This window comes from Bacteroides xylanisolvens XB1A, from assembly GCF_000210075.1.
Taxonomy (GTDB): Bacteria; Bacteroidota; Bacteroidia; order Bacteroidales; family Bacteroidaceae; genus Bacteroides; species Bacteroides xylanisolvens.
The window spans coordinates 2,630,519-2,688,189 of record NC_021017.1 but is presented as its reverse complement, the minus strand read 5'-3'; the positions used below and the strand labels follow the sequence as shown (position 1 = coordinate 2,688,189).

The 57,671-nt window shown below is 43.3% G+C and carries 33 protein-coding genes (1 of these 33 cut by a window edge); 25 read left to right on the top strand and 8 right to left on the bottom strand.

From position 1 onward, the window contains the following. Positions 1-14, top strand: partial view of a formylglycine-generating enzyme family protein gene (locus BXY_RS10690; RefSeq protein WP_015531881.1) — the 3' end only. Its footprint begins 1,339 nt before the window's first position; the window shows 14 of its 1,353 coding nt (coding positions 1,340-1,353); its start codon lies off the left edge, out of view; it ends in the stop codon at positions 12-14. Positions 15-360: 346 nt separating this feature from the next. Here BXY_RS10690 and BXY_RS10685 read toward each other — a convergent pair whose 3' ends face one another. Next, positions 361-4,371 carry a hybrid sensor histidine kinase/response regulator transcription factor gene (locus BXY_RS10685; RefSeq protein ID WP_118299421.1) on the bottom strand — a complete coding sequence of 1,337 codons (4,011 nt, stop codon included), beginning with the start codon at positions 4,369-4,371 and terminating at the stop codon, positions 361-363. Between the two features lie 208 nt (positions 4,372-4,579). Here BXY_RS10685 and BXY_RS10680 point away from each other — a divergent pair, with 208 nt between their 5' ends. The 5 genes from BXY_RS10680 to BXY_RS10660 all read left to right on the top strand — a co-directional run bounded on the left by BXY_RS10680 (position 4,580) and on the right by BXY_RS10660 (position 13,498). Further along, positions 4,580-6,634, top strand: coding sequence for an alpha-L-arabinofuranosidase C-terminal domain-containing protein (locus tag BXY_RS10680; protein ID WP_015531880.1), 2,055 nt, complete (start codon positions 4,580-4,582; stop codon positions 6,632-6,634). A gap of 201 nt (positions 6,635-6,835) precedes the next feature. Then, positions 6,836-8,389, top strand: a complete 1,554-nt coding sequence (locus BXY_RS10675; RefSeq protein WP_004298626.1) for a sulfatase family protein — start codon at positions 6,836-6,838, stop codon at positions 8,387-8,389. A gap of 47 nt (positions 8,390-8,436) precedes the next feature. After that, positions 8,437-9,624 carry a family 43 glycosylhydrolase gene (locus BXY_RS10670; RefSeq protein WP_004307753.1) on the top strand — a complete coding sequence of 396 codons (1,188 nt, stop codon included), beginning with the start codon at positions 8,437-8,439 and terminating at the stop codon, positions 9,622-9,624. Next, complete coding sequence (locus BXY_RS10665) at positions 9,621-11,288, top strand: arylsulfatase (RefSeq protein ID WP_015531879.1); 1,668 nt, start codon at positions 9,621-9,623, stop codon at positions 11,286-11,288. The genes BXY_RS10670 and BXY_RS10665 overlap by 4 nt, the downstream gene beginning before the upstream one ends. 5 nt (positions 11,289-11,293) lie before the next feature. Beyond that, a complete protein-coding gene (locus BXY_RS10660; protein WP_008775311.1) occupies positions 11,294-13,498 on the top strand; it encodes a glycoside hydrolase family 2 protein in 2,205 nt (734 codons plus the stop codon). A 169-nt stretch (positions 13,499-13,667) separates the two neighbouring features. Here BXY_RS10660 and BXY_RS10655 read toward each other — a convergent pair whose 3' ends face one another. Further along, on the bottom strand, positions 13,668-14,111 hold the full coding sequence (locus tag BXY_RS10655) for a VOC family protein (protein WP_008775310.1): 444 nt from the start codon (positions 14,109-14,111) through the stop codon (positions 13,668-13,670). 391 nt (positions 14,112-14,502) lie between these two features. Here BXY_RS10655 and BXY_RS10650 point away from each other — a divergent pair, with 391 nt between their 5' ends. The 8 genes from BXY_RS10650 (at position 14,503) to BXY_RS10615 (ending at position 31,564) form a co-directional block, all read left to right on the top strand. Continuing rightward, positions 14,503-15,531 carry a Fic family protein gene (locus tag BXY_RS10650; RefSeq protein ID WP_004302765.1) on the top strand — a complete coding sequence of 343 codons (1,029 nt, stop codon included), beginning with the start codon at positions 14,503-14,505 and terminating at the stop codon, positions 15,529-15,531. 188 nt (positions 15,532-15,719) lie between these two features. Beyond that, a complete protein-coding gene (locus tag BXY_RS10645) occupies positions 15,720-17,369 on the top strand; it encodes a DUF6377 domain-containing protein (protein WP_004298604.1) in 1,650 nt (549 codons plus the stop codon). A gap of 212 nt (positions 17,370-17,581) precedes the next feature. Beyond that, positions 17,582-20,581 (top strand): SusC/RagA family TonB-linked outer membrane protein, encoded by a 3,000-nt coding sequence (locus BXY_RS10640; RefSeq protein ID WP_049702226.1) that lies wholly within the window; start codon positions 17,582-17,584, stop codon positions 20,579-20,581. A 42-nt stretch (positions 20,582-20,623) separates the two neighbouring features. After that, a complete protein-coding gene (locus BXY_RS10635; protein WP_373259574.1) occupies positions 20,624-22,087 on the top strand; it encodes a RagB/SusD family nutrient uptake outer membrane protein in 1,464 nt (487 codons plus the stop codon). A 36-nt stretch (positions 22,088-22,123) separates the two neighbouring features. Then, entirely contained in the window at positions 22,124-23,638 is a 1,515-nt protein-coding gene (locus tag BXY_RS10630; protein ID WP_117610512.1) for a SusF/SusE family outer membrane protein, read from the top strand. Between the two features lie 14 nt (positions 23,639-23,652). Then, positions 23,653-25,431: an endo-dextranase gene (locus tag BXY_RS10625; RefSeq protein ID WP_015531873.1), complete on the top strand. Its 1,779-nt coding sequence runs from the start codon at positions 23,653-23,655 to the stop codon at positions 25,429-25,431. A 36-nt stretch (positions 25,432-25,467) separates the two neighbouring features. Further along, positions 25,468-27,972 (top strand): glycoside hydrolase family 31 protein, encoded by a 2,505-nt coding sequence (locus BXY_RS10620; RefSeq protein WP_074908735.1) that lies wholly within the window; start codon positions 25,468-25,470, stop codon positions 27,970-27,972. A gap of 1,021 nt (positions 27,973-28,993) precedes the next feature. Continuing rightward, the gene (locus BXY_RS10615; RefSeq protein ID WP_015531871.1) at positions 28,994-31,564 is read left to right on the top strand and encodes a beta-mannosidase; all 2,571 of its coding nucleotides are present in this window, start codon (positions 28,994-28,996) and stop codon (positions 31,562-31,564) included. A gap of 10 nt (positions 31,565-31,574) precedes the next feature. Here BXY_RS10615 and BXY_RS10610 read toward each other — a convergent pair whose 3' ends face one another. Next, complete coding sequence (locus tag BXY_RS10610) at positions 31,575-32,441, bottom strand: AraC family transcriptional regulator (RefSeq protein ID WP_004317421.1); 867 nt, start codon at positions 32,439-32,441, stop codon at positions 31,575-31,577. Positions 32,442-32,599: 158 nt separating this feature from the next. On the opposite strand from BXY_RS10610, the gene BXY_RS10605 reads away from it, so the two are divergent. The 11 genes from BXY_RS10605 to cysK all read left to right on the top strand — a co-directional run bounded on the left by BXY_RS10605 (position 32,600) and on the right by cysK (position 47,828). Further along, a complete protein-coding gene (locus BXY_RS10605) occupies positions 32,600-34,177 on the top strand; it encodes a sodium:solute symporter (protein WP_009040319.1) in 1,578 nt (525 codons plus the stop codon). A gap of 14 nt (positions 34,178-34,191) precedes the next feature. Continuing rightward, entirely contained in the window at positions 34,192-35,217 is a 1,026-nt protein-coding gene (locus tag BXY_RS10600; RefSeq protein ID WP_008018960.1) for a glycoside hydrolase family 130 protein, read from the top strand. Between the two features lie 224 nt (positions 35,218-35,441). Beyond that, positions 35,442-38,570, top strand: a complete 3,129-nt coding sequence (locus BXY_RS10595; protein WP_009040320.1) for a SusC/RagA family TonB-linked outer membrane protein — start codon at positions 35,442-35,444, stop codon at positions 38,568-38,570. A 10-nt stretch (positions 38,571-38,580) separates the two neighbouring features. After that, positions 38,581-40,119: a RagB/SusD family nutrient uptake outer membrane protein gene (locus BXY_RS10590; protein WP_004317432.1), complete on the top strand. Its 1,539-nt coding sequence runs from the start codon at positions 38,581-38,583 to the stop codon at positions 40,117-40,119. 16 nt (positions 40,120-40,135) lie between these two features. Next, positions 40,136-41,113, top strand: a complete 978-nt coding sequence (locus BXY_RS10585) for a hypothetical protein (protein WP_195436315.1) — start codon at positions 40,136-40,138, stop codon at positions 41,111-41,113. A gap of 17 nt (positions 41,114-41,130) precedes the next feature. Continuing rightward, positions 41,131-42,594: a hypothetical protein gene (locus tag BXY_RS10580; protein WP_015531868.1), complete on the top strand. Its 1,464-nt coding sequence runs from the start codon at positions 41,131-41,133 to the stop codon at positions 42,592-42,594. 10 nt (positions 42,595-42,604) lie between these two features. Continuing rightward, a complete protein-coding gene (locus BXY_RS10575; protein WP_032851455.1) occupies positions 42,605-44,089 on the top strand; it encodes a hypothetical protein in 1,485 nt (494 codons plus the stop codon). A 13-nt stretch (positions 44,090-44,102) separates the two neighbouring features. Beyond that, a complete protein-coding gene (locus BXY_RS10570; protein ID WP_015531867.1) occupies positions 44,103-45,287 on the top strand; it encodes a glycoside hydrolase family 26 protein in 1,185 nt (394 codons plus the stop codon). 301 nt (positions 45,288-45,588) lie between these two features. Beyond that, positions 45,589-46,389 (top strand): alpha/beta hydrolase, encoded by an 801-nt coding sequence (locus BXY_RS10565; protein WP_134993142.1) that lies wholly within the window; start codon positions 45,589-45,591, stop codon positions 46,387-46,389. Between the two features lie 28 nt (positions 46,390-46,417). Then, positions 46,418-46,759 (top strand): cupin domain-containing protein, encoded by a 342-nt coding sequence (locus tag BXY_RS10560; protein ID WP_015531865.1) that lies wholly within the window; start codon positions 46,418-46,420, stop codon positions 46,757-46,759. A gap of 121 nt (positions 46,760-46,880) precedes the next feature. Beyond that, positions 46,881-47,828: a cysteine synthase A gene (cysK, locus tag BXY_RS10555; protein ID WP_009040328.1), complete on the top strand. Its 948-nt coding sequence runs from the start codon at positions 46,881-46,883 to the stop codon at positions 47,826-47,828. A gap of 240 nt (positions 47,829-48,068) precedes the next feature. Here cysK and BXY_RS10550 read toward each other — a convergent pair whose 3' ends face one another. The 5 genes from BXY_RS10550 to BXY_RS10530 form a co-directional block, all read right to left on the bottom strand. After that, a complete protein-coding gene (locus tag BXY_RS10550; protein WP_134993141.1) occupies positions 48,069-50,363 on the bottom strand; it encodes a glycoside hydrolase family 3 N-terminal domain-containing protein in 2,295 nt (764 codons plus the stop codon). A gap of 112 nt (positions 50,364-50,475) precedes the next feature. Further along, complete coding sequence (locus tag BXY_RS10545; protein WP_015531863.1) at positions 50,476-51,738, bottom strand: hypothetical protein; 1,263 nt, start codon at positions 51,736-51,738, stop codon at positions 50,476-50,478. A 20-nt stretch (positions 51,739-51,758) separates the two neighbouring features. Then, the gene (locus BXY_RS10540) at positions 51,759-53,435 is read right to left on the bottom strand and encodes a SusD/RagB family nutrient-binding outer membrane lipoprotein (protein ID WP_087323543.1); all 1,677 of its coding nucleotides are present in this window, start codon (positions 53,433-53,435) and stop codon (positions 51,759-51,761) included. An 11-nt stretch (positions 53,436-53,446) separates the two neighbouring features. Next, positions 53,447-56,635, bottom strand: a complete 3,189-nt coding sequence (locus tag BXY_RS10535) for a SusC/RagA family TonB-linked outer membrane protein (protein ID WP_015531861.1) — start codon at positions 56,633-56,635, stop codon at positions 53,447-53,449. Positions 56,636-56,655: 20 nt separating this feature from the next. Further along, positions 56,656-57,471, bottom strand: coding sequence for a glycoside hydrolase family 16 protein (locus BXY_RS10530; protein ID WP_004307778.1), 816 nt, complete (start codon positions 57,469-57,471; stop codon positions 56,656-56,658). Positions 57,472-57,671 lie beyond the last annotated feature (200 nt).

Sequence of the window (57,671 nt, the reverse complement as noted above, 5' to 3'; positions counted from 1 at the left end):
CTGAATCTATGTAATTTTTAACAAGCAAATGACGGATGTACAGGATATACCTATTTGGCCTGTTGGTTATTAATAGATAACTTCTCTTTGATATAGACCAAACTTCCTTTTTCCGGTTAGATAACTTCGTCTTCCTTCGTTTCAAACTATAAATGCAAGCTTTGTTTTTATAAATGCAAGTTCCGTTTATAAAAACAAAGCTTGCAATTTTATAAACGGAACTTGCATTTATAGTTTGGAATAGGGCAAAGACAACTTTACTATTAAGGGAAGAGATCTTTGCAAAGGGAGCAAAAGGACTTTTCTACTAATAGCTGATACGCTGTCTAAGGATAGATCGAATTTCTATCATGGTAACTTCTACTTCAACTGCTTGAGAAACTCTGTCGGAGTGATATTAAATTCTTTCTTGAAACACTTTGTAAAGTAGTTCGGATCTGATATACCGACGGCAAATGATGCTTCGGAGACATTCATACCATTCAGTAAATGAGTTTTAGCCTCTTTCATTTTGATGGTCCGTATGAATTGGGTGATGGAGCATCCGGTGAGTGATTTCAGCTTCATGTGCAACAGGCTGCGACTGATGCGGAGATGGGCTGTGATTTCCGTTACTCCGAAGTCTTCCTTGGTGAGGTTCGCCATAATCAGTTCCATCAGTTCTTTCATGAATATTTCATCCCGCGGGTTGTTGGTGATTTGCTTGATGTTCAGTTCCTCTGCCTGTTTGAAGTGCTCGATACTCTGTTTCCGGCTCTTTTGGATATTCTGTACCAGCAGTTCCAGATTCTTGGCGTTGAAAGGTTTGGTGATATATGCATCGGCTCCACGCAGATAACCTTCCGTATGGTCGTTCTCATCAGTCTTTGCAGTCAGGAGGATAACGGGGATATGGCTGGTCGTTACGTCCTGTTTGACACGTTCCGTGAATTCCAGGCCGTCCATCACCGGCATCATTAAATCCGATATAATGAGGTTGGGCAGCTGTTTGGCTATCTTCTTGCAGGCTTCTGCACCATTATACGCTCGTATAATATCATATTTCTCGCTGAATATACTGGCGAGGTAATCATTCATTTCTTTGTTGTCCTCCACAATCATAATAGATTCCCGGGCAGGATCTTTTTCTTTGTTGGTCAGCTTTTCGGGAATGAGTTCGATGGTTTCCTTGATTCGCTGGTTATATTTCTGTATTTCTTCGGTCGTGATGTTCTCGGACGAGCGTTCATCGGGGTTGTAAGCATCCTCGGATACATTCAGGGTAACGATAAAATCCGAACCTTTGTTGATTTCGCTTTCTACCCGGATTTCCCCTTTGTGCATGTGTATGAGCGAACGCGTAAGCGATAATCCCAGTCCGAATCCCTCGCGATGGTCGCGCTTCTCAACTTGGTAGTAACTTTCAAATATTTGTTCTTGAGCTTCTTTAGGAATCCCCCTGCCATTGTCTTTGACGGAGATTTGCACAAATGTTCCTTTCTCTTCTTTTATTAGTTTGGCACTCAACTTGACGTATCCGCCGGGTTGGGTATATTTAAATGCGTTTGAGAGCAAGTTATAAAGAATCCGTTCCAGCTTGGAAGGCGAGAACCAGACTTCCTCTTCGGTGTCTTCCAGATTGACGATGAAGTCAATCTCCCGTTCTCCGGCTACGATGTCGAAGATGTGCGACAGTTCTTCCAGAAAGTGCATGATGTCTCCCTTCCGGACGCTGATACGCATCTGTTTCATCTCGATTTTACTGAACGTCAATAGTTCATTAATCAGATAATTCATCCGGTTGGCGTTTCGGTAGATGACTTCCAGTTTCTCTTTATCGTTGTTGCTGATTTGTGGCTGCTGGATCAATCGTTGCAGAGGCGATAGAATCAGGGTCAGCGGTGTTTTCAGGTCATGGGAGATGTAAGTGAAGAAATTGATCTTCTGTTGATTCATATTCTCTATGTTGACGCGTTGTTCATGCTCCGTTTTCAGTCGCATGAGCAGGATGATACGCGTTTTGGTATATCTGTATGCGGCGTAAATGATTAATAGGAAGAGTAGTGCATAAACTAAATATGCTCCCGGTGAGAGCCACCAAGGAGGAAGGACTCTGATGGCAAGGTCCTTTTGGCCCGTTTCGTCCCAGTGGATACCATCTTTGCTGGCTTTGATCTTTAAGATATATCTTCCTGAAGGCAGATTGGAGAAGCGTACCTGATGCTGGTTGCCTACAAACTGCCAGTCCTTGTCGATACCTTCCATTTTCATCGCATATTGAGTGTTGTCGGTATATTGATAATTCAGTCCGGAGTATTCGAGACGCAGGGATTGGGCTTGTTCGTGCGTCAGGGTGATCTCTGTCAGTTCGGAGATAGAGGAAGGGATGAATGCTTTCTCATTGTTGGGCGACATATATTCGCTGTTGCTCCAAATGGCAGTCAGTGCAATGTTGAAACGGGGATTGACGGAGCGTACCTGTTCCGGGTAGAAAGAAATCATACCGTTGATAGTTCCGAAATACAATTCTCCGTCAGGCTTCTTGCAGGCGGAGGAGTAGTTGAACTGGTTGATGGGCAATCCGTCGGCCGTGGTATATCGGTCAATGCTTCCTGTTTGGGAATTGATACAACAAAGTCCGTTTCCGGTACCTACCCAAACATTGCTCATCTCATCTTCAATGATACCTTTGATGGCGTTGGATCCCAACTGTTCTTTACTGTAAAAGGCGATAATGCTACCGTTGCGGTCCGATACATAAAGCCCGTTGTTGTCTGTACCTATCCATATCCGTTGATGTGAATCGGGGTAGATATAGGTGATGTAGAGATCGGTATGCGGCAGGATGGGGAGCGAGGTTACTTTCAGTGTATGGGTATTGATCTGAAATATACTGCCTTTTCGGGTTCCTGCCCAAAGTATACTGTCATTAAACTGTACCAGGTTAAAGACACGGAGAGATGAAATTTTTTCCGGGCGGGAGTTTGCTTTCTTCTTGTCGATCAGGAATAAGCCGGAAGGGCCTCCGTACCAGATATGATCGTTCTTGTCTTCGATGATGCAGAAGCCGGAAGAAACCTCATCCGACAGTAGATTATAGTCCACCGTGCGGTTTAGATGCGGTATATAGTGAAGAGCTCCTTTCAGGAACAGTCCGAGCCACAGGCTGTTATCTTTGTCGAGCCATAAAGAATGTATGTTCTTGGCGTAGATTTGCATTTGCTTGTGCAGCCGTTCGGCACGGGTGATTTCTTTCTTATTGTTCAGGTAGTTCAATCCGCCATCTTCGGTGGCGATGTACAGACCGTTGTCCGGAGCATTGATAATCTGGCGGACAGCCTTTCCGCTCAAATGATTGAAACTGGCTCCGTATGGATATATCTGGAACTGGTCGGAACCGAATATATAATAGTTGACTCCTCCGAAATAGGTTCCCACCCACATATTATGAGCCTTGTCCTGATAAAGGCTGTAAATGGGAGAATCGTTCAGCGCACTTAAATCCCGTTCCGATTGTTCGTAATGTGCAATCAGTTGATAGAGTTTGTTGAAGACAAAGATGCCATACTCCGTGCCTACCCATATATTCCCCGTATGGTCGGTTGCCGCACAGCGGAAGTGTTTTACTTCCAGGTCTTTCGAGAGATTACACAGGGTATTGCTTTGTATATGATAGACGAAAAAATCGTTGTTAGTATTAAATAAAAGCTGGTTGGACGAGATCAGGACGGCATTGTTGCATTGCTGTGTAAAAGGCTGGATGAGAGTCGGGAGGGAAACGAACTGTTTCTTCTCCAGACTGTATCGCATCAGTCCTTTGTTGGTGTCTATCCATAAGGTTTTGTCTCCGTCCTCCGCAAGGTATCTCACATGAGGTTTTTCTTCATCGAGAAGAAAAGGAACGAACAGACTGTCTTGTTCATTGTAGCGATAGAGTCCGTTGCTACAAGCGGCCAGAAGCACACCATCGCTGGTATTCAGGAAACAAACATCATCCTTAGTGTTCCCTTTAATCTGGTAACGACTGAAATCTTCTGTCTCGTAGTTATAGCTGCAGATGCCCTGATCGGTAGAGATCCATAGAATGTTACGGAGCGAATCGTTATATAAGCGCGTGATGAAATTGTGGCGGAGTGAGGTGCTGTCGGCTTCATTATGTGCGAACAGGTTGATATTATAACCGTCATATCGGCACAATCCGTTGCGTGTACCAAACCAGATGAACCCGTGGTTGTCCTGGGTGATTGCATTGATCGTATTATGCGGGAGTCCTTCAGCTATACTTAGCTGTTTGAAGCGTATATTATTATATTGAATCTGTCCCGTCGACAAGCTTGTATTTAAGAGCACGAGACTAAATAAGAGTACGAATTTAAGTAAGGTGGTTCTCATGGCTTTTCTGATTGATTTTCACGACCTAAAGATACGTCTTTTTTTGTTTTGAACAGTCGTAGAATTGTTCAAACGGGCAGCACTCATGTTCAGTTTGCCGCTTCGCTACAGATTTTTATACATGATTGCAGGTATTAAGCATTATTTTTCTGTTTTTCTTGGATAGAAAAGACCACATTTGCAATGTGAAACTCTAAAAACAAATGCTATGAATCATTCGACAGTCAAATCCTTTACGTTTGGTATCGGTCTGTTTTTCACATTACCTCTGGTATATGGGAATAGTTCCTCTCCGTCTTCCTCCGATGGAACGTTGTATATCAATAAATCGAAAACCCACAAAGTGGCTCCCGTAAAGTACGGTTTCCATTATGAAGAAATAGGAATGATGGGCGAGGGTGCCCTGCACGCCGAACTGATACGTAACCGTTCGTTTGAAGAAGCTACACCGCCTGCCGGATTATCTGTGAAGAACGGTCTTTATGAAAATGTTCCGGCTCCCCGCGTTAAAGAGAAAAAAGTGTTTCAGGCCGATCCGCTGATTGGATGGACGACTTATCCGTTATCATATACTCCTGTATTTATCAGTCGCACGGATGAAAATCCGATGAGCGGGGAAAATAAGTATTCGATGCTGGTTAATGTCACGGAAGATATTGCGAACCATCCGGATGCCCTGATTCTCAACCGTGGATATTATGGAATGAACCTGAAGACAGATACGTCTTACCGTCTTTCCTTGTTTCTGAAGAACAGGAATTATTCCGCTCCGTTACGTGTATTTCTAGTTGACGAATGGGGACAACGGGTGAGCAATGTGATCGAAGTGAATGTAGGGAATCGGGACTGGACAAAATATACCGGTGAACTGAAACCGGAAAAGAACGTCCGGCGTGGAATGTTTGCCATACAACCGATGTCGAAAGGGCAATTTCAGATAGATGTCGTTTCCCTGTTCCCGTCCGATACCTGGAACGATGGAAAATCCGTATTCCGTAAAGACATTGTTCAGAACCTGAAAGAGTTTTCTCCCAGCTTTATCCGTTTCCCGGGCGGATGCATCGTGCACGGAGTCAATGAAGAAACGATGTATCACTGGAAAAAGACGCTCGGACCGATTGAAAATCGTCCGGGACAGTGGAGCAAATGGGCGCCTTATTACCGTACCGACGGAATCGGCTATCATGAGTTTTATGAATTGTGCGAATATGTGGGAGCTGATGCGATGTATGTGATGCCTACGGGTATGATTTGCAGTGGTTGGGTGAAGCAAAGTCCACAGTGGAATTTCAGACACATTGATGTCGATCTGGACGCTTATATCCAGGATGCGTTGGATGCCATCGAGTATGCCATTGGTGATACAACTACGAAATGGGGAGCTGAACGGGCAAAGAACGGTCATCCCGCTCCTTTCCCGCTAAAATATATCGAGATTGGAAATGAAGATTTCGGACCTGTGTATTGGGAGCGTTATGAGAAAATCTATCAGGCGTTGTCCGCCAAATATCCTGACTTGATTTATATAGCCAATAGTGTCATCCGTGTAGTCGGAAGAGAGAATGATGACAAACGGAAGGATATTCCCAATTTTGTCAACCCGAAGAATGTGAAAGTGTTCGACGAACATTATTATAACTCAATCGAATGGGCTTGCGAACAGCATTATCGTTTTGATAACTACAAACGGGGTGTTGCCGATCTATTTATCGGCGAATTGGGAATCAACGGAAAATATCCTTATAACCTGCTGGCTACCGGAGCCATCCGTATGTCAATAGAACGCAACGGCGATTTGAATCCCTTGTTTGCTGAACGTCCGGTGATGAGGCATTGGGACTTTCTGGAACACCGTATCTTCCTGCCGATGTTGATTAATGGAGTAGACAGTAGCGTAAAGACTTCCTTCTTCTACCTGGCAAAGATGTTCAGGGATAACACGTTTGACGTGTGTCTGGATGCAGCGATCAAGGATATAGAAGGTTTGCAGAACATCTTTGTTACGATGGGATATGATACGGCCAGCAAACAATATATCCTGAAACTGATAAACCTGCAGGATAAAAAAGTCACTCTACAACCGGAAGTTTCCGGCTTCAAACGTCCCGTCAAGGCACATAAAACAAGTCTGGTACTGGTTCCGGGAAAAGAAAACACACCGTTTGCTCCGAATGAAGTCCAACCGGTAGAGACGGAAGTCGGGCTGGACCTGAATCAACCGTTCGAACTGGAGGCAGCTTCCATGGTTGTATATCGTTTTTAGTTCACCACAGAGGACACAGAGAGCACAGAGGACACAGCATTTTTTCTCTCTTTCTGCAAGGAACAGAGTGATAGATGCAGTTAGCTGTAAAAAAAGCGTGAGACTCTGTGTTACTCTGTAATGAATAAAATGATTAAGCCTCCGTGTCCTCTGTGTCCTCCGTGGTGAACTCTAAATTGTCAAATAGCAAATAAAAATAAAATGAAAACAATCTTTTGTATCACAGGACTTGCCATACAAGGTTTGGCTATGTCAGTTCAGGCGCAAACCGGCAAACCGAATATTGTGGTTATTATGACCGATCAGCAGCGTGCCGATTTGTGCGGCAGGGAAGGTTTTCCGCTGGAAGTGACTCCCTTTGTCGACCGTTTGGCGCAGGAGAATGTATGGTTCAATAAGGCATACACTGTGATGCCGGCCAGCTCTCCGGCACGTTGTTCCATGTTCACCGGGCGTTTTCCTTCCGCCACTCACGTACGCACGAATCACAATATCCCCGACATCTCCTATCAACAGGACTTAGTGGGCGTATTGAAAGAAAACGGATATAAAACAGCATTGGTTGGCAAGAATCACGCTTACCTGAAACCTGCCGACTTGGATTTCTGGTCTGAATACGGACACTGGGGAAAGCACAAAAAGACGACTCCCGCAGAGAAAGAGACTGCCCGTTTCCTGAATCAGCAAGCCAGGGGGCAATGGCTGGAGCCATCTCCCATCTCGCTGGAAGAACAGCATCCCACCAAAATCGTGAACGAAGCGCTGGCATGGATTAAACAGCAGAAAGAAAATCCTTTCTTCGTATGGGTCTCTTTTCCGGAACCTCACAACCCTTATCAGGTATGTGAACCCTATTACTCCATGTTCTCCCCCGATAAGCTCCCTGTCTTAAAGACCTCCCGCAAAGATTTGGCAAAGAAAGGAGAGAAATACCGTATTTTGGCGCAACTGGAAGACGCGTCCTGCCCGAACCTGGAACAAGACTTGCCTCGAATCCGTGCCAACTATATCGGAATGATCCGGTTGATAGACGATCAGATCAAGAGACTGATCGAATCATTGAAAGCCAGCGGACAATATGAAAACACCCTCTTTGTCGTACTTTCCGACCACGGTGACTACTGGGGGGAATACGGATTGATCCGTAAAGGAGCCGGACTTTCCGAAAGCCTCGCACGTATCCCGATGGTATGGGCAGGATATCACATTAAAAACCAGCCTGCCCCTATGGATAGCCACGTATCGATAGCCGACCTTTTCCCCACCTTCTGCTCTGCCATCGGTGCCGAAATACCGGCAGGAGTTCAGGGTCGTAGCTTGTGGCCGATGCTGACCGGAAAAGCTTACCCTAAAGAAGAATTCTCCAGCATGGTCGTACAACAAGGCTTCGGAGGAGCCGATGTCGGACTGGATGCCTCCCTGACTTTTGAACAGGAAGGAGCATTGACTCCCGGCAAAATAGCCCACTTCGACGAACTGAACACCTGGACGCAAAGCGGTACCTCACGCATGATAAGAAAGGATGACTGGAAACTGGTCATGAATCATTATGGCAACGGAGAACTCTATAATTTAAAGAAAGATCCTTCGGAAGTTCATAATCTGTTTGGCGAGAAGAAATACAGCGAAATTCAAACAGAACTTCTGACCCGTTTACTGGCATGGGAGTTGCGTTTGCAGGACCCGCTGCCTCTCCCGCAAAGACGTTACCATTTTAAACAGAATCCATTTAATTATCTCCATCCGGAATACTAAAAAATAAGAAGATTGTACATACCTACGGATATTAAAAACATGATTCCATGAAGTCTGCCCCGCAACGGCCTATTTTTGTATCCGTAAACATAAAACAGAAATATATGAAATTGATTTTGCGATTAGGATTGATCTTGTTTACAGGATTTATTTCCATCTCTACAGCATCAGCACAGTTATATGGAACGGCAGATACAAACGCTCCGGAACTACGTGTTCCGACATCTGTAAAGCCGGCGTTTGATTATTGGATGAGGGACACTTGGGCTACGCTGGGTCCCGACGGTTATTATTATATCACAGGAACGACCTCTACCCCCGACCGTTACTTTCCGGGACAGAGACATTGCTGGGACTGGAACGACGGTTTGTACCTGTGGCGTTCCAAAGATATGAAGTCCTGGGAAGCCAGAGGACAAATATGGTCGATGGAAAAAGACGGAACCTGGCAAAAGAAGCCGAAAGTATATAAAGCAGGAGAGAAATATCAGAAGAAATCTATCAACGGTGATCCGATGGACAACCGCTTTCATGCAGTGTGGGCTCCGGAAATGCATTATATCAAAAGCGCGAAGAACTGGTTTATCGTTGCCTGCATGAATGAGTCGGCAGGCGGGAGAGGTTCTTTTATTTTGCGGAGCAAGACCGGAAAACCGGAAGGTCCGTACGAGAATATCGAAGGTAATAAAGACAAAGCTATCTTCCCGAACATCGACGGAAGTTTGTTCGAAGATACGGACGGCACTGTCTACTTTGTCGGGCACAACCATTATATCGCCCGTATGAAACCGGATATGAGCGGATTTGCCGAGGAACTGAAAACATTGAAAGAGAAAAAATATAATCCGGAACCGTATATTGAAGGAGCGTTTATCTTCAAATATGATAACAAATATCACCTCGTACAGGCTATATGGTCGCACCGTACGTCGGAGGGAGATACCTATATCGAGAAAAAGGGAGTAACCTCACCGAAGACACGTTATAGTTACGACTGCATCATCTCGACAGCCGATAATGTGTATGGTCCCTATAGCGAACGCTACAATGCCATCACGGGAGGAGGACACAACAACCTTTTCCAGGATAAGGATGGAAACTGGTGGGCTACCATGTTCTTCAATCCGCGTGGGGCACAGGCGGCGGAATATAAAGTGACGTGCCGTCCCGGATTAATTCCGATGATCTATGAGAATGGTAAATTCAAACCCAACTTTAATTATAATACTAAATGAAAACTTCTTTATTGATAGCAGGCAGCCTGGCTCTGGTCCCGATGACGTATGCGCAGGACAAACCGAATATTATTATCATACTGGCTGACGATTTGGGCTTCTCCGATCTCGGCTGTTTCGGTGGTGAGATTCATACACCGGTGTTGGATAAACTGGCAAAGAATGGCGTCCGTATGACGCAGATGTATAACAGTGCACGCAGTTGCCCGTCCCGTGCCAACCTGTTGACGGGACTTTATCCGCATCAGACGGGATTGGGACACATGGACGGCAGTCATCCTGCTTGGCCGAAAGGATATTCCGGTTTCCGTTCCAATTCGGATAACGTCACGATTGCGGAAGTCCTGAAAGATGCCGGATACTTTACGGCGATGTCGGGAAAGTGGCATCTGGGGAATAAATCAAATCCCATTCTTCGTGGGTTTCAGGAATATTACGGACTGTTGGGCGGATTCAACTCTTTCTGGAATCCGGCGGTATATACCCGTTTGCCTAAAGACCGTACGCCCAGACACTATGAGGAAGGAACTTTCTACGCTACCAATGTGATAACGGATTATGCGATTGACTTTATCGACCAGGCACATCAGGAGAAGAAACCGTTGTTCCTGTATCTGGCCTATAACGCTCCCCATTTCCCTTTGCATGCGCCGAAAGAAGTGACCGATAAATATATGTCTCTCTATATGCAAGGATGGGATAAGATTCGTGACGCCCGCTGGAAACGGATTGTTGACCTGAAACTCATGCAAGGCAAACCGGCACTTAGTCCACGTGGTGTAGTTCCCGAAAGTCTGTTTGAAGATGAAACGCATCCGCTACCGGCATGGGACTCATTGACGAAAGATCAGCAGACCGACCTCGCACGCCGTATGTCCATTTTTGCCGCTATGGTAGATGTGATGGACGCGAACATCGGCCGGGTAGTAGATGAATTGAAGAAGAACGGTGAGTTAGACAATACATTTATCATGTTTATGTCCGATAACGGAGCTTGTGCCGAATGGCACGAATTCGGTTTCGACAAACAGACCGGAGTCGAATACCATACCCATACCGGAGAAGAACTCGACCAAATGGGTTTGCCCGGAACCTATCATCATTACGGTACAGGCTGGGCAAATGTCTGCTGCACGCCGTTCACGCTGTATAAACATTATGCACACGAAGGAGGTATTTCTACTCCGTGTATCATTTTCTGGGGTAATCATGTGAAGAACAAAGGCGGACTGAATCATCAGCCTGCACAATTCTCCGATATCATGTCTACCTGTGTGGAACTGGCAGGAGCCACTTATCCGAAAGAATATCAGGGAAGAGCGATTCTGCCTATGGCAGGTCAGTCTATCCTTCCGATTGTGAAAGGAAAGAAGATGCCCGAAAGATACATCTATGCGGAACATGAAGGCAACCGCATGGTGCGTAAAGGTGACTGGAAGCTGGTTTCCGCCAACTTCAAGGGAGATGAATGGGAATTGTACAACATCAAGGAAGACCGTACCGAACAGCACAACCTGATCGGTAAATATCCTGAAATGGCAAAAGAATTGGAAACAGCCTATTTCGAATGGGCGGACAAGAGTGATGTACTGTATTTCCAGAAAATGTGGAATACCTACAATAAGAATCGACGGAAAGATTTTAAAGAATATAAAACCCGCTAATGCTTATGGATAAGAGAATCTTACTAACTCTGGCTTTAGGAGCCATGTCGCAGGTGTTTACCCATGCATGGGAGCCTAAAGGAGATAAAATTAAAACAGTATGGGCTGAACAGGTGACGCCGGAAAATGTGTGGCAAAGTTATCCCAGACCACAGTTGCAACGGGCAGAATGGATCAATCTGAACGGATTGTGGAAGTATGCCGTAACGGATCAGAACACGCCTCGGAAGAATGTTTCCTTTGAAGGGGAAATCCTGGTTCCGTTTGCGATTGAATCATCTCTGTCCGGAGTGCAGAAAACATTTCTTCCTACGGATAAACTATGGTATCAACGTGAGTTCACCTTAGATCCTTCCTGGAAGAACAAATCTACTATCCTGCATTTCGGAGCAGTGGATTATGAATGTCAAGTATGGGTGAATAACCGGTTGGTCGGTACGCATAAAGGAGGAAACAACCCGTTCTCGTTCGATATTACTAAATACCTGAAGAAGAGTGGCCCTCAAAGCATTGAAGTAGCCGTCACCGACCCGACGGACACGGAATCTATTTCCCGAGGGAAACAACAACTTAATCAGGAAGGTATTTGGTACACGCCTGTATCGGGCATTTGGCAAACTGTGTGGCTGGAAGCGGTGAATAAAACCTATATCCGTCAGGTACTTCCTTCCACTGATATTGAAAGAAAATCCGTGAAGCTGGCTTTCGATATAATCGGAGCCAAAGGCAATGAAGAAGTGAAAATAGAAGTGTTGGATGATGGCAAAGTAATCAAGACGGTGGAACAGAAGTTGCGTGATGTGATGGAGATAGACGTTCCAAACGCTGTCTTATGGTCTCCCGAATCTCCGAAACTGTATCATTTGAATATTGTCTTATCCAATGGAGGACGTGTTTTAGACCGAGTAAAGAGTTACTTTGCCTTGAGAAAAGTAGATGTCTGTAAAGATGAGTGCGGATATAACCGTATTTGCCTGAATAACCAACCCATCTTCCAATACGGTCCGCTCGATCAAGGCTGGTGGCCCGATGGATTGTTGACTCCTCCTTCCGAGGAAGCGATGTTGTGGGACATGGTGCAGTTGAAGAAGATGGGATTCAATATGATCCGTAAACATATCAAAGTAGAACCGGAGCAATATTATTATTACGCTGATTCTCTGGGATTGATGATGTGGCAAGACATGGTTTCCGGTTTTGCTACGTCAAGGAAGAAGGAGGAACACGTCAATCCGTTGGCTACTACTGATTGGAACGCTCCCGAAGAACACACCCGGCAATGGCAAAAAGAAATGTTCGAAATGATCGACCGTCTCCGTTTCTATCCCTGTATCACTACCTGGGTGGTTTTCAATGAAGGATGGGGACAGCATAACACGGTGGAAATCGTAAATAAAGTGATAAAATACGACGATACACGCCTGATAAACGGAGTGACCGGCTGGACGGACAGAGGCGTAGGCGATATGTACGACGTACATAATTATCCTGTCACTTCCATGATTCTGCCGGAGAACAACGGTAACCGCATTTCCGTACTGGGAGAATTCGGCGGCTATGGCTGGGCGATCAAGGAACATATCTGGAATCCGAATATGAGGAACTGGGGGTATAAGAATATAGACGGAGCAATGGCTCTGATTGATAGTTACGGCCGTCTGGTATATGATTTGGAAACGCTGATTGCCCAAGGGTTGAGTGCGGCTGTTTATACACAAACCACTGATGTGGAAGGAGAAGTGAACGGCCTGATTACTTACGACCGGAAAGTAACTAAAATACCGGAAGGCTTGTTACACCTGATGCACAACCGTTTGTATGAAATCACTCCCGTGAAAGCGGTTACTTTGATTGCAGACAGTCAGAACGGAAGCAAGAATACCCGCCTTGTCGGTATGAACGGTCAGGAGCTGAAAATGACTTCTTTGCCTTTCGACTGTCCCCCTCGTTCTACGGTAGTATCAGAAGCTACTTTTAAGGTGGATAAGGATTTCAATCATCTGTCTTTATGGCTGAATGTTGCCGGAGAAGCCAAAGTTTGGCTGAATGGTGTAGAAGTCTTTGCGCAGGAGGCAAAGCAGACCAGGCAATATAATCAATATAATATCAGCGATTACAGCCGTTACTTGCGGAAAGGAAGTAATCTGTTGAAAATCGAAGTGAAAGATAGCAAGAAGATGAGATTCGATTATGGGTTGAGGGCTTATTAATCAGATTCATATTCTACTTTGTGAGTTTCTTGCTATAAAGTTGAAAGGCAAGTGAATATCTGCAATATCAAGTTAATGTATGAGCCCCATAGCGATGTCACTATAGGGCTCATTAACTATCATTTTTCCGGCTCACTCGTATGGGCACATTTCTTTATAACAAACTTTCTTATTGAAATTTCTTATCTTCTTCGAGGAGCTCCTGGCTACATTGCTCCGGTGCTAGAGGGGTAAAGAGTTCTATCAAGTTTTCTTCGGGATCGCGCAGGTATAGGGTACGCATCCCCCAATCGGGCATATCCGTAGGTTCGGTGATAAACGTCACGCCTTTTGCTTTTAGATCGGCAAAAGTTTCGTCGAGGTTATCTACACTGAATGAAACCATTAATTTCTCACGCATCGCAACGGGCTGTTGCTTATCTGCATTGCCTACCGCAGGTGCCATCCAGTCGGATACAAAAAGGGTGAAGCCTTTTATCCCGTCAGCTACTTTAAAATTGGCATATCCGCTATTTTCATCTCCCCAGGATGGCTCTAATCCGAGTTGTTCGGTGTAGAACTTGAAGCATTTGGCGAAGTCTTTCACTAATAATCTTACGTTGCTGAATCTCATGGTTTACTGATTAATAGTTTGTAATTTGTTTCTTATATCAAAATGCAAATATAATCATTCTATTGGATAGTGTTTCAAAAAACTGTATTTACCTCATTAGAGTGCAGAAATGAACTATTTCACCACAGAGGACAGTCAGAAGATCCATACTGAACAGATGAGATTATCTGAAATCCAGAATAAAGAATTACAGGATAAAATTGCTGTGATAAATAAGAATTCTGAAGAATAGATCAAAGCAATGCAGAAACAATATGAGACTACTAACAGGTAGCTGAAGATTTTCATATCGGCTCAAAAGAGTCCTATACACTGTAATTATTGGCTCATTTTGAGCCGATATATTAATAATATTATGTATTTTTGAGCCGATATAATCAACTAAATAGCAATGGAAGAAGAAATTCAACAATATCTTCGTTTTCATCCTCTATCTTCTAGGTCAGAATTAATGGAGGGAGTGAATACTAAAGTAAGTGTCGCCACATTCAAGCGTTTATTAGCTGCCATGATTTCCGCTGGAAGTATTGAAGTCATAGGGCAAGGACCTGCCACATGTTATAAACTAACACCACAAACGTTTGTTACAAGTTATTTCGACTTAGAATCATACTTTCGGAAAGAAGTTGATGAGCGTGAAATTCAACAAGCTTTCAATTTCAGCCTTATTCCTGATATATTGCCTAATGTTGACCCTTTCACGATGGACGAACGGAAACATTTAACGGCTCTTCAAGAAACGTTTAGAAGAAATGTATTAGAAATGACAGACGGAGAGTACCGGAAAGAAATGGAAAGGTTAGGTGTGGATCTTAGTTGGAAGTCTTCTCAAATTGAAGGGAACACATATAATCTTCTTGAAACGGAAAGACTTTTGCTGGAAAAAGAAGAAGCAAAAGGTAAAACTAAAGAAGAAGCCATTATGCTACTAAATCACAAGGAAGCTCTTGATTTTATTTTAGATAATCCTGATTATCTTCAGTATTTATCAATAAGAAAGATTGAAGACATTCATAGTATCCTTATTAAAGAACTGGGAGTTGAGCGTCATATTCGTTCTCGGCGTGTTGGTATTACGGGTACGAATTATCGTCCACTTGATAATGAATATCAAATAAGAGAAGCTATGGAAGACACTTGTCAATTAATTAATAATAAGCAGAGTATCTTTGATAAAGCTTTCCTAGCTTTAGTTCTGTTATCTTACATTCAGCCATTTGCTGATGGTAATAAACGTACTGCCCGTATAACAAGTAATGCAATACTTATAGCCAACGGTTATTGTCCTTTATCATTTCGTTCAGTTGATTCTATCGACTATAAGAAAGCTATGTTAGTTTTCTATGAACAAAATAATATATATCCATTTAAGAAAATATTTATAGAACAGTTTGAATTTGCTGTGAATACATACTTTTGAATTTATCTGTATATTGATGGTTGTTCCAACGATAACATTATTATAAATATAATAATTATGTTCATAATAAATTTGTAATGCTTCCTGTTTTAATACAAGATTGTTCATTCTGCCTGCAATAATTTTCTCCTGAAAGCCGGAAGTTTCTGAAAGACTTTTATCTTTGCAACTATAATACATACGGCACTATGAAAAAAGTGATTCTGATTTTTGTGACAATCGTCCTTTCCGGTCTGCTTTATGCAAAAGATAATAAGAGTACCGATGCGTTACTTCGTGAGATTGATGGTATCATTAAAAACCGTCAGACCTATGGAGCGGAAAAGGAGGCGCGTATCGCTGACCTGAAGAAATTGTTGGCGGAGGCTACTTCCGATGAACAACGATATGGTTTTTGCGGACGTCTTTTCGATGAATACCGGGCTTATAATCTGGATTCGTCTTTTGTCTATGCTCAACGGAAAGAGGAACTGGCGCATCGCATGGATAAACTGGATTATCTGGATGATGCTGCCATGAATATGGCGGAAGTGATGGGAACTACCGGAATGTATAAAGAAGCGTTGGAACTATTGGGGCAGATTGATAAGAAAACGTTGCCCGATTATCTCTATGGTTACTATTATCATCTGTATCGCACTATTTACGGATTGATGGGAGATTATGCCGTTACGGAGAAAGTCAAGAAAGAGTATTATCGAATGACGGATCTGTATCGTGACTCTCTGCTGCAGGTCAACGCTTCCGACTCTTTGGGGCACGTATTGGTGATGGCGGATAAGTGTATCGTACATGCTCAATACGATGAAGCCATCCGTATGCTGATGGAATATTACAACAAACCTTCTTTGGATGACCATTCAAAAGCAATGCTTACTTATACTCTCTCCGAAGGTTACCGGTTGAAAGGCGACAAACAAGGGCAAAAACATTACCTGGCCCTTTCGGCTATTGCCGACCTGAAATCGGCAGTAAAGGAATATGTATCTTTGCGCAAACTCGCTTCCCTTGTCTACGATGAAGGGGATATTGACCGTGCCTACAATTACCTGAAATGCTCCTTAGAGGATGCCACTCTTTGTAATGCCCGCCTTCGTACGTTAGAAATCTCGCAAGTCTTTCCTATCATTGACCAGGCTTACCAATTGAAAACCAAACGGCAGCAGCAGGAGATGAAAGTATCATTGATTTGTATCAGTTTGCTTTCCGTATTTTTGTTGGTTGCCATTTTCTTCGTTTACAAGCAGATGAAAAAGGTTGCTGCCGCACGTCGCGAAGTGGTCGATACCAATACGTTGTTGCAAGAACTGAACGAAGAACTTCACGACTCTAATTCGCAACTGAAAGAGATGAACCATACGCTTTCGGAAGCCAACTATATCAAGGAGGAATATATCGGCCGATATATGGACCAATGCTCCACTTATCTCGACAAGATGGATTTATACCGTCGTTCTCTAAATAAAATTGCCGCTGCCGGAAGAGTGGAAGAACTATATAAAGCCATTAAATCTTCTCAATTCCTTGACGAAGAACTGAAAGAGTTTTATGCGAACTTCGACATGACTTTCCTGCAACTCTTCCCCAATTTTGTGGAGGAATTTAATGCGCTGCTCACAGAACCCATGCAACCCAAACCGGGAGAACTGTTGAACACCGAACTCCGTATCTTTGCCCTTATCCGGCTGGGGATTACGGACAGTACCAAGATAGCGCAGTTCCTCCGTTATTCCGTGACTACCATTTATAATTACCGGACCCGTGTCCGTAACAAAGCTTTGGGAGAAAGAGATGAATTTGAGACTAAAGTAATGCAAATAGGGAAGGTGGAAGAATAAGAAAATCACTACTTTTTTAGTCTGACTTCTATTTTATAACGTTCTTATATTTAGTGGTTTATGCTGTGAGACACTGTATAAATCACTATATTTTTGCTATCTGCTTTAAGAAGCAGTATGAAATGTGGATACTTTTGTTTCACGGTCATTTCAGCAATGACACAGAGAACGAAAACAAAAGTAACCCTAATATTAACTTTAAATTAATGTACATGAAACAGAGTATGAAGTCGAAAGGCTTTGAACGCCGCCTCTTATTAATAATGTGGGGCTTGTTCCTATCTCTTAGTGCATTCGCACAACAGATTTCAATAAAAGGACATGTAGTAGATGCCACGGGTGAACCGGTGATCGGTGCCAGTGTGGTGGAAGGACGTACAACGAATGGTACGATAACCGATGTAGACGGTAATTTCTCATTAAGCGTTCCGGCTAACAGCACGCTGACTATCTCTTTTGTCGGCTATAAAACGCAGACTGTTCCGGTGAACGGGAAAAACTCGTTGAAAGTAACCTTGCAGGAAGATACGGAAGTATTGGACGAAGTTGTTGTAGTAGGTTACGGAACGATGAAAAAGAGCGATTTGACTGGTGCCGTATCTTCTGTCGGAGTGAAGGACATCAAAGACTCTCCGGTAGCTAATATCGGTCAGGCAATGCAGGGAAAAGTATCCGGCGTGCAGATAATCGATGCCGGTAAGCCGGGTGATAATGTCACCATTAAAATCCGTGGTTTGGGTACGATCAATAACAGTAACCCGCTGATTGTCATTGACGGAATTCCTACCGACTTGGGATTGTCTTCCTTGAATATGGCTGATGTGGAACGGGTAGACGTATTGAAAGATGCTTCGGCAACAGCTATCTATGGTTCGCGTGGTGCCAACGGTGTGGTGATGATTACCAGCAAACGTGGTGCCGAAGGTGCCGGAAAAGTAACGGTAAACGCAAACTGGGCTATTCAGAACGCTACTAAAGTGCCCGATATGCTGAATGCTGCGCAATATGCCGCTTTGAGCAATGATATGCTGTCTAATAATGATGATAATACAAACCCTTATTGGGCAGACCCTTCTTTATTGGGAACAGGAACGAACTGGCTGGATGAGATGCTACGTACGGGAGTGAAACAAAGCTATTCGGTTAGCTATTCCGGTGGTACGGAAAAGGCACATTACTATGTATCCGGCGGTTTCCTCGACCAGTCCGGTATCGTGGAAAGCGTTAATTACCGTCGTTTCAATTTCCAGGCAAATAGTGATGCCCAGGTCAATAAATGGTTGAAGTTCACTACTAATCTGACATTCAGTACGGACGTGAAAGAAGGAGGAAGTTATAGCATCGGAGATGCGATGAAAGCACTCCCCACCCAGCCGGTGAAGAATGAAGACGGTAGCTGGAGCGGTCCCGGACAGGAAGCGCAATGGTATGGAAGTGTCCGCAATCCGATCGGTACGTTGTATATGATGACGAACGAGACAAAAGGATATAACTTTCTGGCAAACATCACCGGAGAGATTGCCTTTACCAAATGGCTGAAGTTGAAAAGCACCTTCGGTTATGACGCCAAATTTTGGTTTGTCGACAACTTTACTCCGGCTTACGACTGGAAACCGAATCCGGTAGAAGAATCTTCCCGCTATAAGAGTGACAACAAATCATTTACCTACCTGTGGGATAATTATTTTGTATTCGACCATACTTTCGCCCAAAAACATCGTGTAGGTGTGATGGCAGGTTCTTCCGCCCAGTGGAACAACTATGATTACTTGAATGCTCAAAAGAATATCTTCATGTTTGATAATATCCATGAAATGGACAACGGCGAGAAGATGTACAGTATCGGTGGCAGCCAGAGCGACTGGGCACTGCTTTCTCTGATGGCACGTCTCAACTATTCTTACGAAGATAAATACCTGCTTACAGCCACTGTGCGCCGTGACGGTTCCTCCCGCTTCGGTAAGAACAACCGTTGGGGAACATTCCCTTCCGTTTCTCTGGCATGGCGTATTTCGCAGGAAGAATGGTTTCCGAAAGACAATTCTCCGGTGAATGACCTCAAACTGCGTATCGGATACGGTGTGACCGGTAATCAGGAAATCGGTAACTACGGCTTTGTGGCTTCCTATAATACAGGAGTCTATCCTTTCGGCAACAACAACTCCACCGCTTTGGTATCTACCACCCTTTCCAATCCGAATATTCATTGGGAAGAGGTACGCCAGACCAACTTCGGTGTGGATATGAGCCTGTTCAATTCACGTGTCAACCTTTCGCTGGATGCCTACATCAAGAAGACGGCAGACATGTTGGTGAAAGCTTCCATCCCTATCACCTCCGGTTTTGAAGATACTACTGAAACCTTTACCAATGCCGGCAAAATGCGCAACAAAGGAGTGGAAATGACCCTGCGCACCATCAACCTGAAAGGTCTTTTCTCTTGGGAATCTGCTTTAACGGCTACCTATAACAAGAATGAAATTCTGGACCTGAACAGCGAAACTCCGATGTTTATCAATCAGATGGGTAACTCATACGTGACTATGCTTAGAGCCGGTTATCCGATCAATGTATTCTACGGATACGTGACCGACGGACTTTTCCAAAACTGGGAGGAAGTAAACCGCCACGCCACCCAACCGGGAGCAGCTCCGGGGGATATCCGTTTCAGGGATTTGAATAACGATGGAGTCATCAACGATGAAGACCGTACCGTTATCGGTAACCCGAATCCGAACTGGTTCTTCTCTTTAAGCAATAATTTCTCTTATAAGGGATGGGAACTCTCCGTTTTCCTGCAAGGTGTATCGGGAAACAAGATTTATAACGCCAACAATGTTGACAACGAAGGAATGGCAGCCGCTTACAACCAAACCACAGCGGTATTGAACCGCTGGACGGGTGAAGGAACCAGCAACTCTATGCCCCGCGCCATTTGGGGAGACCCGAACCAGAACTGCCGTGTATCCGACAGATTTGTGGAAAACGGTTCCTATCTCCGTCTGAAGAATATCACGCTTTCGTATACACTGCCCAAAAAGTGGATGCAAAAGATTCAACTGGAAAATGCCCGCATCTCTTTCTCTTGCGAGAATGTGGCAACTATCACCGGATATTCCGGCTTCGACCCGGAAGTGGATATTAATGGCATCGACAGCAGCCGTTACCCGATTTCACGTACTTTCAGTATGGGCTTGAACTTTAACTTTTAAATCAGGAGAAAGAATATGAAAAAGATAATAACTTTGGTATTTATGTCTGCCATGCTGGCATTGACATCGTGCAACGATTTCTTGGATAAATATCCTAAATATGGCGTCGATCCCGAATCGGAAGTGACGAATGAGATTGCTGTGGCACTGACTACTGCCTGCTACAAGACTCTTCAGTCATCTAATATGTATAACCAGCGTATTTGGAGCCTCGACATCATTGCAGGCAACAGTGAAGTAGGAGCCGGAGGAGGTACTGACGGTTTGGAGACTGTTCAGGCTTCCAATTTCATTGCCCAGAGCGATAACGGCTTTGCCTTGTATGTATGGCGTTCTCCGTGGGTTGGGATCGGACGTTGCAACATCGTGCTTTCCAATTTGCCTTCAGCATCTGTCTCCAATGAGATAAAGACCCGTTGCATGGGTGAGGCTTATTTCCTGCGTGCACATTATTATTATATTCTGGTTCGTTTGTACGGAGGGGTGCCTTTACGCTTGGAGCCGTTTGAACCGGGAGAATCTGCGGATATTGCCCGTAATACGGTAGATGAGGTATATGCTCAAATTCTTTCCGACTGCAAAAATGCAGTGAATATGCTTCCTCCGAAAAGCAGTTATGGAGATGCTGACAGGGGACGTGCCTGCAAAGAGGCTGCAATGGCGATGCTGGCGGATATTTACCTGACACTGGCTCCCAATCATCGTGACTATTATAATGAAGTAGTGACCTTGTGCAATAACATTGCTGCAATGGGATATGATCTGACTCAATGCAATTATGCCGATAACTTTAATGCGACGATCAATAATGGTGCGGAATCTCTCTTCGAAGTGCAATACTCCGGTAGTACGGAATATGACTTTTGGGGCGGCGATAATCAAGCGTCCTGGTTGTCTACTTTCATGGGACCACGTAATTCGGGTATGGTAGCCGGTGCTTATGGATGGAACCTGCCTACGGAAGAGTTTGTCAAGCAATACGAAGACGGTGATTTGCGGAAAGACATCACTGTGTTGTATCAGGGTTGTCCTGCTTTTGACGGTATGGAATACAGACGTTCCTGGTCGAATACGGGTTATAACGTACGTAAGTTCCTTGTATCGAAAACCGTCTCTCCGGAGTATAATACCAACCCCAACAACTTTGTAGTATACCGTTATGCGGATGTCTTACTGAAGAAAGCGGAAGCCTTGAATGAGCAGGGACATCCGGATCAGGCTGCCGAACCGATGAATATCGTTCGTAAGCGTGCCGGGCTGACAGAGCTGCCGACCACTCTGACGCAGACCGAAATGAGAGAAAAGATTATTCATGAACGTCGGATGGAACTTGCTTTTGAGGGACATCGCTGGTTCGATATGATCCGGGTTGATAATGGAAATTATGCATTGACATTCCTGAAATCTATCGGTAAGAATAATGTGACCAAAGAACGTCTCCTGTTGCCTATTCCGCAGACGGAGATGGACTCCAATCACCTGATGACTCAAAATCCCGGTTATTAATCCGTTTTATAATCATTCATTTAGACAAATAATATGATGAAGAAATATATATATCAGTTGTTATGCTCTCTTTTCATCGGTGCAACGATGGTTGCCTGTGCCGAGGATTATATGGAGACAGATAAAGGACATGATACCCTCACCCTTTCGGTGAATCAGCAGGAGTTGGTGTTGAACGAAAAGAACCATAGCCAGGAAGCATTGGCGCTTTCATGGACTACCGGTACGAATTATGGAAGCGGTAACCGTATCTCTTATACGCTGGAACTGGCGAAAGCTGGAACGGACTTTGCGAATCCTTATTCGGTGGATTTGGGTACGGGAACGTATCAATGGACTAAGAAAGTGGAAGAACTCAACCAATTCTTGAATACGCAGTTCGGTATCGGCTATGCCGTGAAAGCGGAGTTGGAAGCACGTATCACAGCGGTTGTTGCCGGAATGGAAGATCAGAAACAGATTGCGACGACTGCCTTTACAGTGACTACCTACCAGCCGGTTACTACCACGCTTTACCTGATTGGTGATGCTGCTCCGAGCGAATGGAGCGCCGATAACGCAACGGCAATGGAACGTACGGATAACGGACAATTTACATGGACAGGAAAGCTGAATACCGGATCGTTTAAGTTTATAACGACCTTAGGAGAATTCCTGCCGTCGTACAACCGCGATGCTACTGCCGAAGAAGGATTCAAACTGACCTACCGTACATCGGGTGACCAACCGGACGAACAGTTCACAATCAGTAAAGAAGCAACTTATATCGTAAAAGCAAACCTGCTCGACTTGACGTTGACACTTACCGAAACAGAAGATATTGGCTGGAGATATGAAGAATTTTTCATTGTCGGTTCGTTTACGGGTAACAATGGTTGGGGATTTGAAGCACTGTCTAAAGATGCTGTCCAAATGGATCTGTTCCATTATGGAGCCGTGATTCCCTGGAAGGCAGACGGAGAATTTAAATTCGCTTCTGTGACAGATTTCGGTCAGGCGGATGCTTTCTTCCATCCTACCATGGCTAATGCTCCGTACACTTCGACATCCGTAGTGCTTGGAGGTGACGATAATAAATGGCAGATGAAGGAAGCCGAATGTGGCAAGCCTTATAAAGTATGGTTCTACACAGGAAAAGGAAAAGAAAAGATGCTGATGCGTCCGTTCACTCCTTACGAAGGACTGTATCTGGTGGGTGAGGCAACTCCGAACGGATGGGATTTAGGCAATGCTACTCCGATGACTAAGAGTGCCGACAGTCCTTATATCTTTACCTGGAGCGGCACGCTGAAGGCAGGTGAGATGAAGATATCCTGCGATAAGCAGTCAGACTGGAACGGGGATTGGTTTATGGCGGATAAGAGCAACAAGGCTCCGACGGGGGAAGTAGAGACGGCATTGTTCGTTGCTAAGTCGGATGCGGAGTTGAACAGTATGTATCCGGATACAGATTTGGGTAGTTTGGATTATAAATGGAATATTCAGGAAGCCGGTTCTTATCGGATTACGATTGACCAGTTGAAAGAGACGATTTCGATTGTGAAACAATAAAACAAGAATTCAAGATGAAGAAAATAATATATTGGGTGGCTGCTTTTCTGTGTATGGCTTGCAGTGACGATCATGGGTCGAACCAAGAGAATGGAGGAGCTTCGGGCAGTGTCACCGAAGTGACTCCGGTAACATCGGATTTAAGTGTGGACCTGTCTACGGATAAGGCTTTCTATAAACCGGGGGAGAAAGTGGTATTTACAGCAGAAGATGCGTTGCCTGCCGGAACTAAAGTTCGCTATCGTCTTTTAGGGGAGGTTGTCGGAGAAGAGTCGGTAAATGGTACGAGCTGGATATGGCAACCGCCTACTACTGATTTCAAAGGATATATGGCGGAACTGTATCGTCAGGAGAATGGTACGGATGTAATTGTCGGTACGATTGCGGTAGATGTATCCAGTGATCCGGCACGTTTTCCGCGTTATGGTTTTGTCGCTGATTTCAGTCGGGAGAAGACAGCCGAAAAGACACAGGAAGAGATGGCGTATCTGAATCGTCATCACATCAATTGGGTACAGTTTCAGGACTGGCATAATAAACATCACTGGCCGTTGGGCGGTACACGTACGCAGTTGGACGAAGTATATATGGACATCGCTAACCGGGAGGTTTATACAAGTTCTGTGAAGAATTACATTGAAGCGCAGCATCGTTTCGGTATGAAGTCTATGTTTTACAATCTTTGTTTTGGGGCGTTGAAGGATGCCGCTGCGGACGGGGTGAAGGAGGAATGGTATTTGTTTAAGGATGCTTCTCACACTACTAAAGACAGTCATGATCTGCCGGGCGGATGGAAAAGTAATATTTATCTGGTAGATCCTTCTAATAAGGAATGGCAGAAATATTTGAACGAAAGGAATGATGATGTATATGCGAACTTTGCCTTCGACGGCTATCAGATAGACCAGTTGGGACGACGCAGCACGCTTTACAATTACAACGGTATTCCGGTCAATCTGCGTGAGGGATATGCTTCTTTTATTGAAGCGACGAAGCAGGCTCATCCGGACAAGAGTTTGGTGATGAATGCGGTCAGCCGTTACGGTGCCCGTCAGATAGGGGAGACAGGTAAAGTTGATTTCTTCTATAATGAGGTGTGGGCGGATGAGGCTGATTTTACCAATCTGAAAGCCATTCTTTATGAAAATGGAGTCTATGGCAATTATCAGTTGAATACGGTTTTTGCAGCTTATATGAATTATAATAAAGCGGATAACCGGGGAGAATTTAATACGCCGGGTATTCTGCTGACGGATGCTGTCATGTTTGCTTTGGGTGGTTCGCACCTTGAGTTGGGAGGCGATCACATGTTGTGCAAAGAGTACTTTCCGAATGAGAACCTGACAATGAGCGAAGAATTGAAAACAGCGATGGTTCGTTATTATGATTTCCTGACTTCTTATCAAAACCTGCTTCGTGACGGTGGTACAGAGAATAGTGTTTCCATGAATTGTACCAATGGCGAAATGAGATTGAATAGTTGGCCTCCTCAACAGGGATCGGTTACTACTTATGCCAAGCAGGTAGGTGGCAAGCAAGTGATACATCTTCTTAATTTCTCGCAAGCGAACAGCCTTAGCTGGAGAGATGTGGACGGTACGATGCCGGAACCGGCTTTGATTACAAAAGCGGCTTTGCAAATGAATCTGTCGGCAAAGGTGAATAAGCTGTGGGTAGCGTCGCCGGATGTACACGGAGGGGCTTTGCAGGAATTGGCCTTTACACAGGAGAATGGAGTTGTCTCTTTCACATTGCCTTCCCTGAAATATTGGACGATGATTGTGGCTGAATAAAGTGGCTGCTACAGAATAACTAAAATGATAGGTATGATGATTAGATATAGATTATGGGTGTGGGTGTTGTGTCTGATGTTTCCAACATGGGTTTGGGCGGAAAATGAGATACGTACGTGCACTTCTTTTACACAACAAGGACGTCAGGTGACTTTTCACCTGACGGACAGTGCCGCCTTGCAATTGCAACTTTGCAGCTCTTCCGTCGTGAAAATCTGGTTCTCACCCGACGGGCAATTGCAACGAAGAAATGCTTCGTTTGCAGTGATTAATGAAGAACTGGAAGAGGTAGGAACTATTCATGTGGATGAACAGGCGGCCTGTTACGAGATATTTACTCCGAAGTTGCGTATCCGGGTGAATAAATCTCCGATGAGTCTTCAGATATTCGATAAATATCAGAAACTTCTGTTTAGTGATTATGCCGATAAAGGCCATGTCAGTGAAGGAACGAAGAAAGTGGAATATAAAGTGCTTCGTCGTGACGAGCACTTCTTCGGACTTGGTGAGAAAGCGGGAAAGATGGATCGTCGTGGCGAGTCTTATAAGATGTGGAATAGTGACAAACCTTGTTATAGTGTGGTAGAAGATCCTCTTTACAAGAGTATTCCTTTCTTTATGAGCAATTACCGGTATGGTATTTTCCTTGATAACACCTATAAGACGGAATTCAAATTCGGAACAGAGAGCCGTGATTATTACAGCTTTGAAGCTCCGAACGGGGAAATGGTATATTACTTTATCTTCGGTAAAGACTATAAAGAAATCATCAGCCAATACGTCGGACTGACTGGAAAACCTATCATGCCGCCGAAATGGGCGTTGGGTTTTGCTCAATGCCGCGGTCTGTTGACAAGTGAAAAGCTAAGTCGTGAGATAGCCGAAGGCTACCGGAAACGGGGAATACCTTGTGATATTATCTATCAGGATATCGGCTGGACAGAATATTTGCAGGATTTCGAATGGCGCAAAGGAAACTATGAAAACCCCAAAAAGATGCTTTCGGATTTGAAAGAGATGGGTTTTAAGGTAGTCGTATCTCAAGACCCGGTAATTGCACAAGCCAACAAAAAACAATGGGAAGAAGCAGACCGTCTGGGCTATTTTGTAAAGGACAATACGAACGGTAAAAGCTACGATATGCCCTGGCCGTGGGGTGGGAACTGCGGAGTGGTGGACTTTACCTTGCCTACCGTAGCCGACTGGTGGGGAACTTATCAGCAGAAACCTATTGACGATGGTGTCTCCGGCTTCTGGACAGACATGGGCGAACCTGCTTGGAGTAACGAGGAGCAGACGGAACGCCTGGTGATGAAGCACCATCTCGGTATGCACGATGAAATCCATAACGTCTATGGTCTGACCTGGGACAAAGTGGTAAAGGAGCAATTTGAAAAGAGGAATCCGGACCGTCGTGTTTTCCAGATGACTCGTGCTGCTTATGCCGGCTTGCAACGTTATACGTTTGGCTGGACGGGTGATAGCGGAAACGGAGACGACGTACTGCAAGGTTGGGGACAATTAGCCAATCAGATTCCTGTAATGCTTTCCGCCGGATTGGGATTAATCCCATTTTCTTCCTGTGATATCACCGGTTACTGTGGGGATATTGAGGATTATCCGGCTATGGCGGAACTCTATACCCGTTGGATTCAATTCGGAGCATTTAATCCTTTGAGTCGTATCCACCATGAGGGAGATAACCCGGTGGAACCGTGGCTTTTCGGGCCGGAAGCGGAAAAGAACGCGAAAGCGGCTATCGAGCTGAAATATCGTTTGTTGCCGTATATCTACACTTACGCCCGAGAAGCGTATGATACAGGATTGCCTATCATGCGGCCTCTGTTTCTGGAATATCCAATGGATATGGAAACTTTCTCCACGGATGCCCAATTCCTGTTCGGTCGTGAATTGTTGGTAGCTCCTGTGGTGAAGAAAGGTGCTCGCACAAAGAACGTGTATCTTCCCGAAGGCACATGGATAGACTACAACAACAAGCAGACGGTCTACACCGGAGAGCAATGGACTACCGTTGACGCTCCCTTGTCTTCTATTCCCATGTTTGTGAAGCAAGGTTCCATCATCCCCACCATGCCGGTGATGAACTACACCCATGAGAAACCGGTATATCCACTTACTTTTGAAATCTTTCCCGCCCAGGAAGGTGCACAAGCAGCCTTTACTCTTTACGAAGATGAAGGAGAAGACTTAGGATATCAGCGTGATGAATTTGTCAAAACACCGATTATTTGCAGCACTCTGGCAAATGGATATGAACTGACCGTCTCTGCCCGTGAAGGAAAAGGATACACTGTTCCCGGTCCGAGAAATCTGTTGTTCCGTATTTATTCTGCGAAAGCTCCGAAAGAGATAACTGTCAAAGGAAAGAAGATAAAGCAAACTAAACCGGAACGTTTGGAAGAAAATCTGGAGAATAACACTGAAACTGTAGCGTGGAGTTGGGATAAGGAAACAGGTGTCTGTAGTGTGAGAATACCTGATAAAGGTGTTGATGAACAGTTGATGATTACTTTTAAATAAACAGGGAGCTGTTGGCAAGCTAATATTCAGAGTTTTTCTTTCGTTTTATATGGATAATGTGTAGATTCGCACGAAACTCATATCAGAAATGTGTAAGTTATCACATTTCTGATATCAAAAGTGTGATTCATTATGAGAAGCTTTTCCAACCCGCTTACCTGATTCGCTATTCAATGCTGAATTTGAAACAAGATGGTAATTTGATTAATATCCCCCTGTTTTTGGCGGATAAGACAAAAGAGCTATTGAAGGATAAAAGTTGAAAGAGCCTTCTGAAGGAATCAGTAGCCTCTTAAAAAACGATGATTCTTAAAAAAGGAATATTTAATCATTGGAAGAAGGACGTGAATTGCAGTTTGGTAAAGAAAAGCAGGAAAATGTCCTGCATTTGTAATTACGCGATTCTCTATTTCGGCTGTTTCGAAAATATGCCAATCAAGCTGCGATAGATTTTTGATTATTTTTGTTATTTGGAGAGCAGATGCCCGAATAACTAATCATTTTATTATTTTTTCCTTTCCGATATATTATGGTAAACTAGAGATAAAAATGTTTCTTAATAGTCCATTTTTATCTTCTTCACCGGGGAACGATAGCTTCCTCGGTGAGGAACAAGTCGATGCACACCGAGGAACACTTCGTTGGTTTTAAAGCAATGAGCGGTTTCTGAATAGAGAAAGATGCATATCCTGTTTGCTTTTATGCAATATTAGGCATCCTTTTGTATGCTCATGCGTTTATTTATGCAGTTTATTTTCCGGTTCGTTATTTTCTAATTGGCCATTTCCTTGTATAATATTAAAAATAGAACATTGAAAGTATATATTATCAAGTCGATAAGCAGTTGTCTATTTAAATAAAATAAATTCCTATTACCCTTTTCAAGAAAGTATAATGATTAAGTAATATAGTATTAAAATATTGATTGACAATTGCCTATGTTTGCAACGTTATTTTAAATGGAAATCTAATACACAATAAAGTTGTTATGAGAAAATCAACAAGGATAATTTATTTAAAGATGGTTGCACTAGCTATGGTCACTACATTTTCCACTCTGAATGGTAACATATCTGCCAATACACTTCAGAAAGAACTCCATTCGGGATGGAGGTTTAAACAAGCTCGTCTTTCTAACTGGTATCCTGCTACAGTTCCGGGAGTAGTACACACTGACTTGATTGATAATAAAATCATTGAAGATCCTTTTTATCGCTTAAATGAAAGAGGTGTACAGTGGGTTGATAAGGAAGACTGGATTTATGAAACAACCTTCGATGTAGCACACGAATTGATGGATAAAAACAATATACGGCTTTATTTTAAAGGGCTTGATACTTATGCAGATGTCTATTTGAATGGAGAAAAGATATTGGAGGCAGACAATATGTTTCGTGAATGGAAACTTCCCGTAAAAGATAAACTGAAAGCAAAGGATAATAAATTAAGGATATATTTCCATTCTCCTATTAAACGGGATATGCCTAAATGGGATGCGCTGCCTTTTCACTATGAGGCAATCAACGACCAGTCGGAGAATGGAGGAGTATTCAATAGAAAGGTTAGTGTTTTTGCCCGTAAGGCAGGCTATCATTATGGTTGGGACTGGGGACCTCGCCTGGTAACTTCTGGTATCTGGAGACCTGTTTTATTAGAAGCATGGGATGATTTGCGGATAGAAAATGTGTTTATCCGGCAAAAAGAGGTTTCTTATAAACAAGCCGACATTAGTAATATTGTAGAAATACTAGCCGATAAAGATATTGAGAAGGCTGAAGTTACGGTCAGAGACAATAAGACTGGAAAGATTTATGGTGCTACTACTACCTGCCTGACAAAAGGATTGAATAAGATTGCTGTAAACTTCTTTATAAAGAATCCAAATTTGTGGTGGAGCAATGGACTCGGAAAAGCCAATCTATATGAATTCCGGACCGAAGTAAAAACAAACGAGCAAAATAAGGATTGTCTTATAACTTCTACAGGAATACGTTCATTAAAAGTTATACGTAAGGAGGATAAAGAGGGAAGATCATTCTATTTTCAACTTAATGGAATACCTGTATTTTCCAAAGGGGCTAATTATATCCCTTGTGATAATTTTCTGCCTCGTGTGACGAAGGAACTGTATGAGAAAACGATCCTGGATGCTGTCAATGCTAATATGAATACTTTGCGTGTGTGGGGTGGAGGGACTTATGAAGATGATTATTTCTACGAATTATGCGATAAATATGGTATTCTTGTGTGGCAGGATTTTATGTTTGCCTGCAGCGTATATCCCTCCGAAGGTGAATTGCTGGGAAATATTCGTCAGGAAGCGATTGATAATGTTCGCCGTTTGCGCAATCACCCTTCTCTTGCTTTATGGTGTGGTAATAATGAATGTCTGGAAGCTTGGTTTGGTTGGAATTGGAAAGAAAACTATGTGAAGCAGAATCCGGAGTATGCCCGGATTATCTGGCAGCAGTATGAAGATCTGTTTCATAAAATGCTACCGGAAGTGGTGACAGAAAATAGCCCTGAAACATTTTATTGGCCTTCGTCGCCCTTCAGTCGTTATGACGGAGTTTCCGAGAATAATAAAGGAGATACGCATTATTGGGCTGTATGGCATGCAAAAAAGCCGATCTCCGAATATAATAAGGTGCGTAGTCGTTTCTTTAGTGAATATGGTTTTCAATCTTTTCCCGAATTTGAGTCGGTCAAAATGTATGCTCCGCACCCTGAAGACTGGGAAATAACTTCCGAGGTAATGATGTCTCATCAACGGGGAGGTGAGTTCGCGAACAAACTGATTGAAGACTATTTGCTGAACGAATATCGCAAACCTAAAGATTTCGAATCATTTCTGTATATGAACCTTGTACTGCAAGGGGATGCTATTAAAACGGCTATTGAAGCACATCGCAGGGATATGCCTTACTGTATGGGGACATTATTTTGGCAACATAATGATTGCTGGCCGGTTGCTTCGTGGTCGAGCCGTGATTACTACGGACGTTGGAAAGCGCAACATTATTTTGCCAAGGCAGCTTTTCGGGATGTGCTTGTATCTCCCATAGTTAATAATGACAAGCTTGATGTATATATTGTATCTGATAGATTAAGGAAAACGAGCGCTATACTGGAACTGGAAGTCTGTGACATGGAAGGAAAGCTTGTTAATTCAATCAGAAGATCGGTAACTATTCCTGCTAATGAAAGTAAAGTCGTTATGTCCCACAAATTGAATTCATTTATAAAATCACAACCGGAAAATCAGCTTGTTATCTCCGCAACCCTTACCGATCAACAAGGAACGATTTACATAAATAATTATTTCTTGACGAAGCAAAAGGAGATGTTATATCCGCAAGTGAATATATCATATCAATTAAAGTCACTGCCTGACGGATATGAATTGACTTTAAAAGCAGACCGTTTTGCAAGAGCTGTATACTTGTCTCTTGATGGAATTGATAATTTCTTTGAAGATAATTATTTCGATTTGATGCCGGGAAAAGATAAGATAGTGAAAGTTCGTACCGATATTTCATATACGGACTTTTCCCGACAGCTAAAAATCAAATCGTTGGTCGATGGATATTAAATAAATGCACTTAATATTTAATCAACATCTGTTGCAGGATTGTACGGTATTCGCTAGGTGTGTTTCCTTTCTTCTTTTTGAATATCCGAATAAAGTTCGATAGATTATTAAATCCGCACGAGTAGCAGATTTCTGCTACCGTGTGTGATGTTTCAGTCAGCATCTGGCAAGCACGGGCCACACGGAGGTTGTTGATATAGTCAATAAAGGTGCAATTTGTTTTCTTTCTGAAGAAATGGCTGAAAGCGGATTCCGACATATTTACCAGAGCTGCTACATCTCCCAGTTTGATAGGTTCTTCAAAATTCTTCTCTATATAGTCGCAGACTTTTGCAATGCGTCTACTTTTTGAGGTACGTATCGTGTCTTTGGTGTCATAGAGATTACTGACTAAAATATGTCTGTCGGCAGTGGAGAGATCATACAAGATAGAGAGAAACTCTAAAACGGTGTGGAAGCCTTGCATCCGGGTAAGCTGGAGAATTTTCTCTTTCATTGCCAGCATGGTGTTTTCAGAAAAGCTAATTCCTTTCTGTGAGTCGAGTAACAGTTGTTTAATCGGGCTGAATAGTCGTTTCTCCAATATTGGAAAATTGAGCAATTTGTCCGAGAACTGAATTGTCACCACATGATTGCCTTCTACAATCTCCCCTTTCCAGGCATGTGGAAGATTGGGGCCAGTCATTACCAAATCCAGATTGTCAAACTTTTCGACTGAATCGCCTACAATTCTTTCTCCATACGTATTCATCACAAGATTAATTTCATAGTCGGAGTGATAATGTACCGGATAATCAAATTTTGCATTGGGATGATTTAAAACGATGAATAAATCATCAGAAGAAATGGGAGTAATTTCCTTTTGAATGTCTTTCATAAGAACTGTATTTAACTTGATACAAATGTACGAATAATAATAATACAAAAACAGGCTATTCAAAAAAGTATAATTATTAAGCAATATAATATCAAAAAACTATCATTATATGCCTTACATTTGCAAAGTGAATCATACTTAATAACTAATTGAATGCTATGGAATCATTTTCTATCGGAACTATTGATATTATAATCGTAGTCGTATATTTGCTATTTATTATATGGTGGGGTGTAAAGAACGGAAAGAGTTCGGATGCCCAATCGTATTTTCTTGCCGGACGTTCCATGCCTTGGTGGGTTGTAGGGTTGTCTCTGTTTGCCGCCAGTATATCCAGTACTACGCTTATCGGGCAATCGGGTGATGCTTATGATACGGGACTTGCCGTTTTCAATTATAACCTGACCGGTATTGTGGTTATGGTGTTTTTTGCTGTTTTCCTTCTACCTTTATATATAAGGTCGAAGGTCTTTACGATTCCGGAGTTTCTGGAGAAGAGGTTTGATAAGCGTTCCCGTTACTACTTTTCCGCTATTTGTATTATCGGAAATATTTTTCTGGATGCTGCCGGTGCGCTTTATGCAGCCGCATTAATTATCAAACTGGTATTACCTGAAGCTGATCTTCAGATGATTATTATAGTCTTTGCTATTATTGCAGCTTCATATACAATTCCGGGAGGACTTTCTTCTGCCATTAACGCGGAACTGATACAGGCGGTAGTTTTGATTTTAGGTTCGGTTTTGCTTACCTATTTCTGTTTTCAACAGGGAGGAAGTTATTTCTATCATTTGTTTGAAAACGATGATATATTGGTGAAGCTGATTCGCCCGTTGTCCGATAATGCCACTCCTTGGTTGGGGCTGATCGTGGGGATGCCCATATTGGGTATTTACTTCTGGGCTAATAATCAGACTTTAGTACAACGTGTTTTGAGTGCCAGAACTATTGATGAAGGTCGGAGAGGTGTTATATTCACCGGTTTTCTCACGATGAGCACATTGTTTATTATCGCTATTCCCGGATTGATTGCCCGTGATTTATTTCCAGGTTTGGATAAACCCGATATGGTATATCCTAATATGGTGATGCAATTAATGCCTGTGGGTTTGCTGGGTATTATGCTGGCTGCTCTGTTGTCTGCATTGACTTCTACGATTAGTGCTATCTTGAATTCTACTTCTACTTTGTTTACGATGGATTTTTATGCGAAGTTTAATAAACATGCTGATACAAAAAAGCTGGTACTGGTTGGTAAAATCGCTTCTTGTGTGATTATTCTGTTAGCTGCATTATGGGCACCTCAAATTGGTAAATTCGGATCTCTTCTAAAATATTATCAGGAAATGCTTTCTTATATTTCTCCTCCTATCGTAGCGGCTTTCCTTCTTGGAATTTTTAATAAGAGAGTGAATGGTGGCGGAGCTTTTATGGGATTGATTCTCGGTCTGGTAGTAGCGGTTCTTTTACTTTTCTTTAAAAATACGGTTTTTGGTGATTTGCACTTTTTATTGATGGTTCCTTTCTTGTTGATATTCAGTATAATAGTGATTTACATCAGCAGTTTCTTTTATGCGGCTCCGGGTAAAGATAAGCTTACTGACACCACCTTTTCTTTTAGCGATCTGAAAGAAGAATATGTAACCTTGAAAACAGTAGTCTGGTATAAGAACTATCAGGTATGGGCAGGGGTGTTACTTGTGTTAAGCGCATTGATTTGGATTATTTTTCAATAAAATAAATAGAATATATGAAATTAAAGAAATTTGAAGGAAACCCGATTCTTTCTCCGTCGGAAAAGAATGATTGGGAATCTTTGGTGACTTGTAATCCTGGCGTGTTCTATGATAACGGCATGTTTTATATGTTATATCGTGCTGCAGGTAATGATAGAGAACATGTTATCCGCTTGGGATTGGCTACGAGCAGGGATGGGTTTTATTTTGAAAGACACTCGGATCGGCCGGCTTTTTCTCCGAGTGTCGATGGGCCTGATTCCGGATGTGTGGAAGATCCTCGTATTGTGAAGTTTGATGGTGAGTATTATATTACTTATGCCTATCGGCCGGTACCACCCGGGCAGTATTGGAAGTTTGGGCATGATGAAGTTTTACTTCCTGAATGTGGTAAGTATGCTCCTGCAGCTATTGCTAAGAATTTAGGTAATACTGGGCTGGCTGTTACTACAGATTTTTGCCATTTTCGCCGTTTGGGACGTCTGACTTCGCCGGTGCTTGATGATCGCGATGTGATTCTTTTTCCCGAGAAGGTAAACGGACAATTTGTTATGTTACATCGCCCCAAGCAGTATATTGGCGAAAAATTTGGTGTAGAATACCCTTCTATCTGGATAAAGTTTTCGGATGATTTATTAGATTGGGAGGGTAAGGAAAGCCATCTTCTTCTGACAGGACGTGAAAATACTTGGGAGGAAAAGATTGGTGGAAGTACTCCTCCCTTGAAAACGGACAAGGGTTGGTTGATGCTCTATCATGGTGTGGAGCATGGCGGAAAAGGGTATTATAGGGTGGGGGCTTTATTGCTCGACTTGGATAACCCTCTGAAAATACTAGCCAAAACGCATGAATCAATTCTCGAACCGGAAGAGGACTTCGAGATAAACGGGTATTATAACGGTTGTGTATTCCCTACGGGAAATGTGATTGTGGATGATACGCTCTTTGTGTATTATGGTAGTGCGGATAAGTATGTCTGCGTGGCTACCTGCTCTGTAAATGAACTGCTCTCTTACTTGTTGACCGACTGCAAGGTGTAATTAACTGAATCTCCTTTATCTTTTAGTCTTTTAATGTGATGTGTATACACTGTTTATGTGTACATTGGGGAGGTTGCTATGCGAAAAATAGATAATCATAGATTAAATCGTTCAAAAAAGTATAATAATAGAGTAAATAGTGCGAATGAAAATGAAAGGTTATAGTCTATATTTGTATTATCAAATTATCAGTAAAGAATTCAACGCTTAAATTTTATATTATGATGAATAAACAGAAAAAACGGCTTGGTAGCATGTCACTCTGCAAAGTTGTGTTGATATGCCTTTTTTTGTCCGTATTTTCTACCGCATGGGCTGCGGTAGAGCAAACATCTTCCAAGATTACTGTGACTGGAGTGGTTAAAGATGTACAAGGTGAGCCTCTGATAGGAGCTACTATTAAAATTAAAGGTTCGGCTGTAGGAACAGTCAGTGATTTTGATGGGAATTACTCTCTGGCCAATGTGCCGGTGAATGGGGTTTTAGAGTTTTCTTATGTAGGTATGAATAGTATAGAAATATCGGTTTCCGGAAAAAAGGTGGTAAATGCGGTACTTAGTGATGCTACTCAATTACTTGATCAGGTGGTGGTCATTGGGTACGGGTCGGTGAAAAAGAGTGATTTGACGGGATCGGTTGCGACGGTAAAGCCGGAGGCATTAAGTGATATACCGGCTAATTCTGTTGAAGGATTGTTGCAGGGGCGTGCGGCTGGTGTACAAGTAATCAATTCGTCACAGGATCCGGGAGCCGGATCAACGGTTCGTATTCGTGGTAATAGTTCGCTGCGCGGATCCAATTCACCTTTGATTGTGGTAGATGGTTTTCCATTGGGAGATGCCGGTGATTTGAAACAGATTAATACCGATGATATTGTTTCAATGGAAGTATTGAAAGATGCTTCTGCTTCTGCAATTTATGGTTCCAGAGGTGCTAATGGAGTTATAATTGTAACCACTCGAAGGGCGAAAGAAGGAACTACGACGGTATCTGTCAAACAGCAGCTCACTTTCTCTGAATTTTCTTCCAAACTGGATTTGTGGAGAGACCCGGTGATGATGGCAATGTTGAACAATGAGGGACGTGTGAATGGTGGATTACAGCCGCTCTATATCGGTGCAAATAATTCTGCCGGTGTTTATTACCCGTCTATTGAGGAGCTTCAGACTACTTGGACAACCAATACCCGTTGGGATGAATTAGTGTTTAGAGATGCGCCTGTGTCTAATAATACAACAGTTTCTGTCTCCAGTGCTAACGAGAAGACGAGTTTTAACTTGAGTGCTAATTATTATACGGACCAAGGAATGTATATTGATGATGATTATAGTAAAGGGGGGTATAATCTGAATGTCAGTCATAAGATATATAAGAACTTTACGATTCGTGCATCCAATATTCTATATCTTGGCAACCGTAATAACAATGGCGGAATGGCTTATTGGAGAAATCCGATTTATCCTGTGTATAATGAAGACGGAACTTATTATCAGACTACTGCTCAAGATTATAGTCATCCTATCGCTATTCGCGAGCATAAAAAGGATAAAACCAAAATGCTGGATGTTATCTCATCCGGAGCTTTTGAATGGCAAGTGATACCGCAACTTCGTCTCACAAGCCAGTTGAATTATAAATATGGAAAATCTACCAACGACCAGTATCTGCCACAGAAATACACCCAAGTCGGTACGGAGAATCGTGGTAGGGGAGTCATTGGTAACACAGAGAATCAAAATTTTGTTTCCGAAACATTTGCCAATTACTCTCAAATGTTCGGCAAACATGAAGTGGGCGCCATGGTAGGTCATTCTTACGAGTGGTATCAATATCGTGATTCGTATCTGACTGCTAATGGTTTTGTGAATGAAGCATTGGGAAATGAGAATATGGGAGCCGGAGAGAAAGCGAACAATATTATTTCCAACGGGTTCTCGAAAAGTAAACTGGTTTCCGGAATGGCCCGTCTGAATTACACTTATGATAATAAGTATTTGCTTACTGCCACTTTTCGTGCCGACGGTTCTTCTAAATTCGGTAAGAATAACAAGTGGGGGTATTTCCCTTCCGGAGCTATCAGCTGGAAAGCTCACGAAGAGAAGTTTATAAAGAAACTAAATACATTTGATGAATTGAAGTTTCGTTTAAGTTACGGTATTTCGGGAAATCAGGGAATCAGTCCTTATCAGACTCTTAGCCGTTATGGAACGACTAAATATTACCATCAGGGACAATGGCTGACTGCTATCGGTCCCGGGTATGAGTCAGGGCAGTCCGGGCAAGACGGAATCTGGAAAATTTGGAGTGGAATTCCTAATCCGGATCTGAAATGGGAGACAACTGCGCAATGGGACTTTGGTATTGATATGGCTTTCTTTAACAGAAGACTTCGCGTCACTTTGGATATTTACAATAAAGAGACGTCTGATCTGTTGAGAGAAAGAAACCTGGCTCTTTCTTCCGGTTATGACCGCATGTGGGTGAATGATGGTAAGATTCGCAACCGGGGATTTGAAGTAACGATTGACGGAGTTATGGTAGATAAAAAAGATTGGAGCTTGAATGGAACTTTTATATTCTCTATGAACCGTAACAAGGTGGTTGATTTGGGAAGTAGTGTCGAATCGGGTCTATTGAAAGATGCCCGTACGGGAATGGAATATGAAGTTGTCGGTAACTTGAGTGAACAGTATCGCTCTTATACTAATATACTTGCTATTGGCCAACCGATCAATGTCTTTTATGGATATAAATGTGATGGAATTATTCAGACTTTGCCGGAAGGACTTAACGCAGGATTGTCGGGAGAAGATGCTATGCCGGGAGAATTCAAATATGTCAATACGTATGATGGGGACGGGACACAAGGTGTTGTGAATGAAAACGATAAATGTATTATCGGTGATCCTAATCCTGATTTTACGGCAAGTCTGAATCTTTCTTTCCGTTGGAAGAAACTGGATGCGAGTATTTTCCTGAATGGTGTGTTTGGAAATGATGTGTTGAACACCAAGACTTTTGGTGATCCGCATAATGCTGCACTCCGTTGGACACCTGACAACCCGACTAACAAATATCCCAGTCTGCGTGACGGACGTCAGACTCGCTTTTCTGACTATTGGATAGAAGACGGCTCTTTTGTGAGAATTCAGAATCTGACAGTAGGGTATACCTTTGATTTGCCTAAACAGAAAGTGTTTGCCTCGAAAATACGCCTATATATGAATGCTTCCAATTTATATACATTTACCAAGTTCGACGGGTATGATCCGGAAGTCGGGCAAAACGGAATTTATTCTGGTGGGTATCCTCGCTTGAGGAAATGGACAGTAGGTCTTGATATAACATTCTAAATTAAATGATATGAAAAAGAATATATACACTTTCATTTTAATAAGCTGTATCCTGGGCTTTTCCGGTTGCAGTCTTGATGAAGAGCCTTACGGATTCTATTCCGAAGATAACTTCTATAAAACAGAGGGGGATGCAATGGCAGCTATTCATTACGCTTATGCTACTCTTACCTATATCGAGTATTCGCGTGCTCTTTATTTCATCGGTGATATGCCTACTGAAATTATGACTACTAAAGGAGATGCCTCCGTTGATAATCGTGCCTTGAATCTGTGGAGAATTGATAACTTTGATACCAATGCTACTTTGGTCAATTTCTTTAAATACTCATTCATTGCTATTAATCGGGCGAATGCTGTCATTAAGAAGATGCCGGGTACGGATATTGATTCCAAGCTAAAGGATCAGTATTTGGGTGAAGCTTATTTTTTACGTGCATACAATTACTTCTGTCTTTCACGTAACTTCGGTTTGGTACCGATGCATTATGGAGTAGTGGAGACACTGTCGCAAACGGGTACTCCTTTGGCAAATAATATGGATGAGATTTATGATTTGATGATTGACGATTGTAAAAAAGCGGAAGAATTGTTGCCTGTATACGCTGCCCCCATAATGGGACGTATCGATAGAGTCGGTGCACAGGCTTTGTTAGCTAAAATCTATTTATATGCAGCTTCTGCCAAAGCAAATAATGTGCCTTTATACAAGGAAATGGCGAAAGATGTCAATTCTCTCTATCAAGATGCTATGACTTATGCCGGAAGAGCATTAGGATTGGATCCGGATTATCCGCAGAATACGTATGGTTTTGAAAGTGATTTGCTCAAGATTTATGATGTAGAGAACTTTGCCGGTAAAGAAAATATTTTCTTGATGTCTATGGATAGAACGGGAGAGGCAGAAGGACAATATTCTAAGATATCCAAAATGTTCCTTCCTTATATTGAGGGTGCTACTATCTGGATCAAGCAAGGAGACAAAGATGAATATATAAAATCTCATGACGGTTGGGGAGAATATCGTACGGAAATGAATTTCTATAATGAGTTTGATGGAAACGATTTGCGTAAGAAAGATCTCATTGTGGACAAGGTGTATAATGAAGATGGAACGGTAAAAGCGGAATGGAAACCGGATGGCGGTGATTTTGAGTACCCCTTCTGCCGAAAATACATCGATCCCAAATTTGATGGGGATAAGACTAGTACACGCCCCTTTCTCATTCGTTTTACTGACATTGCGATGGTGTATGCCGAAGCTGCCGGCCCGACTACCAAGGCTTATGAACTGATAAACTTTATCCGGCATAGGGCAGGATTGGGGGATTTGACTCCAGGATTGCCGATAGATGAATTCCGGGAGAAAGTATATGAAGAACGTAAGTTTGAAATGGCTTTTGAAGGAGATCGTATGTACGATATTCGTCGTTGGGGCAGGATTGGAGAAATCAAAGAAGTGAAGGATGCCGGACTAAATGAAAGTCAATATTCTTTCTATCCGTTGCCGCAAACCGAGATTAATCTTAATCCAAGTTTAAGAGAATAATAAAAAATCGTGAGCTATGAATAAACTATTAAAATACACACTGTTTATCCTTTGTATGGGGATAATGCAATCTTGTGTGAAAGACATGCAGGATGATTTGAATGATGGAGGATGGAATAACGAGAGGTCTGTAACGAATCTTAAATTCAAGAACCAGGTGGGACAGGCTGAAATTGAACGCATTGATGATACAACCGGGGAAGTTACCGTAACCCTTAATGTGGGGGCTATTCCTGATTTGTCGAAAGTTGAAATAGAATCTATCGAATTGTCGTATCAAGCCACAGCTTCTGCAGGTAAAGGCAGTACATTGGATTTTAGTAATCCGGAGCGAAAATCGGTTCTTACTGTAACTTCCGCAACTGGAAAAACACGTGAATATATGATCTATGTGAATGAATTCCGTGAAAGTCTGGAAGGTACATGGTCGATTAATAATTTGATTATTTATGGTGGTACAGGTCCGGAATGGGGTGGCGGAAGAGTTTATCCGTTTATGGACAAATCATGGTGCTGGTATGATGAATATTCCCCGGAAAAAGAGTATGACAATACACTGACCTTTATTATGGAGAATATCACAGATGATGGAAACACATCCGGGAAATGTATAAATGCTGCTGGGCCTGATGGGAAATATGCAGATTTTATATTTAAAGGTTCTTCTAATCCGGCAGATAAGACGGATATTGATCTGAAGAAGTATTATCGGAAAATCCCAGTAGGAGAGAGCCGTTGGATTCGTAATTACAGTTTAGGTACTATTACTTTTATTGATTCGGACGGAAATGAATCGACTGCCGTACTCGAAAATCCGGGAACTTATACATTATTCCAGGGGGGAGGTTATACCAATACGGTAACTTTGCCGAATAATGCTTTCTCTTTCCAAATCAATGGTGTGGATGAGTGGACCTATATTTATACTGATTATGATGTGTTTGCTAAACAGGCACGTAAGTTCTTTGTACTCGTGACAAAAAATGAGGATTAACTAATGGATGATAAAATATGAAGAAATACTTCTTTCTTTTTATAGTTGCCTTTTTTGCATCCTGTGCTCCGGTAGAACAGGATGTAATAATCACTATAGATACGGAAACGGTGCTAAATGATTGCTATATAGGCAATGGGGCGCAGTGGGATCCTTATCAACTGGATTATGGCAAAGGTAAACTAACTATTTCGGAAGCCGATTGGGAGAAACTGTATGACAGACTTGATTTTATGCGTCCGCAGTTTATTCGTATCATGATTAATACTTCTTCGTTTGTTGACCAGGGGAGATTGGTGCCGGAACGGGGGATGGAAGTATTATCCAAAATGTTAGACTACTGCCAGAGTCGTAATGTGACTGTCATGTTCGGAGATTGGGGATGGAGTGTCATTCGTGCCCGCGAAGCAGAGATTGACAGTCAAAGTCTTCGTCACGCAGCTGCCTTGGTTGATTATCTGGTTCATAATAAAGGATATTCTTGTATCCGCTATTACAATCTAGTGAATGAGCCGAATGGTTATTGGGCTGCCACTAATAAGAGTTTTCCTCTTTGGGCATCATCTGTCCGGCAGTTTTATCAATATATGAAAGAATTTGACTTGATCGGAGAAGTTGGTATCGTCGGTCCGGATATTGCCATCTGGGATAAAGCGGAGACAAGATGGATAGATAGCTGTGCAGTGCAGTTGAACGAACAAATAGAACTTTACGATATCCATACTTATCCGTCTAAAGTCACCGTTAATTCTGGAGAATATGCAGATATTATTGCTGCCTATAAAGAGAAGATTCCTGAAGGAAAGAAAATCGTGATGGGAGAAATTGGTTTTAAATTTGTGGAAAAGGCTGATTCTTTGTATCAGAAGGAGAATATTCGTAGAGCCAGGAGTAAAGTTAACGCCTCGTTGGAAGATTCGCAGATGTTTGTTTATGATTATATGTATGGAACAGATATGGCAGATGCTCTTATTCAAACTGTCAATACAGGTTTTTCAGGTTCCATTGCCTGGATGCTGGATGATGCCATGCACTCTAATGAAGCACCTGACAAACTGAAGATTTGGGGATTCTGGAATATATTCGGTGAAGAATGTTTCGGAGCAGAAGAGGAAAACGTCCGTCCGTGGTATTATGCCTGGTCGTTACTGACCAGGTATATGCCTGCCGGAGCTGTGGTTTATAGAACAGACACCACCGGAGAGCCTTTCGTAAAGGCTGCCGTATCAGGAAAAGATGGGAAATATATGATTGCTTTGGTGAATGTTTCTGATAGTCCGAAAACGGTAAAACTAAAAAGTAATGTTCTTTCTTCTCTGTCAGGTTGTAAAAAGTTCATCTATTCGGACGGTACGTTGAAACAGAAAGGAGATTGTCTCCTTTTGCCGAATGATGAGAACTTGATTCTTCACCTTGAGAAAGGAGAGACAGTGACTATGCCGGCAGAATCACTGATAGTGTATACTAATTACGATTATTAAAAACAGAATGATGAATTTAAAAACAATAATAGGAACTTTTGTGGTGGGGATGTTGCTTGTTTCATGTACGCACTCTGACAACCGGCTGACAGTGAATGTATTTCAAGAGGTTGTTACTTCCGGTTACATAGGAAATGGTGTGGAGTGGGACCCTTACGATGAAGCCGAGTCATGGGGAGCCTCCGTTTCTGACGAAGACTGGCAGAAACTGTTTAAACGCCTTGACTTTATGCGTATGGGGTATGTGCGTTGTATGATTAACAGTCCTTTTCGTTATTATGATCCGCAGACGGGAAAGTATGATAAAACACGTAATATAGCGTCACTTTCCCGCTTGTTGCAGTATTGTACGGATCATAATATTGTGGTGATGTATGGTGAATATAATCCCCCTACTTGGGCTATGAAGGATGAACAATGTTGGGTGGATATGTCTGTCGATTACCTGAATTATCTGGTCAATGATCTTGGCTTTTCCTGTATCAAATATTTTGTGATCTTTAATGAACCTGATGGGAATTGGGCTTCAACTGACGGTGACTACGACCTGTGGAAATCCATGTTACTCCGTTTTGCGGATAAGATGAAAGAATATCCCGGACTAGACGGCAAAGTGAAGTTTGCCGGCCCTGATGCAGTCGTTGATTACAAGAATCCGTCTTCTCCATTTGACGCGGCAGGATGGGTGAAACAGGCGGCCACCGACTTGGATTCGCACATCGGTATTTACGATATTCATGCCTATCCCGGACAACATGAAGTACGTTCTGGGCAATATGCGGAGATTCTGGCTCGCCATAAGGAATTTATTCCTGCTGGTAAAAAGATTGTGTTGGGAGAGGCCGGTTACAAATATTGGCGTGAAGCAGATTCGTTGTTAATGAAAGAGTATAACCGGCGTGTCGAAGGTCATCCGTTTACTAAAGGTACAGATTCTAATATGTTGGTATACGACTATTTTTATGGTCTTGATATGCCATTGCTCTGTATGGAGGTAATGAATGGAGGATATTCGGGAATAGCTGCCTGGATGTTGGATGACGCAATGCACAGTAGCGGTGATTCTGGTAAGACGGAAGATATTAAGTTGTGGGGAATGTGGAATATCTTAGGAGAAGAAGTCTTCGATGACCCTTCGCAGGAAGAAATCCGTCCGTGGTATTACACTTGGTCATTGATGTGCCGTTATTTTCCGACTGGTTCTAATATCCTTAAAACAACGCTTGATCGCACGAAAGGTGTTTATGCGGCTGCTGGAGAATATCAAGGAAAATATGTTTTTGCTGCCGTTAATATAGGAGACGAGGATCGATCTTTGGATATTTCTTTGCCTGCTGCTCTCGAGAATGTTTCTTTATATGTATATGAAGAAGGGAATAGGCAAACTAACAATGAAGGACACCCCGTCCCTGTCCAGACAGGATTAACTGTTGATGGAACTTATCAGACTATCCTCAAGGCTCAAAGTTTTATTTTATTAACGAATATAGATTAAAAGACAGATAATTATGAAAAAGCAAATCAATATACTTTTGGTCGGATTAGCATCCGTCTTTATGAGTTGTAGCGATGTGGAAGAGGTATCGGCGCTTTATCCGGAATATGAAGAAGTGAAAGAACTCTCCATTGTAGATAAAAATGCGACTTCCGAGACTAAAGCCTTGTATTCGAATCTTTGGGCTATTCAGTCAAAAGGTTTCATGTTCGGACATCATGATGATCTTTGGTATGGTCGTAAATGGTATAATGAGGAAGGACGCTCCGACACTCATGATGTTTGTGGTGACTATCCGGCGGTTTTCAGTTTTGATGTTGCTGAAATAATGGATGATCGTTATCAGAACCCGGAAAATGAAATCCGTAAAAGAGTCGCTTTAGAGGCTTATGAGCGTGGCGAGGTACTTATTGCATGTGCACATCTGAATAATCCGTTGACCGGAGGTGATTCATGGGATAATTCCAGTAATGAGGTTGTGAAGGAGATTCTTAAAGAGGGAAGTCCTACACATCTTAAATTTAAAACTTGGCTGGATCGTTTGGCGAATTTTGCACTGAATTTGAAAGGTAAGAATGGTGAATTAGTGCCGGTCATTTTCCGCCCTTATCATGAGCATACCCAAACATGGTCGTGGTGGGGGAGTTCATGTACGACCAGTGATGAATTTACTTCCTTTTGGAAGTTTACCGTCAATTATTTGCGGGACACAAAAAATGTGCATAACCTTATTTATGCGATTTCCCCGCAAATAGATTCTGTGCAGGGACGTGAGAACTTCCTATTTAGATGGCCCGGCAATGATTATGTAGATTTTTTAGGAATGGATTCTTATCATGGTTTGAGTCCGGTTGTGCTGACTACCAATATGAATACCTTGTCTCGTCTGTCAAAAGAACTGAAAAAACCGTGTGGGGTTACAGAAACCGGAGTAGAGGGTATTCAACGTGATGGTGTTCCGGAGAAAAACTATTGGACACAGCAAATCCTTACCCCTGCTACGGGACAGTTTGTCAGCATGATTGTGATGTGGAGAAACAAATATGATCCTAGTGAAAGTGAGTCGCATTTCTACTCCGTTTTTAAAGGGCATGCCTCTGAAAAGAGTTTTATAAAGATGTATGAAAGTCCGGTTTCGCTTTTCTCTGCCGATTTGCCGGATATGTATACAATGGCTGAAGGAATGAATGTGAAATGATAAACGCTGATGTTATCGCTTTTTATATAAGAATTAGTCTTATGTATACAGAAGACTAGTTTTCTAGCTGAATAACTTTATTCGTCTGACAACTGTATACTTTTTGTCTGACAGTTGTTAGACGAAAGTTCAACAGTCGTCAGACGAATAATTTTTTGCATGAACAGAATTAGCTGTATGTAGAAGGACTATTTCTTATTAGAATTTCGTAATATTGCATTTTATAAGAAACATGGATGCCATTTGGTTGTATGCTGCTTATTGGGAAAGAATACTAAAAAATACTGAAATAAATAAGATCATGAAAAAGATTTGCCTTCTTCTCTTTTTGCTTTGTGCTTGCATTGCTCAAGCACAAAATGCTTATCGCACAAACAAAGATATATCTTATGTCTCTGGCTCCGAAACGGACACCTATCGTCTGGAACGTTGTAAACTGGATATTTATTATCCTGAAAACAAGAAGGATTTCTCAACTATCGTTTGGTTTCACGGTGGTGGTATGGAAGGTGGAAATAAATTTATTCCCAAAGAATTGAGAGAACAGGGGTTTGCAGTAGTGGCGGTGAATTACCGTTTGAGTCCGAAAGCAAAGAATCCGGCTTACATCGAAGATGCGGCTGAAGCTGTGGCATGGGTTTTCAAGAATATTAAGAAGTATGGTGGTCGTAAGGATCACATTTTTGTTTCCGGTCATTCTGCGGGAGGCTATCTTTCGTTGATTCTGGCAATGGATAAAAAGTACATGGCAGCATACGGAGCAAATGCCGATAGTGTAGCTGCTTATCTTCCGGTGAGTGGTCAGACGGTGACACATTTCACTATTCGCAAGGAACGAGGTTTGCCTGACGGTATTCCGGTGGTTGATGAGTATGCTCCGGTAAATAAGGCCCGCAAGGAAACTGCTCCTCTCGTGTTGATTACGGGGGACAAGCATCTGGAGATGGCGGCAAGATATGAAGAAAATGCGTTGTTGGAAGCTGTCTTGAAAAGTATAGGTAACGAGAAGGTGACTTTGTACGAAATGCAAGGATTCGATCATGGTCAAGTACTTGGCCCGGCATGTTATCTGATTGCAGATTATGTGAAGAGATTCAAATAATATAGTTATAATAAGAATAGATTGGAAGATGAAAACACGCAGTGATGCTTTTCAGTTTGGGAAAGAATTGGATTGGGAGAAACCGGCTCCGGGAATCCGCCGCCAGATAATGGGGTATGACGGGCAACTGATGATGGTGAAAGTGGAATTTGAGAAAGGTGCCGTCGGTTCTATGCACCAACATTATCATAGCCAGGTTACTTATGTTGCAAGCGGTAAGTTTGAATTGACCATTGGAGATCGGAAAGAAATTCTTTCTACAGGTGATGGTTATTATGTGGAACCTGACCAGCCTCATGGATGTGTTTGTCTGGAAGCAGGTGTATTGATTGATACATTCAGCCCTATGAGAGCTGATTTCTTAATATAATATCTAGCAGGAAGTCAGATATATGTGGTATGAATTTACCACATATATGGTATTTACCCTGAACAGAATCCGCACTATCTTTGTCATATATTAAAACAAGAGAAATTTAAAACAGATATATATGGAAAAGATAGCAAGAAAATTGACGGATTTGGTGGGTAATACTCCGTTATTGGAACTTAGTAACTATAATACAAGTAACGACCTGAAAGCTCGTCTGATTGTAAAGATTGAATCTTTCAATCCGGCAGGAAGCGTGAAGGACCGTGTAGCATTGGCTATGATTGAGGATGCAGAAACGAAAGGAATTTTGCATCCCGGAGCAACTATCATTGAACCGACCAGCGGGAATACCGGTGTGGGGTTGGCTTTTGTTTCGGCAGCTAAAGGCTATAAACTGATTCTGACGATGCCCGATACCATGAGTATCGAACGGCGTAATCTTCTGAAAGCTTTAGGGGCGGAATTAGTATTGACTCCTGGTGCGGATGGTATGAAAGGAGCCATTGCCAAAGCTGAAGAACTGAAGGCGGTCACTCCGGGAGCTGTCATCTTACAACAATTTGAGAATCCTGCTAACCCTGCCATGCATTTACGGACTACCGGTCTGGAAATATGGAGAGATACCGAGGGGAAAGTCGATATCTTTGTGGCCGGAGTAGGTACTGGCGGGACAGTTAGCGGTGTAGGGGAAGCGCTGAAGATGCGTGATCCGAGTATAAAGATCGTGGCAGTAGAACCTTCTGATTCTCCGGTACTATCGGGAGGTAAACCAGGTCCGCATAAGATTCAGGGAATCGGTGCAGGGTTTGTTCCTAAAACGTACAAGGCTTCTGTCGTAGATGAAATTATTCAGGTGCAGAATGACGATGCCATTCGTACGAGTCGTGAATTAGCCAAACAGGAAGGTTTGTTGGTAGGCATATCTTCAGGAGCAGCCGTATATGCTGCTACGGAACTGGCGAAGCGACCGGAAAATGCCGGGAAAATGATTGTTGCATTATTACCCGATACAGGTGAACGTTATTTATCTACCATTTTGTATGCTTTTGAGGAATACCCTTTGTAATAATGCCGCTTTCCTTCAGATAAAAACAACCGCTCCTTTGGGCTCAAACGATTGTCTTTTTGTTGTAGACATACGGTCGTTTGGATCAAGAGGAGCGGTTGTTTAAATTTGGTTGAACAGCTGTTAGAGGCTGTTCAGCCGGTTAGATGATAATTTGAATTCACCACAAAGTAACGCAGTGTCTCATAGAGTTATTGTCGGGAGTGTATACATTAATAATGCGCATTTACTTATAAATGTCTACTTATAAGTAATAGTCACTACTTGATTTCCGCATTGCATACGGAAATCCCCTTGTTCCAGTACCCATTGCCCGTCAGAATTGACAAAAGCCAAGTCGCTGCCTTTGATGGATAGAGTGACAGTTTGGGTTTCGCCCGGTTGTAGTTCCACCTTTTTGAAGGCTCGTAACTGGCGGTTTTCGGGAGTAAGCGAAGCCACAAGATCACTGCTGAATAGCATGACAACTTCTTTTCCGGCATATTTACCGGTATTGGTTACATCTATGGAAAAGTGCAAATCATCTCCTGTGGTAAACGAAGATTTGTCCGTTTGGAAGTTGCTGTATTCGAAAGTGGTGTAGCTCAATCCGTATCCGAAAGGCCATTGAACGGAGACTACTGCATTGTAGTCGTAAGCTCCTTCCATTTTGTCCATCTCTTCACTCACCCGATAATCGTAGGTAGTCAGTGCTGCTTCGTGTCGCGGATATGTGTAAGGCATCTTGGCACTGGGGTTCACGTCTCCTGCCAGAATGTTCGCTAATGCATCGCCACCATAGTTTCCGGGTAATAGAATGTCAATAACAGCATCAGCCAATGGCTCCAACTCGTTGATAATGCGGGGACGACCCTCATTGAGTATCAGGATGATCGGTTTTCCCGTAGCGGCAAGTGCCTTTACCAGTTTGCTTTGGTTGGCAGAGATGGTAAGTTCGGAAAGATTACCGGGTGTTTCGCAATATGAATTTTCACCGATGCAGGCGATAATGATATCCACGTTGCGGGCGGCGGCCACAGCTTTCTCAATCTCCGGTTCATTTTCTTCCATGTAGGCACCTTCGGGTTTGTAGGTTACGCCCTGTTCCAGACGGACATGATCGGCTCCGAATTTGTTGCAGATTGCTTCGTAAATGGTGTTATATTTGTCGGCAAATCTATCGGTCAGATGTCCTTGCCACGAATAGCTCCAACCGCCGTTCAAGCAACGCATAGAGTTGGCGTTCGGACCGGTTACCAGTAGCTTTTTCCCTTGAGGAAGCGGAAGAATATTATCTTTATTTTTTAGCAATACTTCCGATTCTTCGGCTGCATGAAGTGCGATAAGTGCATGCTCCTTGCTGCCGAAGAGAGGATAATCTTTCAATAAAGTGTTCGGATGATCGAACAGACCCAGACGGAATTTAAGTCTAAGCACCCTGCGGACGGCATCGTCAATACGGCTCATGGGCACTTTCTTCTCTTGCACTAACTCTTTTAGTAGTGTACAATAATTGAGATCATACGGTTCCATAGCCATGTCTATACCTGCATTGATTGCCATTTCGATGGCTTCTTTTTTGTCCGCCGCCACATGTTCGCGGGTATAAAGATTGTTGATGTCCGCCCAGTCGGTGATTAACATTCCGTCCCATCCCAAGTCTTCTTTCAGCCATTGTGTAAGGAGTTCGCGGTCGGCGTGCACAGGCTTTCCGTTGATGGAACCACTGTTGACCATTATAGTCAGTGCACCAGCTTCCACACAAGCCTTGAACGGTGCAAAACATTTCTCACGCAGTTCGGAAACCGATATATAAGCCGGTGTGCGGTCTTTACCGGTACGTGGCATGCTGTATCCCATGTAATGTTTCACGGAGGTGGCGATTCGGTCGGCGGGAATATGGTTAGGATCATCTCCTTGGAAGCCTCGGACGGCAGTGCTGCCCATAATGGCATTGACTAAACAGTCTTCTCCATAATTCTCCCATACACGCGGCCAACGGGGATCACGTGCCATATCGACGGTGGGGGAGTATGTCCAGGGACAATTGCTAGCCCTTGTTTCATAAGCCGTTACACGTGCTGCTTCGTAGGTCAAATCCGGATTGAAGGCAGCACCCATATTGATATTTTGAGGGAAGAGCGTGCCGCCCAATGTATAGGTAGTACCATGATTCTGATCCAGGCCGTAGATACATGGAATACCAATCTCCGTCATCGACAGTTCTTGTATTCGACTGATAATCTCGTTCCACTTTTCAGGGCTTTGTGCTACCGGGCCGGGGGCATTGAGGAACGAACCTACCTTATATTCAGCAATCGCTTTATGGAGTTTTGCCTCGTCCAATTGGAATTCTCCATTTATCGTCTCTCCTAATACATCAATAGCAAGCTCGGTCATTTGCCCTATCTTGGCGTCAAGGTCCATCTTTGATAGAAGCTCTTCCACTTGTTGTTCTATTTTTGCGTCTTCAGGAATGGCAGTGGGAACTGCCTGTTTGGAACAGGCAGTCATTGCGATAGATGCGGTCATTAATATAATATTTCTTAGTTTCATTATGATTTGTTTTTAAGTAGCATCGTTTATGTAATCTGTCATTCAGAGGGATTTAACCCGAAGAATGACAGATACTTATGGTATGAATGATTTTTAAACTTACTTAGGAACATTATTTCACGGTTACCAGGTCTACATAATAGCCATGACCCGTACATAAGAATCCGTCTTCAGTTTGAATCTTATTCAGTATCTCTTGTGTCAGTACCAGTGTGTATTCACCGTTTTCCGTAAATTCTATCTTATCTGCCAGGCCAGTCCACCAACCTGTGGCAAGTTGCATCTGATGATATTCGGCAGTTGGTTCTATGGAGTAGACTACTTTCAGTGTTGATCCGGCTGTGATACCGGCAAACACATCTTTTGGAATCAGACCGAAACTCTTGTTGGGGTCACCGTCCGGCTTATCCCACGAAACGTAATGGTGTCCTGACCAAAGCGTTATTTCGGTAGATACGGTCACAGTCTGTTCGGTAGTCGTAGCATTGTCGTTCAAGAACTGCACAGCCTCTCCGCTACGGGTTTTGCCTGTCAGCGTATAGCTTCCATCAGACAAATCCGGACAAGTCAGCGTAACTTCCGTAGAAGATTGATTGCTGAATTGAGACACCGTCTGTCCGCCGATAGTTAGAGAAGCGATGTTTTCAAGATTGATACCGGAAATGGTCCAGTCCACGTTGGCAGTAGCCCGGTTAGCCCCCGAAATGACAAGGGAAGCATTGGTCACTTTCACCATGTCGGCTCCATATTCATTGCCGGCGGCATCTTGCAGAACGATACGGTAATCGCCTTCGCTTACGCCTGTCGGAACGATGTATTCCAGATAGTTCCCGTCTTCCGATTCAACATAAGTAGGATCGGTGATCGTGTTTCCTCCCAAGAGGATGGCTGTTACGTTCTGTAAATTACTGCCATATAAACGGGCAGTCTTACCGGGAGATACAATTCTCTCAAAGGCTACTTCTTTAGATTGAGGGTCATCAGCCAACGGATTGACCACCACTAATCCTTCACGGGAAGTCTTCTTCCCTTTCACAGTTTCCACTTCTATTTTCAAATTATACGTACCGGCTTTCAGACTACGGTTGATTTCTTTGTCGGAGTCGGTACCCGATTCTACTTCCTGCCCGTCAATGAACCAGGTTACTGTGGTGTAATCTTTCGGAGTCACGGTCAGCGCAATGGATAAGTTCGCATCCCGGCTGATGTTGGCGAATGTAGCCAATTGGCCGTTCGTCCTGTCAGGAAATACCGGGTCAAGGATATGCGGATCATCATTTTCCGTCACCGTAGCGAACGGTTCTTCCTCGGTGCATGCAGTAAATGTGGAGCCTACAGCGAGTAGGGCAAATAGTGCAATATATATCTTTTTCATAATGGATGATTGTTTAATAGTTAGTTTTCAGTATCCCACCACAGAAGGCTGTGCCAATTATCTGTTCCTCCCATGCGCTCGATGGCTTCATTGTAGCTTTTCTTATTATAGGAAGATTCCAATACAGGATAGCAGAGACGTACCGGAATTTCCGTTCCACCGGTGAGATATTGTCCGAACCCATATTCTGCCGGTGATTTCAACTTCGGATAACCGGAACGACGCACGTTTGCCCAACATTCGGCAGGATTGGTGAAGTGAAGAATCCAGGCCTGTGTATTGATAGCTTCAAGTTTCTGATTGTCCGTATGTCCGAACGTCCCTCTACCTTGAATGAATGCATCAAACTCTGCATCAGTAGTAGCCGTGCAACCGTAGTTGTCTGTCAGGAAATCCATAGCTGCACGCACTCCTTGCTTGTAAAGATCTTCTGCCGACACACTGCCGACATTCCATTTTTTCACGGTAGCTTCCGCCATCAGGAATTTCACTTCTGCAGAGGTCATCACTACGCCCGGATTGTCGCTTTTTAGGAAATTATTGGCAAGTTTGGGTTCCACTTCACGAGCCATAGTTACCGTAACAGAAGGGTTGTTAACGGCTAATTCCTTACAAATATCGCTGTCGTATCCTGTAGGCCATGGCTCCCACGAGTAGGCACCCGGGTTGCGCGGACTGAAATCAATCCCTTTTTCAATCATCTCCTGGGTGATGTCGACACGATTGTCGGGACTGGTGGCACTCATCAGCCCGTCATAATAACAACGGGAAATTTTGAATGTACGAGGGTCACCGGATTGGCGTAGCTGATTAAAGAAAGTGGAGCAGAGGTAACTTGGATTATTAGCGGGGTCGTTGCCGAACAATAACTGTGACAATGAATTTCCGCGATAATCAGAGTAAGCTTCTTGTCCGAAACTAAATGCGATTGTCATGTATTTGATGAGCGCATCGCTTGAGGCGTCCGTTATCACACCCCCATTGGCAGCTAAAGCATTTTCAAATTCCGTTTGTGCCTTTGTAGGATTGACATTGGAGATTCGCATGGCAAAACGTAGGCGAAGCGAGTTTGCCAGTTGTTGCCATTTAGTTACATCACCGGCATAGATGAGGTCACCTGTCACTTTATCTTTGGTCGGATCGATTTTATTGACGGCATCTTCCAGCTCCAGAAAGAAAGCGTTGTAAATATCTTCCTGTTTGTCATACTTCGGATTGAACTTTCCTTCGAGGAATCCCAGGCCGGCTTCACTGAAAGGAGCGTCTCCGTAAGTGTCGGTGATGATAGACATAAGATAAACCCGATAAATGCGGAGCACAGAGTTGATGTTCACTTTCTCTGCATCTTCGGCTGTGCGATATTGAGCATCAATGATATTCTTCAGGGATTGAGTGTAGAACGATGTCCAGATACGGCTCATTTCATTATTATCTAGCGTATGGCGTCCGCCGTAGTTGGTGGTGTTCCAACATCCCATCAGTTGTTGGGTGAATGCATAATGGTAGTTACGGTAGATTTCCATCATACTAAGGTCTCCGTACGTTTGCAGTTGGGCAGTGGTGAGCTGCGCATTCGGGTCGATGGTAGCGGCCTTGGAAGGGTCGGTATTCATGTTTTCCATGTATTCATCGCTGCAAGAAGCGAAAAACAGGGCACATGCCATCGTGATGATTGTGATGTATTTAGATTGTCTCATGATATATCTTTTTAGAATTTCACATTTACATTAAAACCATAGCTTCTGCGTGAAGGCAACGAACCGTATTCAAGTCCCATACCGGTGGTATTGTTGTAGTTGGAATCCGGGTCGATATTCGGGATATTCTTCCATACGATGAACGGATTGCGGGCAACGAACGAAACGGTCAGTCCGCTTACTACATTCTTCAGCCAGGATTTGGGTACATTATAACTCAACGTCAGTTCACGGCATTTCACGTATGAGTTGTCGTAAATAAACATAGAAGGTGCATTACGGCAAACGCTCATCCAGTAGTCTTCCGGATTGATGTAGATGTCGTTGGGGCGATACGTTCCATCACCGTTGTCGATGACACCCGGAGCAACGAATCCGCCTGTCGGCTTCCAGTTATCGGCTCCTTTCGCAATGCCGGCTGCTAATCTTTCTTCTTCCGAGCGATACCAGGCGTCGCGTCCTGCCAATGTTTCCGGACTTTTACCCGATTCGTAAGCAGCACGGGCAGACATAGAATAGAGGTCGGCGCCCACTTTCACATCGAATACCGCTACCAGCGAAAGATTCTTGTAGGTAAAGTTGGTGAGTAATCCACCTGTCCAATCCCAAGAGGCATTCCCCAATACGTGGTTGCTCTTGTCATATTGCGGCAGACCGGTTTGCGGGTCAATCAGAATATCTCCCTTTTCGTTCCGTTGGAAGTCCGGGCCTACAATAGAACCAAAGTTCTCGCCTACCTTAGCGGCCACCTGAACGTCGAGCCAAGATGCTTTTTCCAGTTCAAACATATCCGATTCGCCATCCAGTTCTTTTACTTTGTTGCTGTTCTTGGAGAAGTTCAGATTAATGTCCCAGGAAAAATCGCGTGTTTGAATCGGTCGTGTGCTAAGGGCAATCTCAATACCTTTGTTTTCTATCTTGCCGGCATTAATCAAGCGATAGTTATAACCGGTTGTCCAGGAACTTGCCATTCCCATAATCTGGTTTTTACTGATTTGAGAATAGTAGGTGAAATCCAGCCCGATACGGTTCTTCAGGAATTTCAATTCCAATCCCATTTCCACGGAGTTTGTTTTGGTTGGTTTCAAGTCTTTGTTGGGGATGGTTCCGTTATCGATATATCCGATGGTATATCCGGGATAAGCATATTTGGATTTCGTATAGACGAGTCCCAATTGATAAGGATCGGTATCGCTACCTACTTGCGCCCATGACATACGCACCTTTCCGTAAGGCAGGAGGTCGCCCAGTTTTGTCAGCTCGGAGAATACAAAGCTGCCGGAGAAAGAAGGATACACATACATGTTGTTGCCAGTGGGTAGGGTAGACGATTGGTCGCCACGCAACGTAGCATCGAGGTAAAGCATGTGTTTCCATCCCACGTTCACTGCTCCGTAAACCGAATTAATCTGCTTGCGGTAACTGCCGGGCACTACACTGATCTCGTTGAAGCTCGTCAATGAAGGGACATCGCGTATCTTCATGTCTTGAGCGGTGGTAACGGTGGTCTGGTTGTTCACCTTATATACATTGCCGCCCAGCGTAGCGTTGAAATCGAAATCACCCCAATGGTTGTTGTAGAGAGCCAACACTTCAAAGTTGTACATGCGGTTGCGGAAAGCACTGTTTTGAAGTCTTCCGGCTTCGAATCCGGGAGTGGTAGGTGCTTTGTAATCATCGAACGTGAACCAGTTGAGTTCGGCACCCAGCGTTGCCTGAAGTTTCAGATGTGGGTCGATGTTCCATACGGCCTTGCCGTTCATGCGGAACAAGTCTTTCTTGGATTTATTGAAGTTCTTATAGATATCCCAGTACGGATTCACGTTGTAGGGATCCATGCCGTTCCAGTTGGAATATTCGCCGTCGGCAGTCTGATAGGTTTGCAACCATTCCTGATCGTAGGTGGTGGCAAGGGTCATCAGGTTTTTACCGATATTGGACTTGCTGTCGCCCAGAGCCGGACGGTTCTTCACGTCTTCCCGTGTATAGTTGACGCTGAAATCCAGGTCTACCTTTCCTGCAGACGTATTGGCGCGCAGGTTGAAAATGTCACGGCTCATGTGCGTCTGGGGAACAATGTCTTTATTGCGCATATCCGTATAGGTAAAGCGAATTCCGGTTTTTCCGCTGTTCACACCTATGATGGCGGAGTTGGTGGCGGTGATACCCGTGCGGAAGAAGTTGGACGTATTGTCGGGGACAATGAGGAAAGGGCGTTCTACGCCGTCGAAATACTTCAGCATGTTTGAACCGTCCGCTTTGGGACCCCAACTTTTGTTTGTGTTGGATATGGCATCATAGCTATAAGTACCGTTGCTTCCCATACCGTATATCTGTTGCACTTCGTCCCATTTGGCAAGTTGGGTATCGAAAGTCAGTGTTCCGTTATATTCCACGCTGATTTTATCCTTGTTGGCTCGCTTGGTTGTAATCAAGATAACACCGTGGCTGGCACGGCTACCATAAAGTGCGGACGCCGCAGGGCCTTTCAATACCGACATATTTTCTACGTCATCGGCATTGATGCTCGAAATACCGTCGCCCAAGTCGAAGCCTCCGTTTGTGCCGGCACTGCCGAAATTAGTGTTGTCCAAAGGTACACCGTCCACTACATAAAGAGGCTGGTTATTGCCGGTCATTTCGGTACTGCCTCGTAGAATAACGCGCGTAGAACCGGAAGGACCACCGGCGGTCTGGCTGACTACCAAGCCCGGCACACGTCCTGCCATGGAGTTGATAAGATTCGTTTCTTTCGCTTTGGTCAAGGCTTCACCTTTCACTTCATCAATGCCATAGCCCAACGCTTTGCGCTCTCTCTTGATGCCAAGGGCGGTGACTACCACTTCATCCAATGCTTTGGCATCCTCTTTCAAGGTGATGTTCAAAGGACCTCTTCCCGCTTTTACTTCTTCGGATTTATAACCCACGTAGCTGACAACGAGCGTAGCTCCCGCTTTTACATTCAAACTGAAATTTCCATCCAGATCGGTAATCGTTCCGTTGGCAGTTCCTTTCTCCACTACGGAAGCCCCAATGATGGGACCTGTGGCATCGCTCACTTTTCCGGTTACCTTGTTGCTTTGTTGTTGAATAGCCTGGGAACTTGGTTCCGTTGCTGCATACACTTGCTGGAAACTTCCCGCCATCCAAAGGGCGAGTGTTCCGCAAAACAGTAGATACTTACATTTTTCCATATTCATAGCATGTATATTTAAGATTCCTATAATATTTTCACCCAGTCGATGTACATATTCACTTTCTGACCGTCTTTCAGGCCCGTCAGTTTATTAATATCGGTAATTCCTGTAAACGCACCTCCCACGGCGAGGTTGAACAGGATGTAGAAGTTGTCATGAAAGTATGTGTTCGAGCTAATGTCGAACGTATGAAACTTGACGTTGTCGATGGATATTGTCAGGTTGTTTTCATCCCAATCCAGAGAGTAGGTGTGATAATTGCCGTCTTGCAGGCTGTTGGCAACATTGGCTTTGTAGTATTGCTGTTCGTGAGCCGCTGCGCTAGGGCCATAGTGAATGGCGGTGTTCACTTGTTTTTCCGAATCGCCCGCAGCCATTCCGCTCTGTTCTCCCATTTCCATAATGTCGATCTCCCCGCATGCCGGCCATTCTTTGTCGTTATCTCCCATCATCCAAAACGCAGGCCACAGTCCGCCGTTAGTCTTGGGAAGCTTGATACTTGCTTCTATCTTGCGATACTTGAAACTCTTTTTCCCTTTTGAATTGATCCTGCCGGAGTAAATTTTATTCCCTTTGCGTTCGGCGGTAAGAATCAGAACCGATTTATCCCCGTCCTTTCCAACCGATACATGAGCGGCATCGTATGCCTGTAGCTCTTGGTTGGTCCAACCGGGTTCATGAGTTTCTTTCGTCCATACTTTTTCGTCGAAAAAGTTGAAATCGTCTTTAAAAAGAATGTCTTGTGGATTTTCCTCCGGTTCCGTTCCAACAGAATCCGACGAACAGGATTGTTGCGCGAAGCAAACGGATAAAAATAGGAATAGTGCTACTTTTTTCATCGTTTTAGCATTTTAAAGGTTAAACGTAATATGTGCTTTATACTTGTAAAGCTTGGTGCAAAGATGCTAATATCCGGCTGAAACGATGGTCAGATTGCTGACATATTAGGTTTGATTGCTGACAAATCTGCTGATTTTTATCGAACGGACGTTATCTTACCCATTCTTTTTCAAAGATTGTTGCTATACAAGAATGAGGT

Bases quoted from the DNA above. Each gene is read 5' to 3' on its own strand.
- BXY_RS10685 (WP_118299421.1), bottom strand. From the start codon at position 4,371: ATGAGAACCACCTTACTTAAATTCGTACTCTTATTTAGTCTCGTGCTC.
- BXY_RS10680 (WP_015531880.1), top strand. From the start codon at position 4,580: ATGAATCATTCGACAGTCAAATCCTTTACGTTTGGTATCGGTCTGTTT.
- BXY_RS10675 (WP_004298626.1), top strand. From the start codon at position 6,836: ATGAAAACAATCTTTTGTATCACAGGACTTGCCATACAAGGTTTGGCT.
- BXY_RS10670 (WP_004307753.1), top strand. From the start codon at position 8,437: ATGAAGTCTGCCCCGCAACGGCCTATTTTTGTATCCGTAAACATAAAA.
- BXY_RS10665 (WP_015531879.1), top strand. From the start codon at position 9,621: ATGAAAACTTCTTTATTGATAGCAGGCAGCCTGGCTCTGGTCCCGATG.
- BXY_RS10660 (WP_008775311.1), top strand. From the start codon at position 11,294: ATGGATAAGAGAATCTTACTAACTCTGGCTTTAGGAGCCATGTCGCAG.
- BXY_RS10655 (WP_008775310.1), bottom strand. From the start codon at position 14,111: ATGAGATTCAGCAACGTAAGATTATTAGTGAAAGACTTCGCCAAATGC.
- BXY_RS10650 (WP_004302765.1), top strand. From the start codon at position 14,503: ATGGAAGAAGAAATTCAACAATATCTTCGTTTTCATCCTCTATCTTCT.
- BXY_RS10645 (WP_004298604.1), top strand. From the start codon at position 15,720: ATGAAAAAAGTGATTCTGATTTTTGTGACAATCGTCCTTTCCGGTCTG.
- BXY_RS10640 (WP_049702226.1), top strand. From the start codon at position 17,582: ATGAAACAGAGTATGAAGTCGAAAGGCTTTGAACGCCGCCTCTTATTA.
- BXY_RS10635 (WP_373259574.1), top strand. From the start codon at position 20,624: ATGTCTGCCATGCTGGCATTGACATCGTGCAACGATTTCTTGGATAAA.
- BXY_RS10630 (WP_117610512.1), top strand. From the start codon at position 22,124: ATGAAGAAATATATATATCAGTTGTTATGCTCTCTTTTCATCGGTGCA.
- BXY_RS10625 (WP_015531873.1), top strand. From the start codon at position 23,653: ATGAAGAAAATAATATATTGGGTGGCTGCTTTTCTGTGTATGGCTTGC.
- BXY_RS10620 (WP_074908735.1), top strand. From the start codon at position 25,468: ATGATTAGATATAGATTATGGGTGTGGGTGTTGTGTCTGATGTTTCCA.
- BXY_RS10615 (WP_015531871.1), top strand. From the start codon at position 28,994: ATGGTTGCACTAGCTATGGTCACTACATTTTCCACTCTGAATGGTAAC.
- BXY_RS10610 (WP_004317421.1), bottom strand. From the start codon at position 32,441: ATGAAAGACATTCAAAAGGAAATTACTCCCATTTCTTCTGATGATTTA.
- BXY_RS10605 (WP_009040319.1), top strand. From the start codon at position 32,600: ATGGAATCATTTTCTATCGGAACTATTGATATTATAATCGTAGTCGTA.
- BXY_RS10600 (WP_008018960.1), top strand. From the start codon at position 34,192: ATGAAATTAAAGAAATTTGAAGGAAACCCGATTCTTTCTCCGTCGGAA.
- BXY_RS10595 (WP_009040320.1), top strand. From the start codon at position 35,442: ATGAATAAACAGAAAAAACGGCTTGGTAGCATGTCACTCTGCAAAGTT.
- BXY_RS10590 (WP_004317432.1), top strand. From the start codon at position 38,581: ATGAAAAAGAATATATACACTTTCATTTTAATAAGCTGTATCCTGGGC.
- BXY_RS10585 (WP_195436315.1), top strand. From the start codon at position 40,136: ATGAATAAACTATTAAAATACACACTGTTTATCCTTTGTATGGGGATA.
- BXY_RS10580 (WP_015531868.1), top strand. From the start codon at position 41,131: ATGAAGAAATACTTCTTTCTTTTTATAGTTGCCTTTTTTGCATCCTGT.
- BXY_RS10575 (WP_032851455.1), top strand. From the start codon at position 42,605: ATGAATTTAAAAACAATAATAGGAACTTTTGTGGTGGGGATGTTGCTT.
- BXY_RS10570 (WP_015531867.1), top strand. From the start codon at position 44,103: ATGAAAAAGCAAATCAATATACTTTTGGTCGGATTAGCATCCGTCTTT.
- BXY_RS10565 (WP_134993142.1), top strand. From the start codon at position 45,589: ATGAAAAAGATTTGCCTTCTTCTCTTTTTGCTTTGTGCTTGCATTGCT.
- BXY_RS10560 (WP_015531865.1), top strand. From the start codon at position 46,418: ATGAAAACACGCAGTGATGCTTTTCAGTTTGGGAAAGAATTGGATTGG.
- cysK (WP_009040328.1), top strand. From the start codon at position 46,881: ATGGAAAAGATAGCAAGAAAATTGACGGATTTGGTGGGTAATACTCCG.
- BXY_RS10550 (WP_134993141.1), bottom strand. From the start codon at position 50,363: ATGAAACTAAGAAATATTATATTAATGACCGCATCTATCGCAATGACT.
- BXY_RS10545 (WP_015531863.1), bottom strand. From the start codon at position 51,738: ATGAAAAAGATATATATTGCACTATTTGCCCTACTCGCTGTAGGCTCC.
- BXY_RS10540 (WP_087323543.1), bottom strand. From the start codon at position 53,435: ATGAGACAATCTAAATACATCACAATCATCACGATGGCATGTGCCCTG.
- BXY_RS10535 (WP_015531861.1), bottom strand. From the start codon at position 56,635: ATGAATATGGAAAAATGTAAGTATCTACTGTTTTGCGGAACACTCGCC.
- BXY_RS10530 (WP_004307778.1), bottom strand. From the start codon at position 57,471: ATGAAAAAAGTAGCACTATTCCTATTTTTATCCGTTTGCTTCGCGCAA.